Source organism: Sphingomonas sp., assembly GCF_041661825.1.
In the GTDB taxonomy this organism is placed as follows: domain Bacteria; phylum Pseudomonadota; class Alphaproteobacteria; order Sphingomonadales; family Sphingomonadaceae; genus Sphingomonas.
The window spans coordinates 110623-168171 of the sequence record NZ_JBAZTU010000006.1 but is presented as its reverse complement, the minus strand read 5'-3'; the positions used below and the strand labels follow the sequence as shown (position 1 = coordinate 168171).

Sequence of the window (57549 nt, the reverse complement as noted above, 5' to 3'; positions counted from 1 at the left end):
TCCTACCGCATCGTCAAGGACTCGCTCGCCGGCAGCGAGAATGTGTGGGGCTTGGGCGCGCGCTGGGGCGTGTTCCCGGGGCTCACCATCCGCTCCTCGCTCAGCCGCAACTTCCGCGCGCCGAACCTCAACCAGCTGCTCCAGCCGCAGACCACGGCGGTAGCGACCGCCACCAATCCCTGTTCCAACGCCTCGATCGCCAGCGGCTCGAACCCGACGGCGCGCGCCGCCAACTGCCTCGCGCTGTTCCAGGCGAACCCGACCTATGGCGCGACCGACGCGCTGCCGGCCGGCTCGTCGGCGGTGGCGCGGCTGGCCGGCTTCTTCGACCTCGGCGGCAGCTTCCGCCGCGTGCTGGTGACGACGGGCGGCAACCCCGATCTGCAGAACGAGACCTCGCGCACCTTCACCCTCGGCTTCGTGTTCCAGCCGACCTTCGTGCCGGGCCTGACCATCACCGCCGACCGTATTCGCCTGAACCTCGACAATGCGCTGTCGAACTTCTCGGCGACGTCCTTCCTGTCGACCTGCTTCGACAGCCCGAGCCCGGACCAGGGCATCTGCAGCACCTTCAGCTTCAATGCGGACGGTACGCTCGCCACTGCCCGCGCGACCACCTTCAATGCCGGCTATCTCAAATATCATGGCGAGATCTACTCCGCGACCTATCGCGCGGACCTGGCCAATCTCTTCGGTGCGAAGGGCGATATCGGCGCGCTGACGGTGAGCCTGCAGGCGACGCACAACACGCTGCGCGTCACCTCGGTCACCGGGCTGGATCTGGTGCGGACCGACGACACCACCTCGCTGCCGCGCTGGGTGTGGAAGCCCGAGGCGCATTACGCCATCGGGTCGTTCCGGCTGAACTACAGCGCCTACATCCTGCCGGCCGAGAAGATCAATTACACCGACACGGTCGAGAATGCCTCGGTCCTGCCGGTGGCCGGCAACACGCGCCACAATATCTCCGCCGAATACCGGCTCGACCGTTTCTCGCTGCGGGCGGGCATCAACAACTTCACCGATACCGCGCCGTCCTTCCCGTACAGCGCGGGGTATGGCGACATCATCGGCCGGCAGTTCTTCCTGGGCGTCAAGGTCAGCTATTGAGATGCTTCCAACTCGCTTTCGCAAAGGCAACGACATGAAGAGGATGATCCCGAACGGTCGAACCGCGCTGCTCGGCGCGGGCGCGCTCGCGCTGGCGAGCATGGCGATCGGCGCGGCGGCCCAGCAGGTGCCGTCGGCGCCCGTCGCCGCGCAGGCGCGCGCACCCTCGCCGTGGAAGACGACCGAGGCCGATTATGCCGTCCCCGAGTTCCGCTTCCACACCGGCGAGACGATGGCGAAGATGAACGTCCATTACGCGACGCTCGGCACGCCGAAACGGGATGTGCAGGGCCGTGTGACCAATGCGATCATGCTGCTGCACGGCACCGGCGGCACCGGACGCGGCATGGCCTCGGCCGCGTTCGGCAACGAGGTGTTCGGGCCGGGCCAGGTGTTCGACATCACGAAGTTCTTCATCGTCATGCCCGATGGCATGGGCCATGGCGGCAGCGCCAAGCCGAGCGACGGGCTGAAGCAGAATTTCCCCAAGTTCAACTATCTCGACATGGTCAATGCGCAGCGCGCGCTGGCCGAGCATCTCGGCATCCAGAAGTTCGAGCTGATCGGCGGCCAGTCGATGGGCTGCATGCACAGCTGGGTATGGGCGACCACCTATCCCGACGCGATGAAGCGCATCCTGCCGCTCGCCTGCACACCCACCGCGATCGCCGGCCGTAACCGGCTGTTCCGCAAGATGCTGATCGAAAGCATCAAGAGCGATCCGGCCTTTTTGGGCGGCAACTACACCACGCCGCCGGTCTATGGCCTGCGCGAGGCGAATTATATCCTGAGCTTCTCGACCTCGACCCCAGCGACGCTGCAGCGGCAATTCCCGACGCGCGAGGCGGCCGACGCCCAGGTGGACCGGCTGCTCCAGACCGCGCCGCGGCAGGACGCCAACGACATGATCTATCAGTTCGACGCGTCGCGCGATTACAATCCCGAGCCCGATCTGGCGAAGATCAAGGCGAAGGTGCTGTGGATCAACAGCGCCGACGATTTCGTCAATGCGCCCGAGGCGGGCGAGGTCCCGCGCATGGCGGCCAAGCTGAAGCCCGAGCAGTTCATGATGATCCCCTTTAGCCCCGAGACGGTCGGGCACGGCACGACGATGAAGCCCAAGCTGTGGGGCAATCGCGTCGTCGAGTTGATGCGCGAATAAGTGCGATCGGGCGGGCAGGTACAAAAGAGGGGAATGACAGTGAATCGATCGTTGAAACTCGCCGCGGTGCTGCTCTGCACCGCGCTTGGCGTCGGACCGGTGGCGGCGGAGACCTATCAGCGCCAGCCCGGCATTTCGGTCGAGCATTATGTCTATAATTTCGAGGTGGCGGACGGCACGCACAAGATCCAGGGCGAGACGGTCGTCTCGGTGCGGTTCGTTGCCGACGGCGTCGACCGTTTTTTCCTCGATTTCGCCGCCGCCCGGCCCGACGGCACCGGCATGACCGTCGCCGCAATCACCGACAATGGCGCACCGGTGCGCTTCACCCATCAGGGCGCGCGGCTGACCCTGCTGCTCGACCGTGCGCCGAAAGCGGGCGAGGCGCGCGACTATCGCATCAAATATTCGGGCGCGCCGCAGGATGGCCTGCGCTTCGGCACCACCGATGCAGGGCAGCGCGGCTTCTTCACCTGGAACTGGCCGACCAAGATGCGCGAATGGGCGCCGGCACTTGACCATGTCTCGTCCAAGGTGACGACCGAGTTCGTGGTGACCGCGCCCGAGCAATATTCGGTCGCCGCCAACGGCCTGCTCCAGAGCGAGGTCGCGCTGGGCGACGGGCGCAAGGTGACGCACTGGAAGCAGGGCGTGCCGATCACCCCTTGGCTCAACGCCGTCGCGATCGCGCGTTTCCAGACCTATTATGGCGGCACGGCGCGCGGCATTCCGCTGCAGATCTGGGCGCCGATCGGTCAGAAGGTCGATGTCGAGAACGGCTTCACCGTGGCGCGGCGGACGATCGATTTCTTCGGCGATGTCGTCGGCCCCTTTCCTTACGAGAAGCTCGGCCAGGTGGTGGCGCCGTTCGACCGGTCGAGCACCGAGCATGCCAGCCTGATCTTCTACGGCGGCGGCGGCGTGCGCGACGGCGCGCAGCCAACCCCGCGACGCGGCGCGGCCGACGCCCCGGCGCTGGGCCGCACCGGCCTGCTGGCGCACGAGATCGCCCATCAATGGTTCGGCGATTCGATCACCGAGGCTGGTTGGGGCGATGTCTGGCTGAGCGAGGCCTTCGCGACCTATTTCGCCGATCTCTATGCCGAACATTATGACGGGCGCGACGCATTCGTCGCATCGCTGAAGAACGAGCGCACCGGCGCCTTTGCCGCGGAGCGCAAGGAGCGCGATCCGGTCATCACACCGGTCGACGACTCGGCCGGGCCCGACCTGACCCGCGTGCAATATGTGAAGGGCGGTTGGGTGCTGCACATGCTGCGCCAGCAGGTGACCTCGCCTATCTTCTTCAAGGCGATCAAGACCTATTATGCCGGCTATCACGGTGGCCACGCCACCACGCCCGACCTGCGCCGCGCGATGGAGCAGGCGTCCGGCCAGGATCTCGGCTGGTTCTTCGACCAGTGGCTGACGCGGATCGATTCCCCGAAGATCGATGCGAGCTGGACCTATGACGACACTACCAAGGTCGTGCGCCTGTCGGTGATCCAGTCGCAACCGGGCGAGGCCTATCGCCTGCCGATCGAAATCGGGACGGCGGACCGGCCGCGCGGTGCCTTTCGAGTGCAGAAGCTGTTGATGGACAAGAAGCAGCAGGACTTCGCCATTCCGCTCGCCCAAGCGCCCGCTGAGCTGGTACTCGATCCCGACACGAACCTGCTGGCGGAGATGATACTGACCCAAAAATAGTGGGGCCGCTCTCGCTCTTTTCGCGACACGCCATGGTGATCCGGACGCGCCGATATGTCCCATTCCCGAAGATTCGCGCTCGACCGCGGCTTGAATGAACCTCAGCGACAAGCGCGTCGTCCCTCCTGCGAGCTTGTGTTGACAACTTGTTAACCTTTCTTGGCATAAGGTTAACAGGCGCAAGACATTCCCCTCCCTTGTCTTGCGCATCGTAACGCCCCGCCGGACCCCCTCCGGTGGGGCCATTGACAGAGGTCAGCGCCAACTCCCGTGCGCGAGGGGAGATCAGGTCGACGGCTTCAATTTGGTCCTCACCACATGCCGGGGATCAGTCGCCAGCTCTCCCGACGGGTATAGTCCGCATTTCCGGCAAGCTTGATCTGCCGTAGTTGATCTTCCCACGCGGTCCGCACCACCCGGATCGTCGATGAGGCATTTCCCAGGAAGCTTTTCCTCCATTTTCGCCGGTGTGCGCTCTCCAACGCATTTAGTTGGCGCCATTCCCGCAAAGAGGTGAGCAGGGCGCGCTACGCGCGCGAGAATAATCCAGATTGGCTATCATTGCCTTCATTCGTAATGTTTCGACAGTGGAACAAGGGGATACTGCGGCACGAAAGGAGAGGGTGCGGTGAGCGATCAGAACACCGATTTCGCCCGTTACCATTTCCGTTGCGCGGCCCAGGAACACCGCCGCGTGGAGGAAGCGCCCTCTGATATGGTGAGGGCCATCCACGCCAAATTGGCGCTTGTATGAGAAAGCAGGGCAGGCCTGAGATGGGAGGCGCAGCGCGCAGGTTGGGGGACGCGTTGGCCGCGCCCGGCGTTTTACGCTTAGCACCTTGCCTCGGCGGGCAGTCCTTTTATGCCTCGTGCCGGCCGACAGGAGTATCGATCATGAATCGGGAATCATCCGAGCAGGTGTTCGACAGCCTCATCCTCGCCGTATCCCGGTGTTAGATGCGGCCGGCAATCGGATCTGCGATATCGACGATCTCCCGATCGAACGCGTCAGGGGCGAGGTGATCTACGCGATCATGTCGTTTGGCAGTTTTCCCGGCATCGGCGAGAAATTCCATCCCCTGCCCTGGTCGATGCTCGATTATGATCCCGGTCGCAGCGGATATGTCGTATCGCTCGACAAGGCCGTGCTCGAAGCCGCACCCTATTACGATGTCCTCGAGCTGGACGCTCTGGGCGGGCCAGGTCGCGGAGCGTATGGCCGACGGATCTTCGACTATTAGGGCGTGCCTTCAATCCTCTGGAGGGTAGGGGTCGCGGCCATAAGCCCATTCGGTATGCCATGCCCCACCCTCATCCTGGACCAACACCTCCGCCTCGTGTCCCCGGGACCCCGAGCTATGCGCTGCGTCGATCGCAGCGGAGAGGGCCATTGGGCGCGTAAGATAAGGATAATCCGCACCGCTGTGCCGAACCTTCCAGCGACCATCGTCACTGACAACATAGTAAAGCGCCTGTCCCATCATGTCGTCCCGTTCTGGGGGCAACCGTGCGTCATTGAAGAGTCACAGATTTGACTTGTCGTCAGGCGAAAGTCACCCTTTGGAAAGAGGGGCGGATGACTTTTCGCCGCGTCGGCGGGGGCTCGTTGACATGGACGATCGATGCGGGGGCGGTCAATCATGTATGATAGCCGAAACGTCGTCAGTCGATCTGCCATGGATCCGCGTACATCCCTCGCCGCCATGTAAAGCTGGGGAGCGACTGGTTGCGGGGCGGCGTGCAATCTCCGAGAAGCAGGCATTGGGCGCTTTTTTGAGTTCTGTCGGTATTAATTACATCGATCGATTTCGCGCAGGATCGCTTCTGCATCCTGATTGGCGAGTGGAATATCGTGACGCAAGCCCAGGCGTTGTCCGTCGAACTCGATCGGCAGCCCCGGGAGACGCGTTCCTTCACCGCCGGGGATTGTCACGTCCATCAATCCGCCCGATGCCGTGAGGTGCGGATCGTCAAACAATTCGTCGGGGCGAACGATCGGTGCAAACGGCAGACCTAACAGATCGAGCTTCGAAACCAGCTCCTCCCGCAGCATCGACGCAAATAATGCGCGTACCTGTGGAACAATGATGTCCCGCGCCAGCACCCTTTGATTGTTGAGCGCATAGTCAGGGTTGTCGCCCAGGTCAGTGAGGTCAAAGGCATCGCAAAACGACTTCCACTGGCCGTCGCTGACGACCCCCACGAACAGTTGCTCACCGTCCCGCGCGGTTTCGAACACATCATAGATGGCCCAGGCGGACATGCGGACAGGCATGGGTTGCGCCGCTTCACCCGTTACCGCCTTCTGCGCCATGTGCTGGCCGACCAGGAACGCCGTCGTCTCGTAGAGCGCGCATTTCACTTCGCCGCCCCTGCCCGTGCGGTGACGCCGTTCAAGTGCGGCAAGGATGCCGATCACGCCGAACATCCCTCCGGTTATATCGACCACCGAGGATCCCGCTCGCAATGGCCGGCCCGGTGGACCGGTCATATAGGCGAGGCCGCCCATCATCTGCGTGACCTCATCGAGCGCGGTACGATGCTCATAGGGGCCGGCGAGGAAACCCTTGGCCGAGCAGTAGATCAGGCCAGGGTTGTCCGCTGCGAGCGCGCCATAGCCCAGCCCAAGTCTGGCGAGCGTACCCGGCCGGAAATTCTCGATGATGATGTCGGCCCGCGCCGCGAGCTTGCGAGCGACCTGAAGCCCCGATTCGCTCTTCAGGTCGAGGCAGATGCTGCGCTTGTTACGGTTGAACATCGGGAAATAGCCCGCGCCTGAGCCAAGCAGCGTCCGCGTCTGGTCACCGCCCTCGGGCTCCACCTTGATCACGTCAGCGCCCAGATCGGCGAGGATCACCCCCGCTGACGGGCCCATCACCATGTGTGAGAACTCCACCACGCGGATACCCGCCAGCGGCAGCGCTTCGTCGTCCATTTTAGCTCCTCGACATGCTTCGGCCTTTTGATATAGACTTAGTACAAATGAGCAAGGAGTGTTCTATGGATGCCCGGACGTCGGACATCGACATCCTGGTCAGCGAGGTGGGTCCTCGCGACGGATTGCAGAGCATCGGATCGATTATGCCGACCGAAGCGAAGAAGGCATGGATCGCGGCCGAGGCGGCCGCGGGCGTGCGCGAGATCGAAGTGGGCAGCTTCGTTCCTGCCAGGCTCTTGCCCCAGCTTGCTGACACGGCGGAGATCGTCGCCTACGCCAGAACGATACCAGGCCTGACCGTCGCGGTGCTGGTGCCCAATGCTCGCGGTGCGGAGGCTGCGATCGCGTCGGGCGCGGACAAGATCACGCTGCCGCTGTCGGTCTCCGAGACGCACAGTCTCGCCAATCTGCGTCGCACCCACGAACAAGTGATCGCGGAGGCGGGCGCGATCGGCCGAATGATCGCCGCGCAGCCGCCCGGGCTGCGCCCGCATTTCGAGGGCAGCCTGTCGACCGTATTCGGGTGCACGCTAGAAGGGCCGATCTCCGATGCGCAGGTCGGGCGCCTTGCCGCCGCGCTGATGAACGCGGGCTGCGACGAGGTAGGGCTCTCCGATACCACCGGCTATGCCGACCCGGCCTCCGTCAGGCGGCTGATCGCGCTGGTGCGCAATGTGGTGGGCCGGGGAGCGCTGACCGGAATCCACCTGCACAATACGCGCGGGCTGGGGCTCGCGAACGCGCTCGCGGCGCTGGATTGCGGTCTCACAACGCTCGACGCATCGCTCGGCGGGATCGGCGGATGTCCCTTCGCCCCGGGTGCAAGTGGCAATATCGTCACCGAGGACCTGGTGTTCATGCTGGAAGCGATGGGCCTGAGGACCGGCATCGACATCGATCGGCTGCTCGCCGTGCGTGAGCTCGTCGCCCAGGCATTGCCGCAGGAAGAAATGTTCGGCTTCCTGCCCGACGCAAAACTTCCGCTAGGCTTCAGGTCGGCACCTGCTTTGGAGTATATTTGATGGCTGAAATCCTGGGCACCCGCATGGTGTCGGACGGCAAGACTGCACGACAGATTTTCGAAGAGGTGATGGCGAACCCGGCACGATCCAAGTTCGGCTTCGGCGACAAGCTCGCGATCGTGAATGTCGATTTCCAGAACGCCTATACCCGGATCGACGAGTTCAAGACTGCCTACGAAACCGATCCACGCCAGATCGAGTATGTGAACACGATCTCGCGTCTGGCGCGTCAGAAAGGCATGCCGGTGATCTGGACGCATGTCGCTTATGCCGAGGATGCCAGCGACGCGGGCGTCTGGGGCACGCGCACCAACACCCCGGACAGCCTGCAGAACATCAAATATGATTCGCGCCGCCACGCATTCGACGAGCGCTGCGAGATCGACCATGCCAGGGACGCGATCTACACCAAGCGGATGCCGTCGCCCTTTTTCGAGACGCCGCTGCAGAGCCTGCTGGTGTGGCACAAGGTGGATACGGTGGTGATCACCGGCGGGTCGACGTCGGGATGCGTCCGGGCAGCGGCGGTCGACAGCCTTAGTCGGGGTTATCGAACGATCGTGCCGATCGAGACCTGTGCCGACAAGCATGAGAGCTATCACTTCGCGAACCTCACCGATCTCCAGCTGAAATATGCCGATGTCGAGCCGGTGCGGACCGTGATCGACTGGCTGGAGGCCCGGTGATGCGCGAAGGCGAAGCCGATCCTGGCCTTTATGATTTCCGCCCCTATCGCGGCCGGCCCGGGCTCGCATGGCCGGGCGGCAAGCAGGTGGCGGTGTGGGTCTCGCCCAATATCGAGTTCTACGAACTCGATCCGCCGGCCAATCCGCATCGCAAGAGCTGGGCGAAGCCGCATCCCGATGTGGTTGGTTACAGCCACCGCGATTATGGCAACCGCGTTGGCCATTGGCGAATGGCCGAAGTGATGACCAGGCACGGCTTTCCCGGCTCGGTCTCGCTGTCGGTGGCGATGTGCCAGCATCTCCCGGAAATCGTCGAAGACGCCAACCGGCGCGGCTGGGAGTTCTTCAGTCACGGCATCTACAATACCCGCTACAGCTACGGGATGGACGAGGCGCAGGAACGCCTGCTGATCGAGGATTCGATCCGCACCGTTCGCGACGCGACCGGGCAGACGATCAAGGGCTGGCTCGCCCCTGCCTTGACGCACACGTCGCGCACCCTCGACCTGATCGCCGAATATGGCTTGAGCTATACGTGCGACCTTTATCACGACGACCAACCGGGCGAGGTGCACGTGAAGTCCGGCCGGCTGATCTCGATGCCGTACAGCCTCGAGGTCAATGATCATTACGGTTTCTTCGTCTACAATATGAGCCCGCGCGACTATGCCGACACGCTGATCCGCCAGTATCAGCGGCTCGCGGCGGAGGGCGGCACGGTCATGTGCATTCCCTTGCACGCGTATCTGATCGGCCAGCCGCACCGGATCGGACCCTTCGAGGACGTGCTCAGGCACATCGCCGCCGACGGCCGGGCTTGGATCACCCGCAGCGGCGACATCGCGGACCATTATATGCAGCAGGTGACGGCATGAGCCTGGGCCCCGCCTATCTCGAATATCCGCTCCGCAAGCGCGGCATGGATCATGATCTCTACGCCTATTCGAACATCTTCGATCGGCCGCCGATCGCTTGGCCCTCGGGCAGGCACGTCGCCGTCGCGATCGTGGTGAACCTCGAATGGTTCCCGATCCTCCCCACCGACAAGCCGTTTCGCGCGCCCGGGCACATGGCGACGCCCTATCCCGACTATCGCCACTATAGCGCGCGCGAATATGGGACGCGGGTCGGCTTCTATCGCATGCTTGACGCGTTCGCGGAGGTGAGGGCCAAGGTTTCCGTCGCCGTCAACGGCGCCATCGCCGAACGCTATCCGCAGGTCATTGCCGACATTCTGGCCGGTGGGCACGAGATCGTCGCGCATTCGACCGACATGAACGGCACCATCGCCTCCGGCCTGCCGGAGGAGAAGGAGCGCGCGCTCATCATCGACTCACTCGATGCGCTCGAAACGGTGGCCGGCACACGGCCGCGGGGCTGGATGTCGATCGCGCGGTCGCAATCGGTCAACACGCCGCGCCTGCTCGCCGAGCAAGGTATGGCCTATATGTGCGACTGGGTGAATGACGAGCTGCCCTGTCGATTCGCGACGGCGGCCGGGCCGATCGTCAACGTGCCGGTCAATCAGGAACTGTCGGACCGCCAGATCATCACGGTCCAGCAGAACTCGGCGGCCTCCTGGGCGGAGCAGATGCAGGATGCCCACGCGGTGCTGGCCGGCGAGGCCCTGCGGTTCGGCGGCCGCATGCTGCCGCTCAACCTCACACCCTATGTGATGGGACTGCCGTACCGGATTGGGGCGCTCGATCAGCTGCTGGGTTGGCTCGCCGCAAAGCCCGACACGGCGTTTCACACCACCGGCGAGATCGCCGACGCACTCGTCGGATAGCGAAGGGCGAAGGGATGGGCGAGGGTGAACACCACCCCCGGACGTGACTGGATCACACCGAGACGCCGTGAAGGTCGAGCCTGATCTGATAGCGATCCGGTCGGAAATGCGCCTGGATATGTTGGATCGGGCGTTTCCCGGGATCGAAGACGGTGCGGCTGACCCGCAGCAGCGCAGAGCCCATGTCGACCTGCAGCAATGATGCCAGTGCTGCGTCGGCGAGCGTCGCGGTAATGATCTGGTCGGCTGCCCCGATCCTGATACCGGCCTCCCGGATCAGCGCGAGCATCGGTGTCTTGCTCAGCGACTCGGCGGTGAGGTTGACCCCCAGCGCGGCTGGCACATGCGTGACATAATGGCCAAGCGGCGCGTCGTCCTGCCAACGTACACGAACCGCTCGGACGAGATCCGCATCTGGCTCGACATCAAGGAGCTCGCTCATGGGCGGCGCTGCCGGCACCGTCTCCAGCTCGATCAGTCTGACCTGAGTGTTACGGCCAAAGGCGATCAGGGATTCCATCGCCTGGTCGATGTCGCCTTCGATTGGCTTAGCCGCCGGATGGGAAGTGACGATCGTGCCGATCCGCTGCTTGCGCGCAACGAGCCCCGCCTGTGCCAGTTCGTCCAGCGCGCGGCGCGCGGTGATCCGGGATACGCCGAAGGTCTGCGACAATTGTTGTTCAGTCGGCAGTCGTGATCCAACGGCGCGCTGCCCGCTCGCGATCTCGCCGCGTAGCTGGAGAAAGATCTGATGATAAAGGGGAACTGGCTGAAACCTGTCCACACCGGACACCAGCTCCTCGACCCGTCTGGGCACCGATCCGCTCCCCCTGTTGCTCATCTGCCGGGCGCTTAGCACTGATATGCAACCTATAACAAATCGCTGATTGCCCGCGGCGCAGGCCCGAAAGGGTTGGTGTGTGACGAGTTCGCGATTTTATATTGTACTATCTCTATATCAAATGTATTGTCCTATACATATACCAAATAAGGTGCGGCCAGGAGCATGCGCCGGGTTGGATTTGATGGGGCAACATGGAAGATCGCGCCTGCCTACTGACCGGAGTTGAAGCCGCCCGGCAGGCGCAGGCAGGCCTTACCCTGTTCGAAAAGATCTGGGCGATGCACCGCCTCGCCGGGATCGACGCGACAACCGCGCTCCTCCTGGTCGACCGCGTGTTGCTGCACGAGCGCACGGGTGCCGTCGCGCTGAAAAGCCTCGCCGCCGCGGGCCGGGCCATCTTGGCGCCCGACCAGGCATTCGTGACGATGGATCATGTCGTCGATACGCTTCCCGGGCGCTCCGACGCCACCCGGGTTCCGACCGGCACGGCGTTCATTACCGCGACGCGCGAAGCGGCAGCGCAGGCTGGCCTGACCGTCTTCGATCTTGGCGACCTGGATCAGGGCATCGGGCATGTCATTTCGCCGGAGCTCGGCATCGTGTTGCCCGGCGTCACCCTGGTCTGTCCGGATAGCCATACCTGCTCGCAGGGCGCGCTCGGCGCGCTCGCCTGGGGCATCGGGTCGACCGCCGCCGAGCATGCGCTGGCGACCTCCACCTTGCGGGTGAAGCGACCCCGGACGATGCGCGTCACCGTCGATGGCGCGCTGGCGGACGGGGTCACTGCCAAGGATCTGGCCCTCTATCTGCTGCACCGTCTCGGCGCGGCGGGTGGCGCCGGGCACATCGTGGAATATGCTGGGTCAGCCATCACGGCGCTCGACGTCGAAGCGCGCCTGACCCTGTGCAACATGGCGACCGAGTTTGGGGCCTTTTCGGCGATCATTGCACCGGACGACAAGGTCTTCGCGTATCTGAAGGGGCGCCGCTACGCCCCCGCCGGCGCGGAATGGGAGGCTGCGCTGGCCTCCTGGAAGCTGCTGCGCAGCGACGACGATGCGTCGTTCGACGTCGAATACCGGTTTGATGCGACGGATGTAGCGCCGATGGTCACGTGGGGCGTGAGCCCGCAGCAGGGGGTGCCGATAAGCGGCCGCGTTCCGCAGTTCGCGGCGGTGTCGGAGCGCGATCCGCGCGAACTCTATGATCGCGCGCTCGCCTATATGGATCTGATGCCGGATCGCCCGATGATCGGACTGTCGATTGACGGCGCCTTCATCGGGTCCTGCACCAACAGCCGTATTTCCGACCTGCGCCGGGCTGCGGCTGTGCTGAAGGGGCGGACCGTCGCGCCGGGAATCATCGCGATCTGCGTGCCCGGATCGACGCAGGTTCGGGCACAGGCGCAGCGCGAGGGCCTGGACAGAATCTTCCTCGAGGCAGGGTTCGAGTGGCGCGAATCAGGCTGTTCGATGTGCTTCTTCGCTGGCGGCGAGAGCTTCGGCCACCGTCAGCGCGTCATCAGTTCGACCAATCGCAATTTCGAGAGCCGCCAGGGCCCGGAAACGCGCACTCACCTTGCCTCGCCCGAAACCGTGGCGGCGTCTGCCATCATGGGGGCCATTGCCGACCCGCGGAGCATGGTCTGATGGAGCCTTTCACAACCCTCACTGCGGTCGCCGCGCCGCTGCTGCGCGACAACGTCGATACCGATGCGATCATTCCCTCGCGCGAGATGCGGTCGGTCACGAAAACCGGCCTGGCCGACGGGCTTTTCGCTGGGTGGCGCTATGCCGGGGTCGGGTCGCGCGAGATCGACCCGGACTTCATCCTGAACGATCCCCGCTTCACGGGCGCCCGCATCCTGCTTTCCGGTGCGAATTTCGGCTGCGGGTCGAGCCGGGAGCATGCGGCCTGGGCGCTTGTGGATTATGGATTCCGAGCGGTGATCGCGGAATCGTTCAACCCGATCTTCCGGGGCAATTGCGTGAACAACGGAATTGCCCCGGTCGAACTCGCCCGCGCCGCCATCGCCCGGATCGCCGCCTCGCTCGGTGATTGGCCGGCAGCCCAGCCCGTCACAGTAGACCTGCAGCGCTGCACGGTCGCCATCGCGCAGGGCGACCTTTGGCTTTTCGAGATCGATAGCGAGGCCCGGGAGATGTTGCTCGGCGGCATGGACGCGATCGAGCTGACCCTGACCCAGCGCGACGCGATCGAGCAGGCCCGGGCAGCCGATCGGCTCCGGCGGCCATGGATCTATCTGCAGAGAAGAAACGAAGACCCGAGAACGGGCAAATAATCGTCTGATGAGGGACAATCAGATACAGTGGAGGTGACACGCTATGCATATACGGAAAACAGGTTCGCTTCTCACGGCAATGTTGCTCGCGAGTGTGCCGCATTTTGCCTTTGCGCAGTCGGGCGCTCCAGCCCCTTCGTCGTCGGCCCAGGCGGGCGATGCAGCGGTGACCGAGGCCGGCGAGGATGATGGCGGCCTAGCTGACATCACCGTCACGGCGCGCCGCGTGAGCGAGAATCAGCAACGGACACCGGTCGCTATTACGGCGCTCAGCGGCGTCATGCTGCAGCAGCTTGCAACTGCAGACTCGCTCGACCTTTCCGGTCGCGCGCCGAACGTCCAGATCATCCAGACCGGCGCCGGCGCTGGAGCCGCATCGGTGTTCATCCGGGGCATCGGTAACAATGCGCTTGGTTTCAACCTCGCCAATCCGGTCGGCGTCTATGTCGACGACGTCTATATGCCGCGGCTTCAGGGGTCGCTGATCGATCTGCTCGACCTTGAGCGTGTCGAGATCCTGCGCGGTCCGCAGGGCACGCTGTACGGCCGCGATTCGACCGTCGGCGCGATCAAATATGTCAGCAAGCTGCCCGACCTGAACGACAGCCATTTCCTGGGCAGAGCTGTCCTTGGCAATTTCGACCGGCGCGACGTGATGCTCGGCGCATCGGTACCGATTGTCCCGGGTCAGCTGGCGATGAAGGTCGACCTCTCTTCGCGGAGCCAGACGGGCTATATGATCGGCGTCGACGCGACCGGAAAGGACGATGGACAGCGGGGGAACGGCATCGATCGCCAGAGCGGCCGCCTGTCGCTGTTGTGGACGCCGGGCGATGCCTGGCGCGTGAATTTCGTCGCCGACATCAGCAACGATGATTCCGGGTCGACCATCCCCACCCGCATTTCCTCTCCGAGCGGCGGCACCTGCGCCCCAGCGGTTGCGGCCTGCGTCTTTCGCTTCGGATCGCCCTACAAGACCGGCATCAATGTCGTTCCCGCCGGTTACGCCCGTGCCTGGGGCACCAGCCTGCGCGTCGAATATGACGCCGGCCCGGCGGTCATCAAATCGATCACTGCCTTTCGCAAGCTGGATTCGCTCGACGTGATCGACCAGACCCGCCTGCCCGGTGCCGGCGTGCTGCTGAAGGATCTTAAGCGGCAGGACCAGTTCTCCCAGGAACTCCAGATCGCCTCGAACACGGACAGCAGGCTCCGCTGGGTCGCCGGGCTCGTCTATTTCCACGAGAAGATCGATCACGACGCCAACCTCTACACCACGCACAATGTCGCCGACACGCAGAAGGCGGACAGCTATGCCGCGTTCGTCAATTTGAACTATGAGGTGCTCGATGGCCTTCGCGTCGAGGCCGGCGGCCGGATCAGCCGGGAGAAGCGCTGGATCGACCGCGTCGTCTTCCCGATCGGCGGGGGCACGCCCTACCTCACCGGGACGGCCTCGTTTTCGGAGACCAAGGGCACGTACAAATTCGGCATCGACTATGCGATCACGCCGGAGATCATGATCTATGCGTCGCATTCGACCGGCTACCGGCCAGGCAGCTTCGCCAGCACCTATGCCTCGCCGCGTGTCCCGCAAGTCGTTTTCGGAAACACCGGCGCCGAGACCGCTAAAAACAACGAGATCGGCCTCAAGTCCGAATGGCTCGGACGACGCCTGCGCGTGAACGTCGCGGCGTTCGATACGAAATATGACAACATGCAGACCCAATCGACCGCCGTGCCGTACAACGTCACCGCGACCGATTTCTCGTTCAAGGGTGTCGAGGTCGAGATCGAGGCCCGGCCGACGCGCGAGCTTTCGCTGTTCGCGAGCGGCGGCTATCTCGACGCGAACACGCTGTCGGGCGCCAACGTCAACCGACGGCCACGCCTGACGCCGGAGTTCCAGTTCTCGATCGGTGGGGAATATCGCTACACGCTCAACAGCGGCACCGAGCTCTTCCTGAACGTGAACAATGTCTACACGAGCGACTACACGACCGATCCGTCGAACGTGTCGTCGGCTTTCCAAAAGGCCTATTCGCTCCTTGGTGCGAACATCGGTGCCGAGTTCGACAGCGGCAAATATCGCCTTTCGGTCGGCGGCAAGAACCTGACCGACACCGCTTATTTCAACGGCACGTCGCTGAACGTCTCGCAATATTTCGGCGCGCCGCGCACCGTCTATGTCGAAATGCAGGTGAAGCTATGACCCACGACTATGTCCTGATCGATACCGACTCGATGCCCACCGAGGAGGATCCGCGCAATCCCGGCAAGAAGACCCAGCTCCTCCTGTCGCGCGAAGAGACCGGCGGCGGAGTGGTGCGGATCAGCTACTGGCCCGCGGGGTTCACGGAGAAGATCCGGCAGATGGCGACCAACGGCCATCGCCATTATCACCGGAGCGTCAACGAGCGTCATTACGTGCTCGGTGGGGACTGGACGGCATTGTACTGGCCGGACCCCGCCGGGGGGCCGGTCCCGACCCGGCTGACGCGGCACCATTATCTCGAGAACCCGCCCAAGGCACTGCACGGGATCAACCGGGATATGGGGCCTGATACTGGCACCAAGTTCCTCGTCTGGACCAGCGGTCCCGGCACTGACGTCTACGAGCCCGAGGCTGCCACCGAATCCTTCGACGTCGAGTTCGAGGGCGAGGTGCCGTCAGAAGTGAACAGCGTGCCGATCCTGTTCAATGCGCAGGATCTGCCCTGGCTTCCGCACCCGCAGCAGTCCGGATGGCTGGTCAAGGAGCTGTCGCCTGCCCAGGAGACGCTTCCGGGCGTGACGATGGTCAACATTCCCGCCGGATCCCGCGCGTCGATTCACGTCCCGTCGCCCGAGGGCGACGTGAAGCGGTGGCTCTTCCTCATCTCCGGCGACCTGTCGCTCGAGGTTCGGGGCAGGGATGGCACGGTGCCCGCGACCCTGCGCGAGAATGCCTTCCTTGCCTGGCGGGACCGCGCTGAGATCGGCAGCGAGGACCGCATCCTCAGCGATGGCGGCTGCGTCGCGATCTGTATCGGACATACGCTGAGCACCGCCCAGACCACTTGAAGGACCAATCGATATGGATTTCCGCACCCTGACGGTCGAGCCGGCGACCCGTGAAACGTTTGCGCCTTATGGCGTGCTGGTGGGGGTCGACGACACGGTCGGCTCCCGCACAGGCCAATTCTATGGCGACAAGGTGGAGCTCTGGTCGCCCGGCGGGTTCGTCAGCGACGAGCAGACCCGCCTCAGCGTCGCACGCATTCACGCGCGCGCGCCTCAGGTCATCTGGATGGAGCGTCATTTCAAGCATACCCAGACGTTCCTCCCACTGGGCGGGAGTGCTTTCGTCGCGGTGCTGGGCGCACCGACCGACACCAACCAGCCGGATCCGGACACCGTCCGCGCCTTCTATTTTGATGGAAGCTCCGGCGCGCAGCTGCACCTCGGCACCTGGCATGAATTCCCCTTTCCCGCGAACGACACCGCCGATGTCGTGGTGATCATCCGCAAAGAGACGCAGGAGAATCTGGAAGTGGTGGAGAATGACGAGGCGATCGGCGCTGACCTGGAGAAGCGCAACCTCGAGGCGCGATTGGGGTTCGGTTTCGCCTACGAACGCTGACGAGACGGCGGCGATCACGACAGCGGAACAAGGCACATCCGGGATCGCCGCGACGCGGTTCCAGCGGGAGCGAAGCATCATGATCTCGACCAGGAACAGCCCCGCCTATCGCTGGTATGTCGTCTGCCTCCTGCTCCTTATCTTCATCCTGTCCTATCTCGACCGCTACATCCCGACCCTCCTGATCGAACCCATCAAGAAGTCGATGGGGCTGAGCGATTTACAGGTCGGCCTCCTGCTCGGCCCAGCGTTCTCGCTGTTTCATGTGCTGGTGGGCATTCCGCTCGGCTGGTATGCTGATCGCGCGAACCGCAAATATCTGCTGATCGCAGGTATCATCGTGTGGTGCGCGATGACGGTGGGCAGCGGACTGGTAAACACGTTCATCCTGTTGCTGATATGCCGGCTCGGTCTCGGTATCGGCGAGGCGGTCGTCAGCCCGAGTTCGGTGTCGATCATCAGCGACTATTTCGACCGCAAGGAACGCGCCCGCGCGATCAGCCTGTTCATGGCCGGACCCTATCTCGGCGCCGGGCTGGCGTTCCTCGGCGGCGGCGTGGTCGTCCGATGGCTCGAAACGCTGGGGCCGATGCAATTCCCGATGATCGGCGCGCTGGAGCCCTGGCACATGGCGTTCCTGTTGGTAGGGGCACCCGGTTTCGTGTTCGCCGCGCTGATGCTGACGGTGCGCGAGCCTGAGCGGCATGAAAAGATCGCCCCGACGCAAGGGTTCGGCACCGCCTTCGGCTATATCCTGAAGCGCTGGCGCGGGTTCGGCGCGTTGTTCGTCGGCTCTTCGTGCAATTTTGCGATCAGCACACTCGCCTTCTGGAACATCCCGCTGTTCCAGCGAGTCTGGGGCTGGAATGTCGCGGAGATCGGTGCAGTCACCGGCCTCTTCTATTTCACCGCCGGCCCGATCGGCACCGCCCTCGCCGTGTGGCTCCAGCGGAGTCTGGCACAGAACCACGCGGACGGCTCTATGCGCGTGCTTATCGTCGGCCTCCTCATCGGCGTGCCCGCAAGCGCTCTTTACCCGATCATGCCAACGGCCCAACTGGCGGTTGCCCTGATGTTCCTCGCGTTCATCGGTAAGTCAGTCGCGACGGCGGGTGGGCCCTCATCGATGGCGCTGATCACGCCAGGCGAGATCCGTGGTCAATCGCTGGCGATCTACAACACGGTAATCGCGCTGATCGGTCCGTTGTTTGGACCACCACTCGTCGGCTGGGCGATCGACCTGAGCGGCGATCCGAAGTCGATTGGAGTCATGCTGTTTGGTTATGTGACGCTGATCGGCATTCCGTCGATCCTGTTGGTCTGGCTCGGGCTCAAACACTACCGGGCGGAGGTCCAGGCGCTGGAACGCGCCCTTGAGCTTGTTTGAGTCGGGACGGAGGTGCCGGTGAGCGGCGACTGGGCGGCGCTCTATTGGCCGAACCCCGAAGGGGGCCTCTATGAATTTTGAACTGGACGAACATGGCCGGCTAGGTTGAGGACTCTTGGGATTTCCAAGCTGTGCGAGTTCTGATTCAAGGCTGTCTTTTGGAGGCAGTCGTGGGCGGGTTGGATCGGCTTATTCTTAGCGACGATCAGTGGGAACGGATGTCGCGGCACATCATCGGGGACGAGAGGACGCAGGATTGCGCTGGCGGCGCTGGTGACGAGTGGAAGGCGAAGCGGGCGATCGAGCCGGCAGTGCGATCCTGCGCGCTTCAACTCCATTATATCTCTCCTCGAGCTCGGTCATCTTGAGCGCTGCCTCGGGCAGCCGTTCGCCCTGCACGGTGATGGCTGCGATGCCCGTGGCGATCTCGGCGAGATCAGTAGCGATCATCTCGAGATCAATGGCACCTAGGTTCTCGCGCAGGCGGTGCGGCTTGGTGGCGTCGGGGATAGGCACGATCCAGGGCCGCTGCGCCAGCAGCCAGGCGAGCGCGACCTGCGCCGGTGTCGCCCCTTTGCGGTCGGCGACCATGCGGATCACCTCGACCAGCGCCATGTTGGCCTTGCGCGCTGCCGGGCTGAAGCGCGGCACTGCGTTCCTGAAGTCGCCACCGGCGAACTTGGTCGTCTCGTCGATCTTGCCTGTCAGGAAGTCCGCACCCAGCGGGCTGAACGGCTCGAAGCAGATACCGAGCTCCTCAAGCGCCGGCAGGAGATCGGCCTCATGCCCGCGCCAGAACAGTGAATATTCGCTCTGTACCACTGTGACTGGCTGCACCGTATGGGCGCGGCGAATCGTGGCCATCCCGGCCTCGGGCAGCCCGAAATGCTCGGCCTCATGGGCCACGTTCATGAAATTGTCCCAGCATGTCAGCGTCTTTAGCGATGGGAGTTCACTGAAGGTCACCCCCCATCGTAATCTGGGTAGCAAAGGGGGCTTTGAGCCGGAACCTGATTTGGCGGTTCCATGTTTGATCCCGCAGTGTGGTGGTACGATTGACCATCACGCATGGCGGGAGGAGCTATGGGCCAAGTTCTACACGGCAGCGCCACAACGACTGAGGCAGTCCGTCGAGCGATACAGCGGAGTGAAGAGAGCGTAAGGGCGCTCGCCCGTCGTCACGGCATCAGCGCAACGACGGTGCAGAAGTGGCGCAAGAGGTCGCACACCGCCGATGCAGCGATGGGGCCGAAGGCCATTCATTCCACCGTCCTCACCACCGAGGAGGAGGCCATGGTTGTGGCGTTCCGTCGCCACACGCTCCTGCCGCTCGATGATTGCCTGTATGCGCTGCAGGCCACTATCCCGCACCTGACGCGCTCCGCTCTCCATCGCTGCCTGCAGCGTCATGGCATTAGCCGATTACCCGACATGACCGGAGAAAAGCCCGCCAAGCAGAAGTTCCGGGCCTACCCGATCGGCTACTTCCACATCGATATCGCCGACCTCCACACCGAGGAGGGCAAGCTGCATCTGTTTGTCGGCATCGATCGCACCTCGAAGTTCGCCTTCGTTCAGCTCCATGAGAAGGCGGATCGGGCGACCGCGGTCGCCTTCCTGGAAGCGTTGATCGACGCGGTCCCGTATCGCTTGCATACTATACTAACCGACAACGGCATCCAGTTTGCAGACCTGCCGCGCAACCGCGGCGAAGGGACTGCGCGGTACCGCGTTCACCGCTTCGACCAGATCTGTCGCGAGAACGGTATCGAGCATCGGCTCACCAAGCCCAACCACCCATGGACCAACGGCCAGGTCGAGCGCATGAACCGAACCATTAAGGACGCTACCGTCAAGCGCTACCATTACGATCGCCACGATCAGCTCCGGCAGCATCTCCAGCTCTTCATCGACGCCTATAATCATGGACGTCGCCTCAAGACCCTACGTGGCCTGACGCCCTACGAATATCTCGGTCGCATCTGGACAGAAGACCCAGGCCGATTCAAAATCGACCCGTGTCGCCACACCCCGGGACCAAACACCTAACTCGGCGGGAATGCCACAAGTTGCTGAATAAGCGATCGATTTTTCGCTTGATTGGATGCCGCGTGAAGATCCAACATGACCGGACGCTCTACAAGCAGCGCAACCACCTCGAGCGCATGTTCGGCCACCTCAAGATCAACCGCGCCATCGCAACCCGCTATGATCAACTGGCGAACAGCTTCCTCGGTATGGTCCATCTCGCCACCACCAGATACTGGCTCAAATTTGTCCACGCCGCCTAGCCTGGGTTTGTCTTGGTAAAAAGGGTCAGAGCTTGAATCGTACGCCCAGGCGGAACACTCGGCCGAGCACGTCAGAGAGAGCGCGGTTGGTCTGCGGATAGGCTTCGGTGTTGTCGCCCGACGGACCGTTGCCAACTAGGACCGGGTCGGTATTGAACAGGTTGCGGATCGAGAAATAGATCTCTGACTTGGCGCCCGCGACGTCGAATTTGTAGCTGGCGTTCATGTCGAAGTAGATCGCGCCGGGGATCGAGTTGGTGTTCATGGTGCGGAAGTCTGCGGTCGAAACCGGGCAGTTCGTGTCGCACACGATCGCGTTGTTGTCGTAGGTTCCACCCGATACGCCGCGCGCGATACCCTGGACCCCGAAGCCGGAGTCGAAGTCGTATCCGGCCGAGAAACGATAGGTCCAGCGTGGCAGGTTGCCCGTGTTCTGCCCGGCCGCGTCGGTCGCCGCGACCACGCCGTTCTCGGTCGTCTGCTCGATCGCGTAGCTCGCCAGCCCGCGCAGCATGGCGGTGCCCGGCCCGATCTGCCGGCGATAGCTTGCCTCGAAATCGATGCCGCTCGTCTTGATGCTCACGAAGTTCTGCGGGACGACCTCGATGCTGATGATATCGGCATTGTTGCCGATCACACCGCGGCCCAGGTTGGTGATGATGTAGTTACAGGCGCTCGCAATGTTCTGCTGATAGCATTGATCGGCAACCGTCTGGATGCCATAGGACGAAATCGCACCGCTTAGCTTGATGTTGTAATAGTCGACCGAAGCGGCAAACCCGGGCAGGAAGCTCGGGGTCACGACGAAGCCACCGCCGTACGTTTTGGCGATTTCGGGAACGAGGTTCGGGTTGCCCAGGTTCGAGGTGATCAGGCGATCGGTGACCGTGCCAGTGCCGCCAGTGATCGGCCGGTTGACCGAGTTCGACGCGCCGCCGCCCGGTGCGAACAGGTCGGCGAGGTTGGGCGCGCGGATGTCGCGGGAGATGGTGCCGCGCACCTTGACGTCATCGATGATCTGCCAGGTGAGGCCGGCCTTCCAGGTGGTGACGCTGCCTGAGCTCGAATAGTCGGTCAGGCGGAAGGCGCCGTTGAAATCCATGCCCTTGATGATCGGGACGACGGTTTCGATGAAGCCTTCCTTCACGGAATATTTGCCGCGATTGACCAGGAAGTTGCCGTAGAGCCAGGTGGGGACGAGATTGTTGTCAGCATCCCGGCCCGGCTGGAAAAGCGGATCGACCGTGCCGTTGACGGTTTCCTTGCGCCATTCGCCACCGAAGGCCAGCGACACCGGGCCTGCCGGCAGCTCGAACAGATTGTTGGTCGAGAAGCTTACGGCCACGACATCCTGGGTCAGCGTCTGATTGCGCAACGGATTCAGGCCGCCATAGGTCAGGTAGCTGACGGCCGCCGCCTGGTTCGGCTGCACGCCGAGCACATTGACCGGAACGCAGCCATTGGTCGGGCTGGTCAGCGTCGAGCGGCAGGCGATACTGCCAAGCGCAAGGCCGGACGAGCCGCGGTTGGCCGCGGTGACGACCACTGCGTCGGTCGCCAGCGCATAACGCGTAAGGCTCCAACCATTGGTCAGCAGTTCGTTGGTCTTCGTCTCGCCACGCTGGTAATAGGCATCCCAGCTCCAGTTGCGCCCAAGCGCGTTGAACTGGCCATCCGCGCCAACCACATAGCGGAACACCTCACGCGTATTGTCCGAACCCTGCGGGTCGATGAACACGTTGCCGGTGCCGACCCTGATCGATGTCAGGTTGTTCGCCGCCATCAGCGCCTTTACCTCCGGCGGAAGGTAGGCGTTGTCGTTGTTGATGAGGACACCCGTCGTTGCCGACGTCGCGGTGGTTGCCGTCTGCTGGTAATAGCTCTGGCCCCGGTAGCGGCTATAGGCGAACTGGCCGAAAACGTTGAGCGCCGGCGAGAATTCATAGCTGAGGCGCCCGAAGGCGGACTGGCGCTTCTCGGACGGCTGCAAGGTTGCCGAGCCACGATGCGACGCGCTGGTGATGTCGGTATCGCCGCCGATCATCCATTGGCTGCCGGGCTGCACGGCGCCGAAGTTGAGCCGGTTGACAGAGGCGAAGCCCGTCGCCGGATTGATCGAACCGAAATAGATGCCCTTCAGCGGGCCGAAGGTGACCAGGCCGCCGGGCGCAAAGCTGGAGATGCCGGCGCCCTTCGTGACGATATATTCCGGGTAGCAGATGGTCGTGGCGGAGCTATCCGTGCAGGCAGCGCCGGTATATTTCGGGTTGTTGACGCGGAAGAAGCCGACATCGTTCCAGTCGCGGTCGACCGTGTGGACGCCCTTCTGCGTGAAATACTCACCCGAAACGGTGATATGGCCCCTGCCGTCGGCGAACGACGTGCCGGCCGTAATGCTGGCCTTGTGGTTGGGGGCATCGCCATAGGTGGTGACGCCGTGCTCATACTCGACCTTAAGGCCGGTGAACTTCTTGTTCAGGATGAAGTTGACGACACCCGAGACGGCGTCCGAACCATAGGCTGACGATGCGCCGCCGGTCACCACCTCGACACGTTCGATCAGGGCTTGCGGAATGGTGTTGACGTCGACCGAGCCGGTGTTCGTGGACGGAACCGAGCGCTGGCCGTCGACGAGCACCAGCGTGCGGTTTGCGCCAAGGCTGCGCAGGTTGACGGTGTTGATGCCGGCGCCGCCGTTCGAAAGAGCGCCGTTGGAGCTCGCCGAGGTGCCCGAGCCGCGGACGGAGGGCAGCGTATTCACGAAATCGGAAATATTGGCGGGCGCCTCGCGGCTGATTTCCTCCGTGCTGATGACGCTGACCGGGGTCGGCGCGCTATACCCGTCACGTACGATGCGCGTTCCGGTGACGGTGATTTCCTGATCCTGGGTCTCGCCATCGGCAGACTGGTCCTGCAGGGTCGGTTCCGCCGCAACCGACGCGGCTGCATCGGCGGCAGGTGTCTTGTCGTCGATGCCGGCTGCCATCACCGGCGCAGGCTGCGGCGCCGCAAAGGCAGGTTGTGCGGCCATCGCCAGCGCGATGATCGCAGCAGTGGAGAGGCTATACCGCCGGAAAAGCTGGCGGCCGGAAATCGTGCTTGCGCTGAATAGATTCGTCATGGTCGCCCCCGATTCTTGTTACTCCCTGGGCAACCTCTCCCTTTCATCTGTTCTTTTTGAACATTGTCTCGGAACGTAACTGTAAGTGACCACATACTCAGCGTACAATTCCCCGGCGGCGCCGACGGGGTGCGTCGGTGCCGGGATCATGTCTCGCTTGATGTATTCTCCCTGTAGAGCAACTCTCTGCGGAGTAACCCTGTCGCAAGATTAGCAGAGTTTAGTTGGGGGATGTCGCTATTTTCACGCGCAGATTTATGTCATTTGTGTGGTTTTCGTCATGAATGCGCGTTCAAGTGCCGATTATGGGCGCTGTCTGAACTGGTCTAGCCCGATTCTCGCATTCGATCCGAATCGGTGGAACCGGGCTCAGGCGGGCCCCTGGAGCAGCACCGGCGGAACGGCCCGCACGGCCACTTCGCACATCAAGAAGCTGCTGTGGATCTTGGCGGCATAGGGCAATATGGACAGTTCGCTGCGGTATGCCCGGTCATAATCCTCGAACGACTTCACGTGGACGATCATCAGGAGGATCGCGATAGGGCTGTGGGTAGGGAACGGGCTCCGGAGCCGGTGCTGGGATGCGGCGCGAGGCGACTACCTTCGCGCTCGATGCGAACGATGATGGCGGGGGGCGGTGGCGGCGGTGCGGCAGCAACGGCCGATCCGGTGATCGTGACCGGCGACGGTTCGGTCCGGCTCGCCCGGCTCGGTTTGTTTACGGCTCGTGCCAGTCACGACGATATCGCGGTCGGCGACAGCCACAGGGTCGGCCGAGTTCGAGGCGGTGGACGGGGGGGGCGGTCGACGCCGGATCCGGTGCAGGGCACGAGCAGCAGGACTGTTGCTCCTTTGGCGATCGAATAGTGTAGGCGGGCAGCAGCGAGAAGAGCAATCCGCCAATCCACCCCGCCTGGCCGACAAAGCCGTTGGCGGTGCCGACCTCCTCGGGCGTGAACACATCGGCCGACAGCGTGTTGATCAGCACCGAGATCATCTGGTGGGCGAAGCCGCCGACGCAGAACAGGGCGATGGCGGTATAGGGGCTGACGGCAAGGCCGATACAGTCCGGCGCGATCATCAGCACCGCAGCGAGGCTGACGCCCGCGACGCGCGACGTGATGAGCCGCACGCCGAAGCGTTTCACCAGGAAAGGCGAGAGATAGCCGCCGAGCACGCCGCCCATGTCCGCTGCGAGGAAGGGCAGCCAGGCGAACAGCGTGATATCTATTCAGAGCGGCTTTTCGCGCCTGCGGCTTGACCGATATGCTCCCTCCCCCCTGTGGATGAGCGCACAAGGCAGGCCCCGTATAGACGGCACCGGATTCCGATCGGCAAACCATCAAATTCGCAACGAAATCGATTCGTCGCGTGAACGATATCCGGCGCCGATCACGAGATTTTTGGTGGATTCCTTGACGCGCACCGGAATTTTCTTCGAACTTTGATGAGAAGCGCAGCTTCCTTGCATGTATTATCGTGCGGTACGATCGTGTCTGTGACCAGTAGGAGATACTGGCTCGGATTAGTCACATATAAAATAGAATAGGCCGCAAAGGCCCGAGGGTGAGGGTGATTGAAGGCATGAAGCTCCGCTGATGGAGTAGATATGTCGCGCAATTGTTCTTTTGACTTTGTTTGTCCGCGTACCATCCGACATGCAGTAGCTTATGGACTGGCACTATAGTCAGTCTCCTTTGTCGGGGCGTGTTTTACGCGCTGGATAATAACCACAACTGTATCTGATCACTAAAAGGGGCAAGGTCGCATGATAGCTAACAAGTCTCGTACACTGCCGGTCTTGATGGGCCTGGTCGCCCTGACGACAGCATGTGGCAAACAGGATGGCGCCGGCGGCAACGCGGCGACGCAGGCATCCGTTTCGACACCCAAGCTCGGCATCCGGCCGCATGGCGACGAAACCGTCAAGATGGACATGACCAAGATCCACAATGCGGATCTCACCAAGATCTACGACTATATCGACAAGAACATCGATCAGCATGTCGTGAACCTGCAGAAGTGGATTCAGCAGCCCTCGATCTCCAACACGGGCGAGGGCATCCAGGAATCCGCCGAGATGGTGAAGGGGTTCTTCGACGAACTCGGCTGCCAGAAGACGCAGGTCTTCGATCCCGGCAAGACCAAATGGGGCTCGCAGGCCAACCCGGTCGTCTACGCCAATTGCAACGAGGGCGCGAAGAAGACGCTCGTCGTTTACTGGCAATATGACACCATGCCGGTCACCCAGCCCGACCTGTGGAAGGCGCCGCCGTTTGAAGGGAAGCTGGTCGAGCAGGCGCCGTTCAAGAAGGTATTGATCGGCCGCGGCGCGACCAACTCCAAGGGCCCGGAGATGACCTTCCTCAACGCGGTCATGTCGATCAAGGCGACCACCGGCAAGCTGCCGGTCAACCTAATCTTCGTGGCCGAGGGCGACGAAGAGCGCATGGACGTCGGCCTCAACAAGTTCATGGCCGACCATGCCGACCTGTTCAAGGGCGCCGACGGCATGTGGGGCGGCGGCGGCTCGGAAGGCTGCGTGTTCGTCGAACTGACCACGAGCGGTGCCAAATGGGGCAAGGGCCCGGTCTATTCCGACATCCACGGCGCCAACAAGCGCTCGGTGGACAGTCCCGCCTGGCGGCACATCCAGATGCTGTCCAAGCTCGTCTCGGAGGATGGCAACCGCGTTCTGATTCCCGGTTTCTACGACAATATCGTGCAGCCGACTGCTGAAGAAGATGCCTCGTTGCGCAAGACCGCAAAGACATATGATCTGAAGCGTGCCGCCAAGAATCTGGGCGTTGCCCGCTTCATCTCCGACGATGCCTATACGCAGTTGAAGATGGCGCGGATGGGCACGTCGATGAACCTCGACGGCATCTGGGGTGGCAATATGTTCGCCGGCGGATCGGGTGCCATCCTGCCCAACAAGATCACCTCGAAGCACAATTTCCGGTACGTGCCGAACATGGATGGCGAGGATATCGTCAAGAAGCTGCGTAAATATCTTGACCAGCTCGGGTACAACGACGTCGAAATCCATGTCGTCGGCGACGTGCCATGGGCCAAGAAGAACACCGACAACGATCTGAGCAAGTCCAACGCCTATACCGCCGAGATCTTCGGGCTCAACCATCCGGAGACGAGCCCCAACGACAGCATATTGCTGGCGGGTGGCGGCGGCGGCTACTGGCCGGCCTATCTCTTCTCCGGTCGTGGTTTCTCGCCGATCGACATTCCGATCAGCGCAGTTCGCGGGGGCACCGGCGGCAACGCCCATGCCGCCAATGAATGGTTCGTCATCGAAGGCGCGGGCAAGCAGCTTGGCATGGCGAGCGCGGAGAAGATCGTCGTTACCGCGCTCTACAATTATGCCGGCCTGAACGGCCCGATCGTACTGAAGCCGGCCGCGGCGGGTGGCGCTGATGGCGGAGGCTCCGGATCGTGAGAAGGGCCCTTTCGGTCGTCTCGGCGCTGACGCTGGCACTCGGGCTGGGCGCCTGCGGCAAGGAAGACAGCGGCGGTGGCAATGCCACCGCCGCCAAGCCCACCGCCTCGGCTCCGAAGCTCGGTATCCGGCCTTATGGCGACGAAACGCTGAAGCTCGACAAGACCAGGATTCGCAACCCCGACCTGCTCAAGATCTACGATTATATCGACAAGAACATCGACCAGCATGTCGTGAACCTGCAGAAATGGATTCAGCAGCCCTCGATTTCCAATACAGGTGAGGGCATCCAGGAATCCGCCGAGATGGTGAAGGGGTTCTTCGACCAGCTCGGCTGCCAGAAGACCCAGGTCTACGACGTCGGCAAGACCAAATGGGGTCAGCAGGGCAACCCGGTCGTCTACGCCAAGTGCGACGAGGGGGCGAAGAAGACGCTCGTCATCTACTGGATGTACGACACCATGCCGGTCACCCAGCCGGATCTGTGGAAGTCGGGTCCGTTCGACGCCAAACTGGTCGAGCAGGCCCCGTACAAGAAGGTGCTGATCGGGCGCGGGGCGGTCAATTCCAAGGGCCCCGAGATGGCCATGCTGAACGCGCTGATGTCGATCAAGGCGATCAAGGGCAAGCTGCCGGTCAACCTCATCTTCGTGGCCGAGGGCGACGAAGAGCGCATGGACATCGGCTATAACAAGTTCGTCTACTCGCACCCCGAGCTCTTCAAGGGCGTGGATGCGATGTACACCTTCGGGTTCCAGTCGCCCAACGGCACCGCCGGCCCGCTTTCGGGATCGGAAGGCTGCGTCTTCATCGAACTGACCACGAGCGGCGCCAAATGGGGCAAGGGACCCGTCTATTCGGACATTCACGGCGGCAACAAGCGCTCCGTCGACAGCCCGGCCTGGCGGCACATCCAGATGCTGTCGAAGCTGGTTTCGGAGGACGGCAACAAGGTGCTGATCCCCGGCTTCTACGACAATATGGAGCCGCTATCGGCCGCGGACGACGCGAAGCTGAAGGCCGGCGCCAAGGGCATGGACCTGAAAAAGGCGGCGCAGGGCCTGGGCGTTGCGCGCTTCATCTCGGACGATCCGTATCAGGTGCTGCGCATGTCGCGGTACGGCACCTCGATGAACCTGGACGGCATCTGGGGCGGCAACATGTTCGCCGGCGGATCGGGCGCGATCCTGCCGAACAAGATCACCTCGAAGCATAATTTCCGGTACATCCCGAACATGACGGGGCCGGACATCGTCGCCAAGCTCCGCAAATATCTCGACAAGCTCGGCTATAGCGATGTCGAGATCAATGTCGTCGGCGACGTGCCCTGGGCCAAACGCAACACCGACAACGAGATCGGCCGCGCGGTCTATGCCGCTTTCGACCAGTTCAACATCGGCCATGGCCCGATCTCCCCGATCAACAGCATCATGGGCGGTTACTGGCCGGCCTATCTGTTCGCCGGCAACGGCGCGCCGTTCGACATTCCCATCGTCGGCGGGATGCTCGGCTATGGCGGCAACGCGCATGCCGCGAACGAATTCTACGTCATCGAAGGTGCGGGCAAGACCTACGGGATGGCCGGCGCCGAGAAATCGGTGGTCGCGGTCCTTTACAACTACGCCGGCCTCAACGGCCCGGTCGTCGTCAAGCCGCCGGTACCGCCGAAATAGCCTTAAGATGACCCAATAGTCTTCCCTCGTTTTCAGGCAGAAGCATCAATGTCGATCATTTCATTGCAGGGCCTCAAGAAGACGTACAAGCTGGGCGACAATATCGTTCAGGCACTTGCCGGCGTATCGCTCGACATCGAACAGGGCGAATTCGTCTGCATTACCGGGCCATCGGGCTCGGGAAAATCGACGTTGATGCATATCCTCGGCTGCCTCGATCGGCCGACCGAGGGCAGGTACATGCTGAACGGCAAGGATGTCTCCAGCCTCCCGCGCGACGAGCTCGCGGACATCCGCAACCGGCAGATCGGGTTCGTCTTCCAGGGCTTCAACCTGCTGCCGCGCACGACCGCGGTCGAGAATGTCGAGGTGCCGCTGCTCTACACCCGGCCGGTCATGTCGGCGACGGTGCGTCGCGAAAAGGCGATGAAGGCACTGGCCGCCATGGGGCTTGAAAACCGCTTCGACCACCATCCCAACCAGCTTTCCGGCGGTCAGCAGCAGCGCGTCGCGATCGCCCGCGCGCTGGTCAACGAGCCGACCCTGATCCTGGCGGACGAACCGACCGGCAACCTCGACACGGTCACCAGCATCGAAGTGATGCGCATCCTGCAGGAACTGCGCGAGCAGCAGAACATCACCATCGTGCTGATCACGCACGAGCCCGACATCGCCGCCTATGGCACGCGCATCATCGCGGTCCGCGATGGCAAGATCCTGCGCGACGAACCCAACACGCCGCGCAACACGCTCGAGGCCGAACTCGCCCCGGCCATGGCCGCAGCTGGCTGAATCAGGCAAACAGCATGTTCAGCCGCCATTTCCTGCTGCTCGCCTTTCATGCGCTGGTGCGTAACCGGATGCAGACTGGTCTCGCCATGCTCGGCGTGATGGTCGGCGTCGGCGCGCTCGTTACCAGCATCGCGCTCGGGCGCGGCGCACAGCAATCCGTCGAGGACCAGTTGCGGGCAGCCGGCGCCAATCTGATCGTTGTGACGGCGGGGAATTATGCCGCGGGCAAGGAGGAACGGTCCGACCCCGACGGCAATATCGGCCACACCGCCATCGATCCCGAGCGGCTGTTCCCGCTGCAGCGCGGGCCGGGCGTCGCGCGGACCATGCGGGTCGACTGGACGATCGGGCAGCCGAACAACGATCGCTTCGCCGCGCGTCCCGCAGTCTGGGATGGCGGGCCCATGAGGCTGTATCGGCTGCCGAACGGCGCGCTCGCCATGGCGGGTGCCGATATCGGTGCGGCGGATATGCCGGATCAGGCTTTCCTGCAGCCAGCGCATTTCGAGGACGACCCGCTCGCGATCCACGACCATCCGACTGCCAAGGATCGGCTCGGAGACGTGACGGCGGGCCTCGGCGCCGCCGCCACCCTGTTGCCGAGCGATGCCGAGGCGATCGCCAAGCTGGCGGGCGTGCAGCACGTCGTCTCCGGCGTGCACGAGAACGCACATATCTTTGCGGATGGGCCTGAGAAGAACCAGTGGTTCACCCGGCTTCACGGCACCGAATGGGCGCTGCCGGAAATCCGCAGCGGCTGGACGATCACGCACGGGCGCTTCCTGGACAAGGCCGACGCGACGAAAGCGGCCCAGGTGATGGTGCTGGGGCGCGTTGCGGCCGACAAGCTGTTCGGCGTCGGCGTCAATCCGGTCGGCCACACGACGACGTTGTGGAACCAGAAATTCGAGGTGATCGGCGTCGTCGGCAGCCGCAGCTGGGCGAGCCAGCCCGAGCCGGGCGACGACCAGTTCGACGCGGTCTATGTGCCGGTGACGACGATCAACAAGCTGCTCAACCTCAGCAAGCTCAACACCATTTCCATCACCGCGAAATCGAGCGGCGAGGTCAGCAGCCTGGCCAAGCAGATCAAGCTGCTGCTGCGTACGCGGCACAAGATCACTGAGGCTGTGCCGGACGATTTCACCGTCACCACCGTCGCGCAACAGAAGATCGGCAAGGGCATCCCGCCGCAGCTCGCCCGGGTCATCAGCGGCAATCTCGAGCAGGTCGACCGGCTCACGATCGAGCAGCTCTCGACGTCGCTGCGCAAGACGAACGTCATCATGCTGGCCTTGCTGGCGAGCGTGGCGGCGGTGTCGCTGCTGGTCGGCGGCATCGGCGTGATGAACCTGCTCCTGCTCTCCGTCACGCAGCGTACCCGGGAGGTGGGCCTGCGCATCGCGCTCGGCGCACGGCGCAGCGATATCGCCGCGCAGTTCGTGCTGGAGGCGTTGCTGTTGTGCGTGGTCGGTGGCGTGCTCGGCATCCTGGGCGGCACGCTTGCCTCGGGCGGGCTTGAGCAGGTGTTCCAATGGACCGCCATCGTATCGCCGCTGTCGGCGCTGCTTGCCCTGGTCGTCGCTGCGCTGCTCGGCGTCACCTTCAGCATCTATCCGGCGCGGCGCGCCTCCCTTCTTGATCCGATCGAGGCCCTTCGACATGAATAACGCTCGCCTGGTGCTGATAACCGCCGCGCTCGCGCTGGCCGGTCCTGCCATCGCCCATAACGGGGTGATCCACGAAGCGCCGCATGGCGGCATCATGAAGCCGATCAACAACGCCCATATCGAGATCGTGCTCGCGCCGGCCGGGGGCGTGCGCATCTATCTCTACGATCTCAAGAGCGGCCCGCTGCCCGCCTCCGCGGCGAGCGAACTGAGCGTCGAGATCGACCGGCCCGGCATGAAGACCGAATATGTGACGATGCGGCCCGATCCCACGGGCACCTTGTGGACGGGCAACAGCAAGCCCGTCACCAACCCGGCGAGCGTCGTGCGGGTCGGCAGCGTGGTCGGCGGTGCATCGGGCCTGGTCGAGGTGCCGCGCTCCAAGTTCCCGGTCTATGGCAAGCCCTCTGCAAAGAAGGCAGGCCATGCTCGTTAATATTCGCATGGCGCTGAAGGCGCTGACCCAGAACCGGCTCCAGGCGGCGCTCACCCTGCTCGGCATGAGCGTCGGGGTGGCGATGGTCGTCATCGTCTCCGGGCTGGGGCGCGGTGCCCAGCTGCGCATCGAATCCCAGATCGAAAGCGCCGGCCCGACGCGGATCACGATCCGCCCGGGCAATTTCGTGCCCGCCGGCGTCGATTCCAACGGCGAACAGGATAGCGGGGGCGGTGAGCCCGGCGAAGGTTCGGTAGCGACCGGCGCGAGCGGCGACGGCTCCGAAATGCCCGACGTCACGAAGGACGAGGCCGTCGTCGATGCCCGTCGTCGCATCCGCGCGGTCAAACGGACGCGCTACAAATCGCCGCCGACCCCGATCGGCGCCATCGAGATCGCGCTCGTCAAGGCAATGCCAAACGTCAAGTCGGTGGCCGGCGAAATGCAGGGCAATGCCAGCCTGGATCCTGGGGCGACCGTGCCGGCCGCCATCGTCCGCGTATCGGGCTTCGACCCCGACTGGCCCGACATGACCGGATGGAAGACGATCGAGGGGCGGCTGCCGACCGGCGGCGAGCATCGCGACGCAGCGCCGGTCGCGCTGGTGACGCCCGGGGTCGCCAAAAGACTGTGGCCCGATGTGCCTTCGCCCGTCGGCAAGATCCTGCCGATCGGGGGCAAGCAGACCCGGATCGTCGGTGTCATCAATACCGGTGCCGAGAGCGCGGGCGGGGTGGTGGTTCCGATGGTCTATGTCCCCAACAGCCTCGGCAAGATCCTGCTGGGTCGCGACAATTACGATACGGTCACCGTGCGCACGACCTCGATCGCGGTGACGAGCGCGGTTGCGAAGGAACTGAAGGCAAAGCTGCGGACAGTCCATGGCCTGCCCGACGATATGGCGGACGACTTCCGTGTGGAGACGCAGAGCAACGCGGCGCTTCCTGGCATGGGGTCCGACCCGCGCCTCGCCCGCGCGGTCCACTCCAACTCCAAGGGGTTCGAGGAAGCGTCATGGGTGGAAATGGCCAAGAGCCTGAGGCAGGCCGGACGCACCTTCACCTATCTGCTCGCCGGCGCTGCGGCGGTTTCCCTGCTGGTAGGCGGTATCGGGGTGATGAACATCATGCTCGTGTCGGTTGCGGCCCGCACGAGGGAGATCGGCCTCAGGATGGCGCTGGGCGCCCGGACCACCGACGTGATGGCGCAGTTTCTGGTCGAGGCGGTCACGCTGGCGGCGCTCGGCGGGCTGATCGGCCTGGGCCTTGGCGGGGCCGGGTTGTTCGTCACCGAATATGGCTTTCACTGGGCGACGGCGGTGTCGCCGATCATGCTGGTCGTCGCGGTCGCCATGGCCGGGATCACCGGCGTCGCTTTCGGCTTCGGCCCGGCCCGGGCGGCCGCTCATCTCGACCCCGTGATTGCCCTGAGATCCGAATAACGCAGCCCCGAATGTCTCAATCCACATGATCCGTCGCCCGTTCCCCGAACGCGGCATATGCCAAGACTGGAGTTCCCGATGTTCGCGCTGATGCCCGTCAACATTCGCCTCGCCCTTCGCTCGCTCAGCCGCAACCGGCTGCGCACCTTGTTGACGATGCTCGGCATGATCATCGGCGTGGCTGCGGTCCTGACGATGGTTGCGCTTGGTACCGGCGCGCGCGCCTCGGTCGAAGGCGAAGTCGGCTCGGCGGGCACGAAGCTCGTGTTCGTCCATGCGGGCAACTATACGCGCGGCGGTGAAAGCGTCGGCATCACCGCTGGCGGCGGCGCCGCCGAGACGCTGACGCTCGCCGACATGAACGCCATCAAGGACAAGGTGTCCGGCATCAAGCAGCTCAGCCCGGCGGTGACCACGCGCACCAGCATCACGGTCGGCGCGACCAAGGCCTTCGCCAAGGTCGAAGGGGTCGCACCGTCCTTTGCCGATACCTATTCCTGGGATGTCCGGCCCGGCAAGGTCTTCGCTGACGGCCAGAGCGAAGCCGTAGTGGGCCGTGCCCTTGCCGACCAGTTGTTCGGCGCCGGCACGAACCCGACCGGCAAGACCATCCTGATCCGCGACGCGAGCTACACGGTCGTCGGCGTCGTCTCCGGCGATTCCGAGGATCACAAGGATTCTGTCTTCATCCCCTTCCAGAAGCTCCAGGCTGCGCTCGGCAAGTCGAACATCGACGAGATCGTCATCGCCGGCGAGAAGGCCGGCGAGGCCTCGCGGATCGCGGAGGACGTGAAGAAGCTGCTGCGCGCGCGCCATGGCATCGCCGGCGGGCCGGCGAAATCCTATGTCAGTGCGCAGGCGGGCAGCGGGATCACGCCGGACGACTTCACCGTTACAACCCAGGCCGCGCAGGCGCTGACCAAGGGGCTTTACACTCCCGCGGCCGCCTTCGCGCTGGCCAATCTGCCGAAGCTCGATGAGGTGAATCTCGAAGAGATGGCGGACACGCTCGATCATGCCAGCGACACCATGACCGCGCTGCTCGCCAGCATCGCCGGTGTCTCGCTGATCGTCGGGGGTATCGGCATCATGAACATCATGCTCGTCTCCGTGACGGAGCGAACCCGCGAAATCGGCCTGCGCGTCGCGACCGGTGCGCATTCAAGCGACGTCGCGATGCAGTTCCTGATCGAAGCGGTGACGCTCAGCGTCATCGGCGGCGTCATCGGCCTGTTCCTGGGGCTCGCGTCCTCTTGGATCATCGGTCAGTCGCTGGGATGGCCGGTCGCCGTTTCGGTCGGGTCGATGGCGATGGCGATGGGCATCTCCGCTGCGGTCGGCCTGATCTTCGGCAGCTATCCGGCACGGCGCGCCTCGCTGCTCGATCCGATCGAAGCGCTGCGCACGGAATAGCGATCTGCGATGGCCATAAAGGCTTTGCCTCTGCCGCGCGGGCGCATTGGGACATGGCTGTTGATCGCCGCCGTGGCCGGCGCGTTGGCGCTGCTTGCGGCATGGTGGGGCTATCGACATTTCGGGGGCACACCCGCTGCCGCGGTGTCCGAACAGCAAGCGCAGCATTTTGTCACGCTGGGGCTCACCCTCGGTCGCCTCTTCCCCCCGGAAGTGGACAGCTATTTTGGTCCTGCCGACCTTGCACCGCCCGCGACCGGCCGCCCGCCCACGCTAAACGGCTTGCAAACCGAAATCGCGCAACTCGACCGGGATCTGCACGACGCGTCGGCGAGTGCCGATCCCCGGCACATCCGCCTGGCGGAGCGGACCAGGCGGCTTCTCGCGCTGGTCGATGTCATGGGCTTGCAGGCCCCTTTGCCGTTCGACGACGAAGCGTATCGGCTCTACGGCCTGGAGCCCGTCTCGCCTGACGAGCAGAAATACGGGCAGGCGCGAGACGCGCTGGACCGCCTTCTTCCCGGCGGCGGTTCATTGACGAGCCGGGTCGAGGCATTCCGCCGGCAATTCATCATTCCCGAGGATCTTCGCCCTGCGATATTTGCGCGCGCGCTCGCGGAATGCCGCAAGCGAACATTGCAGCATTGGCGTCTGCCGCGCGCCGAGCGGCTGGATGTCGAATGGACCAATGATGTCGGTGCGGCGTGGCACCGCTATCACGGGAATTTCCACAGTAGTTTGCAGATCAACCCGCAAGCGGTCGCCTTTTTGGGCTCGGCGACCGACGTGGCCTGTCACGAAGCCTATCCCGGCCATCATGCACAATTCGTGATGGCCGAGGCGGAAATGGGGGCGGGCCATTTGCCCGTCGAGGACAGAATCGTCCTCCTGCGTTCGCCCGGCTCCGTGATACGGGAGGGGGCAGCGGACTTTGGCATTTCGCTCGTGTTCCCGCCGCAGGACCGCCTTGCCTTCGAGCGTGACGTTCTTTTCCCGATGGCCGGCTTCCCGGCCGCCGAGGCCGAACGCTTCGAACGCATCCGACAGCTTCTCGACACACTGGCACCCGCCGCATTGCCGATCCTGCGCGCTTATCGCGATCATGGGATCAGCGCCGAAGCCGCTGCGGCCGCGCTCGATCGAGAGGCGCTGATTGCCAGCCCCCAGGCTCTGCTGGGTTTCGTCGACACGGTCGGCGCCTATGTCGCTGGCTATACCGGTGTGCGCGAGCAGGTGCGCCGCATCGTCGATGCCGGCAAAGCCCCAGGAGACGCAGTCCGTTGGGCCAGGCTCAGGTGCGTGCTGCGGTTGGCCGACGAGGCGCCGCTCAGCCGGGTGGCTGCGGCAATCGACCAGGGATCCGGGGCTGCGCGCTCCTGTGGAATCAGCTTCGAGGAGGCAAAGAAATGAACCCACGCCATTACGGCCGAGTACCGCTCATCCTCCTGTCGCTCCTCATCCTTTCGCTTTGCGTTGGATTGGTTGTCTATTTCCGGTCCGCCCTCGCCGCCACCCCCCAGGCGCCGAAGGCGGTCGCCTCCTTCGGCACCGAGACGGCATTCCTGCGCGAGAACATGACGGCCATGGATCGAATGATGGCCGGTATGAACGTGCCGGCGACCGGCGACATCGATCGGGACTTCACGCGAATGATGATTCCCCATCATCAGGGGGCGATCGACATGGCGCAGGCCCTGCTCCGCCACGGTAAGAACGAGGAACTCAGGGCGCTGGCCCGAGGCATCATCGCCAAGCAGGAAGAGGAGATCGCGATGATGCGCCGGATCGGCGGCGAGCAGGCCCCGCCGGCCGCTATACCGGCCGCTTCGGGATCTCACCACCACGCCCCGCATTGACGCTGCGGCACCAGTCATCGACGACCTGACCATCGACCAGCGCTTCCCCACGGTCGCTCGTACTGGTGGCCGGTCCGTCCCCCATGCCGCTGCCGACGCTCGTTCCGAACGGCGACCGAGCTGCTCGGTATGCGTGGTCTGAAGACCGCGGAACGGTGATAACTGGTGGCTAGAGCGGTCAGCGTGAAATAGGAATCGGTTGTGGATTCCCTTGTGTCGGGAAATATGATTCATCTTCGCGGGGAGGTGGATCATGGGGAGATCCTATTCGAGCGATCTGCGGGAGCGGATATCCGGGCATGTTTCGGCTGGTCATTCACGTCGTGATGCGGCGCGCCGTTTCGGAGTGAGTCCGAGTTGCGCGATCAAGGTTTTCCAGCGTGTAACGAAGACCGGGTCGGCGGCTCCGGCGCGACAGGGGCGTCCGCCGGGGGCGGGCAAGCTTGCACCGCACATGGCCAGGCTGGTCCGCTGGGTCGAGGCGACGCCCGACATCACCATGTCGGAACTCGCAGCAAAGCTCGAAGCGGAAACAAGGACGGTGGCGCATCCGGCTTCGCTCTCGCGGGCACTGCTTGCGGCGGGCTTCAGATATAAAAAAAGCTCTGATGGCATCGGAGTGCGGACGCGATGATGTCTGCGAGGCACGGCGGCGATGGCGGCTGCACCGCCAGCCGCGCATGCGCGAGCAGGCGCACCGGCTGGTCTTCATCGACGAGACGGCGACTACGACCAAAATGACGCGCCTGCGAGGCCGAGCGCTTCAAGGCCAGCGCCTGAAAGCCCGCGCACCGTTCGGCCACTGGAAAACACAGACCTTCATCGCAGGCTTACGCTGCGACGGCCTGACCGCCCCCTGGATCATCGACCGGCCGATGACCAAGGAGATCTTCGAGATCTATGTCGAGACCCAACTCGCACCGACGCTGGACATGGGCGATGTCGTCATCCTCGACAATTTGCCAAGCCATAAGAGCGACAAGGCCAAGGCGATCCTCAAGGATCGCGGCGCCTGGTTCCTCTTCCTCCCGCCATACAGCCCGGATCTCAACCCGATCGAAATGGCCTTTTCAAAACTCAAAGCCCATCTCAGGCGCATCGGCGCCAGGACCATCGACGACCTCTGGCGAGCCGTCGGCTCCATCTGCGACCTCTACTCCGCAGAAGAATGCCGCAACTACTTCGCAGCCGCGGGGTATGGGTACGATTAAACGCTCAACGCTCTAGCTGCCGTTCCGCAAAGCGCGACGAGATAGAAGTCGAATTGTCAGGTGACTGGCAAGCAGCGCTATAGGCGTGACGACCGCAAGGGCGGTCAAGTTCCCGATGAGGACATTGCCGGGCGGAGCGTCGTCGACTTCCATCGTCATTACCCAATAGACAAATAAAGCGCAGATCAGAGCCGGCATGGTGAGCGTTCCCATCGTCAGCGACAAGGCGTTGCTTTCAGTGAGGAGGCGACAAAGAGCGGCTATTGCGCTCGCAATCAGGGAAACCCCCACGATGATACCGACGAGCACGAGCGATACGACTAGCATCAGATCATGATGCAGGCGCTGTCGAATGTCCGCAAGTGAGCGAATTGCAACACTGCCTATGCGGCTTCGGCGATCGTCTGAAAGTCTGGGCACCAGTTCCACGGCATGAGCTCGTCCCAGCGCGCGGCAGGCCAGTTGCCGGCGATTTTGGCGATGACGTCAGCGATGTAAGCCTGGGGCTCGATTCCGTTGAGCTTGCAGGTCTCGATGACGGTGTAGATCGCGGCGGCGCGTTCGCCGCCGGCCTTCGATCCGGCGAACAGCCAGATGGGATGACCATTGTCGGTTGGCGGGCGCGTCGATCGGCGTAGCCTGCCGCCCCGCGGCCGACCCGGCCGCATAACGACGGGAGGTCAGCGTGATAGACGACTACGACGCTCATGTCGGGCTCGACGTGCACAAGGACACGATCTCGGTAGCGGTGGCCGGCGCAGGGCGCGACGGCGAGGTCAGGCTGGTCGGTGTGATCCAAAACCAGCCGGAGGCGATAGCGCGGATCGCGCGCAAGCTCGCCACCCGGCACGGGCGTCTGGAGTTCACCTACGAGGCGGGTCCTTGCGGGTACGGCGTGTACCGGCAACTGGCTGAGCTCGGCTTCGACTGCCGCATCGTCGCGCCGAGCCATACGCCGGTTAGACCGGGTAACCGCCAGAAGAACGATACCCGCGATGCGGTGATGCTGGCGCGCCTGCTCCGCGCCGGCGAACTGACCTACGTCTGGGTTCCCGACCCGCTGCACGAGGCCATGCGCGACCTAGTTAGGGCCAGGCATGTCGCGTCCCACGATACGCGCAAGGCACGAGCCCACGTCCAGATGTTCTTGCTCCGACATGGGTTGCGCTACGAAGGCAAGCCCTGGTCCTACCGTCACCGGGTCTGGCTGACGGATCGCCGCTTCGAACACCCCGGCCAGCAGGTCGCGTTTCAAAGCTACCTCAACCGGCTCGACCAAGCGGAGTCGAGGAAGAAGGAGTTGGAGGAGCAGATCGCGTCCATCGTCCCGGCCTGGTCGCTCGGCCCAATGGTGACAGCGCTCCAGGCTTTGAAGGGTGTGGGTCTCGTCATCGCGGCCACGCTGGTGGCCGAGGTCGGGCAGTTTTCCCGCTTCCCGAGCCCGCGCAAGCTGATGGCGTACCTCGGCCTCGTTCCGGGCGAGCACTCAAGCGGCGGGTCGATCCGGCCGCGTGGCATCACCAAAGCCGGCAACAGCGATATGCGTTCGCTCCTCTTCGAGGCGGCGTGGGCGTACCGGACCACGCCCAAAGTTGGTCAGTTCATGAAGACACATACCGTCGGCGTGCCGCAGGACGCCAAGGATATCGCGTGGAAGGCACAGCTGCGGCTCAACGGCCGTTACAGAAAGCTGGTCGGGCGCGGCAAGAAAAGCAATGTGGCCGTGACCGCCGTCGCGCGCGAGTTGGTCGGCTTCATGTGGGATCTCGCGCGCCGGTATGAGCCGGCCTCGGGAGCGGCGCCCGTCTAGCAACGGGCGATTTGCCGCCTTCGGCAGAGGGTGGACGTGCGGGCGCGGTGAAGGAATCCTCGGGCAAGAATTTGGACGGGCCACGTCCCATGTCCGCAGCCAGAACGAGGCAGCCTTCCGACGCACCGTCACCATGGGGTAGCCAATCCCCGGACAAGAGTTTGAGCGACCGTCGAATAGGCCCAAGCTTCCGTCCTCTGCCGATTGCGATGCCGGCTTGGCCGAGCCCGTTCGCGTCGGGTCCGGTCTCTTTTTGCGCGTCCCACGCGTTGACAATGGTCATAAGAGTTCTTGCGGCCGATCGCGATGCTGCGGATCGCGCGTTCGGCGATGTTGTTGTCGATCTCCAGCCGGCCGTCGTCGAGGAACCGGGTGAGCGCGGTCCAGCGCTTGCGGCCATAGGTGATCGCCTTGGCCATCTCGGACTTTGGCGAGAGGCGTCGCAAGGCGTCGTCGAGGGCGGTGCGCAATGCCTCGATCAAGGGCGCGGTTCGCTCCAGCCGGCCTCGTCGTCGAACGTCTGGCGAGTGGCCACGGATCTCGTCCTCGATCCGATAGAGGTTGGCGATACGGGTTAGGAGGTCGGTGGTGAGCGCCGTCGGCTTGGTTGCGTGGATATCGAAGATCTTGCGCCGGAAATGCGCCCAGCAGGCGACCTCGGTGACGCGGTTGGTGCTGTAGAGCTTGTCGTAGCCGGCATAGCCGTCGGCCTGCAGGAACCCGGTGAAGTTAGCGAGCTGCTGTTGGGGATGACTGCCGGTGCGATCCTGGGTGAACTGATACCAGACCAGCGGCGGCGTGGTGGCGCCGGCGCCGCGATCATCGACGACATAGGCCCAGATCCTCCCGGTTGCGGTCTTGCCGCGCCCCGGATCGAGCATCGGCACGGGCGTGTCGTCGGTATGGATCTTGGTAGCGGTGAGCCCGGCCTCGCGGATGCGGCTGACGATCGGATCGAGCAGCGCTGACGCTTGACCGGCCCAGCCGGCGAGCGTCGAGCGATCGATATCGATGCCCTGCGCAGCCATCATCTCTGCCTGGCGGTAGAGAGGCAGGTGATGGTCGAACTTGGCGACCACGACATGGGCAAGCGTTCCGAACGTGGCCTTGCCCCGCGCGATCGCCTTTACGGGTGCCGCTGCCTGCACGACCTTCTCGCAGGCGCGGCAGCTATACTTGGGCCGGATGGTGCGGACTACGCGCCACTGGACCGGCACCGCGTCGAGCATCTCGTCGCTATCCTGACCCAGCGGGCGCAGGGCGCCACCGCAATCCGGACAGGTGCAGTTGCCATGCTCGGGCTCGATCCGCTGTTCTTCACGCGGCAGATGGTCCGGGAGCGCTCGAACCGGTGCGGGCCGGTCGAGCTTGGCAGGATCGACGCGCCGCGCGCTCACCGTGGCGGCTTCGGCTTCGAGCTCTTCGAGCGCCAGCTCGAGCTGAGCGATCTCATGGCTGAGCTTCTCGGACGCCTTGCCGAACTGCATGCGCTTGAGACGGGCGAGTTGGACGCGCAGCGTATCGATCAGGATATCGCGGGCGGTGATATCGGCGTGCGCGGTTGCCAATGCGGCTTCCAGCTCGGCGATCCGAGCGTCTTTATCAGGAGCGGAAAGGCCTGCGTCCGACACCTCGAATATATAGCACAATGGACACCAGCGAGCCAGAAAAAGCGCCGGAATCCCGGCATTTTTAGCCTGCCAGCGACGGTGTGAATGTGCGCTCCGGTCGCCGCCAATCGATGCCTTCCAACAGCATCGAAAGCTGCGCTGCGGTCATCGCCACCGTGCCGGTTGCGGTCGATGGCCAGATGAACCGGCCTCGATCCATGCGCTTGGAGAACAGGCACAATCCCTGACCATCATACCAGAGCAGCTTCACCAGATCGCCGCGCTTGCCGCGGAACGCGAACAGCGCGCCGGAATGCGGACTCTGCTGCAGCGCCTGCTGCACCAGCACCGCCAGGCCGTCGAACCCTTTGCGCATATCGGTCGCGCCGCACGCCAGAAATATCCGCGTCAGCGGGGGAAGCGGGATCATCGTGCCAGGACACCGATCACCCGGGACAAGGCCTCGGCATCGACTGATGCGTCAACGGTCAGGCGCACGCCCGACGGAAGCTCGATCCCGATCTGTCCGCTGCCCGGCGTGGCCGACGACGGTGCCGGCACCATCGCTGTGGGCTCGCTGATCTGGACCTCGGCGAAGCTCGGCACCGCCGGCCTGGTTATCCCGGTCAGAGCACCCGACATCGCCTGCCGGCGCCAGGTGTAGATCGCGCCGCTGCCGACCTCATGGCGCTCAGTGGCTGCGCGGACCGACCCATCGGGCCCAAAGGCATCGCGCAGGATCGCCAGCTTCTGCTCGACGGTCCAGTGCCGACGGCCTGACACCCGGCCGACAATCTCCATCCGAGTAGTCATACGACCGCTCGTATGACTACTCGCTCCTTCGTCCGCTGACCCGATCTCGTCCGACATCACCGCCCCGCTCAAAGAGCGGCTATCAGCCCGTCGATGGCCCCGCCCGCAAGGCGGCCTTCAGACCCCGCTTACATACATCCGACACGACCGCGCCGGGCGAAAATGCCGCCGCCAGGATCTCGCGCTGCTCCTGGTCACTCCATCGGCGCCGTCGCTCCGGCCCCGTCATCAGGGTCACTTGGGTCATGCTGTGCAGCTATCAGCGCTCATAAGCTCTCCTTACGAGTGCAGCTTCAAGCTCGGCCGGCGATCAGGCAAGGCGGTCCCCACCGGAGGGGTACGCTGAGGGCGGACCGACCTCGGCGCACGACGCTCCTATCCGAGGCCACGTTAGCACCAGCCATACAGCCGAGCGCGGCCTTTCCCTGTTGATTTGCTCGCGAAAGGGGTTGAATGGAATCAGTCCATTGTGGGGGACTGCAAGCGTGAGCTTTCTGAGAGAAGACGAAATCGAGTCGCTTCACGCTAACGCGCAACCACAGGCGCGTTAATTGAGTCTACGGCCTGGTGACGCCCTGCACAGCTGCCAGCGATGACACAAGCTGGCCCGCTTGCAAGACAACGACGCGGTCGGCAGTTTCGATCGTCTCCTTCCGATGGGCGACTATGATCCTCGTTATCCCGAGCAACGCGATCGCCTCGTTCACTTGCCGTTCCCGAGCGGTGTCGAGATGAGAGGTTCCCTCATCGATCACAAGGAGCTTGGGCGCGCGGTATAGGGCACGCGCGAGAAGCACGCGTTGCCGCTGCCCCCCCGACAAGGCGGCACCCATATCGCCGACCATCGTTTCATAGCCCATGGGCATGGCCGCGATATCTTCGCTGATCGATGCCGCACCCGCCGCGGCCTCAATTCGATCCATGTCGGGCGACTCGTCGAACATGCTGATATTTTCCGCAATGGACCCTGTGAACAGGAGGTCGTCTTGAAGCACACCCGCCACCTGTCGGTGAAAATTCTGATGTCCGAATATTCTGAGGGGAAGCCCGTCTACCAGCACCTCCCCGGACAGAGGTTCGGTCAACCCCAACAGGATCCGCACAAGCGTGCTCTTACCGGAGCCGGAGGGGCCGGTGATCGCAATGCTCTCACCCGCATTGACTGTGAGATTCACGTCGTGGAGGATCAATGGATCGTCCATGCCATATCGGTATGATATGTTGCGCAGTTCCAGGCGGCCGCTGAGTGGATTATGTACGTGGTTGTTTGTGGTAAAGCTGATGTCTTCTTCGGCTGATGCTATATCGGACAGCCTGTCGAGATGAAGCCTGATCAGCCTGAAAGTCGCCGTCTTGTCAACAAGGTTCGAGGCAGAACGCAGAAACTGCGCCTTATATGCCATGAAGGCTACGACCATTCCTACCGTGAACTTTCCGGACATCACTAATGACACGGCGATCCAGATCGACAGTACGTTCTCGATCGAGAATATGGTCGCGTTGGCCGTCGCTTGCCAATTAAGGACGCGCTGAAGGCGCACCGCTCCATTCATGGCGTCGGTCATCTTCGACTGCCAGATCGCATGGCGAAGCGTTTCACCGCCAAAAAGGCGTAAAGTTCTCATTCCGCGAATGGACTCTATAAGAACAGTCTGTTCTTTCGCGGATGAAATAATGGACTGTTCCTGCGCATTTTGCTGGGCCGGATACAACAGTATCCGCAAAAGCGCGTAGAGACATAGCGCTGCCAGTGCGATGCTGGAAAGCAAAACGGAGTATAGTGCCATGAAGATTAGAGTCATGATTGCCATGACGCCATCGATTGTCGTCACGACGATATCTTCCGTCAAGAGATTGCGAATCGGAACTACCGACTGAAAGCGAGAGAGTATATCACCAACCTGCCGCCGTTCGAACCAGTCAAGCGGCAGCCGAAACAATCGTCTTGACAGATTTGCGGAAAGTCCGACGCCGAGCGATGCTCCGATTGAGAGCAAGACAAACGACCTGAGCAGAAGCGCGAAACCGTTGATCAAGGAGAAAAGGCAGAATCCAAGAGCAAGGACTACTAGAAGATTGTGATCCAGCGTGGGAAGGGCGCCATCCAGGGCGATTTGAATATAATAGGGGGAACTGAGTACGAATGCCTGCATCACCACGGTCAGAATTGCGACCTGTGCGATCGCTCGCTTCGCGTCTTTGAGCCGACTCCACAACTGAGTGAGGTGGAGTCGCTGTCGGAGGTCCTTCGCCCGGAAGGAGCCGGAAGGTTCGAGCTCGAGCGCCACGCCCGTAAAATGGTCTGAGACCTCAGCCGTGCTCAACCAGCGCGAGCCACTGTCGGGATTGTGGATGAGAAAGCCGCGACGCGGACTGACTTTTTCGAGGACGACGAAGTGATTGAGATTCCAGTGCAGGACAGCCGGGAGGCTCAAAAAGCGCAATCCAGCGGGCTCGACCTTGAGCGCTCGCGGCATCAGGCCGATGCGATCCGCTATGTTGATGAGCGACTTCAGCGACACGCCTCGGCTCGAGATGGCGAAGTGCCGGCGTAGCGTTTCGAGGCCGATGTCCAAGCCATGATAGCTCGCGACCATGGCTATGCACGCGAGCCCGCATTCGGCGATTTCAGATTGCCGGCTGAGTTTCACCTTTCTCGAGGTGAAGAAGCCAAGGTCCAGTTCGGAGCTCATTTGCGACCCATGGTAAACAGCGGTCCAAACAGCCATTTCGCAAGCGGCTGGCGGGCCGTTACGATGCTGGCGGTGAAGGTCATGCCGGGGATCATCGCCGGTGCCGGCGTGCCGGACGCACTCAGTCGGCCCGTTACCGTGGCGGTGGCGATATACATTGGCTCATTCGAACCTGACGCACCCTTCTCGACCGTCGGGGCGCTCGAGACCGTGGCGACCACGCCGTCCATCGACCCGAAGCTCTCCACCGGAAATGTATCGAATGACAAGCGGACAGCCAGGCCCGGCTTGATAAACCCGATGGCCCGGGCGGGGACAAGCATCCGTGCGTGCAGCGTTCCACCCTTAGGCACAATTGTCATCATGCTCGCCTCAGTTGATGCTCGGTCACCCCGGTGAGCGACCAAGTTGGAGATCCGGCCCTCGATCGGCGATGCGATCAGATAGCCCTGCTGTGCGTCGAGAGTCGCCGACTGCTGTTCGATCTGCGCATGAAGAGAGGCCAGGTTCGATCTCGTGGACGTGGCGGCCAACTTCGCTCGCTGGCCGGCTTGCCGAAGCTGGAGGATGCTGCTCAGCTTGGCATCGCGCAGCTGCTCCAACGCGGAGAGTTGCTGTTGTCTAACAATCAGAGCCTCTTCACGCTGGGTGATGTCCCGCTTGCTTATGAACCCCCGTTGGGCGACGACCGATGCCTGATCAAGGTCGCGGGTCGCGATTCCGACCAGAAGGCCCTGCCCGTCAATCTGCGCCTGGAGTTTACGTACTTCGCTCCTAAGACCTTCGATTTGCTCCCCAAACCCCCTCTGCTCCGCAGACGCGCCTCGCGCGAGCGCGACCGACTGATTTTCGATCTCTGCTTTTTGGTAGGACAGAGCGGTCAGGACCCGCGATTGGGCCTGACTTCCGGTCAAGGTCCTTTCCTCCGCCAGGACGGCCACGAGCGGCTGGCCGGGTGTGACCTGGGCGCCCTCTTCGACGTCTACGCGGACAACGGTGCCTGCGCGGGTGGGGACGATCTCGACCAACCCGGCTGCGGGAACAAGTGCCCCCCTTACGGACTCGGTGCGCGCATAAGATACGGTGAACAGCATCACACCAGCAATGGCCACCAAAACTCCCAGCAAAACGCCAACGACGTGCCAACCAAGCGGGAGTGCCAGACTGATGGACCCGTGAAGAGATTCCCCTCGCCGCACTTTGATTTCTTCACGAAAAAGAGTCGGGCCGTTGTCCGGTGAGGTCGAGCCTCCAACCCCATCGCTGCCCCCGCCGTTCAGTCGCATAGGACAGCGCGGTCGGAGCAGCTGAGGGCGCTTCGCTTTGCAGCGCGCGCAGCATCGTACCGGTTGATTTCGCAGAATTGGGCGCGAACAATCCTCGACATCCTGAGCGTCCGCCAGGCGAGGCTAGCTCCCAACCGGGAGTGAGATGCTGCCTGTGTGTACCATTCTCCGGCACGGGCATGCATTAGCGACATGGCTCGTCAGCAAAGTTCTTCAGATACTCCGCCTCGGTTTTCAGGCCGATTTGTTGCCGGCGTACGTCGAGATTCGCCGGATCCAGCACGTCAAAAGGTGCCCACGTTCCGCTTCGGCAATCGACCTGCGTTCCGTAAATCTGAGGCTTCCCGTCAAACGCCAGGGCAATGCGATCGGCGAGGAGCGCATAAGCGTTGGGCCTGACTTGTTTCAAGTCGAGAGCATGTTTGATCATCTCCAGGGATCGCCGCATAAATGCGGGGTCGTTCGTTGCATGCTGCACGATTAGGAAGGCGCTCTTGGCGGCGTTCTCGCCGTATTTGGATTCCACGATCCAACCATCCCTGGCCAGGATATCCTTCAATACGATCTGGCTCTTGAGATCATGTTTCTCAATCTCTTTCATCGCGGCCTGGATCGCGGCCTTACGGTCATCCGGAGTAAGGGTTGAGAGGGCCATTTTCGAGATGGCGGCGCGACCGGCCTGATCGAGCTCCAGCAGTCTTTCGAGTTTGTCTTTATCGTCCTGGGAGGGAGGCAGTTTGCTGTGGCGGGCTTCGACCTGAGCATATGCGTCGCGAACCGGCGCGATCAATTCCTGAACATTGGCGGCGGGAGGCGATTGGCCAGCCAATGAAATTACGAGCAGTAGCGCGGACAGCATCGGCGAATTCCTGAGAAAGAGAATCGAGATCATTGGGTGGTCGTGGATGCCGGTGCACCGTTCTGAATGAGATCGGTAATCACGGCTGGATCGAATTCCAGCGGCCCAAGGGAACGCCCATCGGGTCCGACCCGCAGGCAGCACGGCTGATAAATAATTCCATAAGCCTTTCTCAGCGTGTGGTCAGGATCAGGGATTATCCCGCCGGGCCGCAAAGACCGCGCCTCTGGCGGCTCGAATTCGCCTGATATTACTAGCACGCTGGACACATGAATGGACTGAAGAGTCGCTAGAATCTGCTCGCAGGGTCTGCAGCCAGAGTGCAGAAAGGCGATAACGAGATGCGGCCGTGACGCGGCCAGTGCCAGCATGTGCGTTTCCTGACCATCGGCGGTTCGGAGCAGCGAATTCGGAACCATTGCACCGACTGCGGGGCCGCCCGGGCCCTCCGGCAACCGTTTCTGCTTCTGGTAGGGGGCAATGCGAGCGATATGTGCCAGCCTCAAGGAGATCGCGCAAGCGCTCACCACAGCCGTAGTGAGCGTCACCGGGAGAAGGTTATCATCGTAGCCAGGGGTGCAGGCATAGTTACACAGGCCGTCCCACGTCATCATCCAGAGGAACATGCTTGCCAGGAATGCTGCCGAGAGCCTGGGCAGGAGGTGCCAGGAAATTCGGCTGGGCGGGATGGCGTCCCCGAAACAACGACAATATGCGGGAACTGCACTCGTCGCGTTCCACGTCACGACGGCGATATAGGCTGTGAACAACATGGTGCTGGCGAGCGCAGCTGCCGGAAGCGTGACCGGCACCAACAGACTTGCGGCGAGGCAGCATTCGAGGGCCGCGAGCGGTCGCATGATCTCTTGGTAAAGCCCGCCGAACCCCCTGCGCCCTGAGGACGGCTGGTCGGCTTTCGCAAAGAGTTTCAGCAAGCCCGTAACGATCATCAGTCCGGACACGAGCCCTGCTGCTACGCCGATCGCGGTCGGAGCGTGGGTGCCAAATGTCATATTAAAGTGACCTGAAGCCAAGGGAGCGGCTCAGGATGCTTTGCGCCACGCCGGATAGTCCGCGACATGATCGAGCCCGTCCTGACAAAGCTGTTCGGAAAACTCCGGTGACGAGCGCAAAGCTTCATAGGATGAGCTTGGTCGCTTGTTCTTTGGCCTGAACTGCTCAGTTGGATCAAGAAGAAATTCGCTGAAGGCTGCAAGCAGGTTAGACTCGGGGCAAAGTCTATCAATGTATAAAAACTGACCAGCTTCGTTAACCTCAAGAAAAATCAATTCTCCCTCTCTGTTCATGGCGAAGTCAAACGCACCAAAAACGATATCGAGTGCCCTCATCAGTCGCTTGCAACCGTCAATAACTCGTTTGTCGGCTTCAAAAACATGGGCGCGCTCCGAATCCATCGGCTTGTGGCGATGATCTATGATGCCGTCGTTGATGTCGCTGGATGCCAGGCTGAATGCGACGGCGTGGTCCCCCATGATAATGATCCGGACATCCGATGCCTTTTCCACACGCGACTGATAGATTGCGGGGCACAGCCGTATTGCGCTGGCAGAGGGAATGTCCGTGAGGTGGATGAGACGAGCCTCGGCAACAGAGATGCCGTCGTCATCCCTCCAGGCGGCCGGTGAAAATAGTTTGAAGACAACGCCTTGGGGATTTTCGCGGACAAAGTCGGTCACTTCCCCAAGGTCATTTGACATAAGCGTGCGTGGTATCGCAAGTCCGGCCCGGACCGCCTCCCGAAGCTGCAAGGCTTTTGATGAAGATCGCCACCAGCCATTGCGGGGGTTGACCCAACGCGCACGCTCGTAGGCTGTAAGCCACTGCGACTCAAAAAGACTATGTGCCTGACCCTGGGCGAGCCACATATCCTCGGGATGCACGTTCTGCTCCGGTATTCTCGGCCGCGTCACGCGTCTATGCCAGACCACATCAATGTCGCAATCGGCGATCGTATCGAAGCCTGTCCTGATCCTGCAGGCGTAGCTGCCGGTTTCCGCGAATGACAACGTGCTTGTCGATCGACCCGGATAGTCGGCAGTAAACAGCCGAATTGCGCGGTGTCCCCATGCCTCCAAGGTTATGCTCACCGCCAGCGCATGATCATCTCCAACCATCGTTGGAATGAGAACCGTGACCATCCTGGTATTTCGCCCGCATGAGGAAAATTGCCGCTCTCAGCGACCTTGGCGTCGACAGTCGCAGCCGATGCCATGTGCTTTGCGAAACGATGCTGACCCGTCCGTCGACGGGCCAACATCGCCAAGATCAAGCCCAGCTGTCGCAGGTGTCGTTCTGATTATAGACATAACTGGAGGTGTCGCAGGCTCCGCCGGCGACGCGATCCACCTCCTCATTGCTGAGACGCCGCGCCAGGTGGAATGCCATCGACCGTTCGGTCTCGCTCTTCAAAGCCGGCGAGTTCGTCCGGAGGCGATTCAATATATTCAGCATGCTCTACCTTCCCTTGGTGGAACGACTGACCCCACACGATCGGTCGGATAATCAACGCGTGTTGATGTATCTCTCTGATATCGCCAAGCATAGTCTGCATTGTCAAACGACTTATTGCAACCATTATGAATATATCAATTCGTCCATAACGGAGACTTTCAGACTCAAGAGACACTTACAGTCTAATTGACTATCGGTACGCCGCCGAACTAGCACTACTTTGGCAGATTAGTGATTTTTGGGATTCCCTCGGGGAAGTTTCGGTGATTCATAGGAAGCCAGCTTTTGTGGAGGCTGGCGATGGAAGAGGATTGGCGGAGCGACCTTGATGCCTGGCTGGCGCCGTTTATCGGGGCGTTGCGGCACAAGACCCGAGGCCGGATGTGTCCGGCCTATATCGCCGGGCTGATCGGTCCGGGTGATCGTAAGAGCATGCAACCGATCGCGGCGCGCGATGCCGACGTCAGCTATGACCGGTTGCACCACTTCATCGCGAGCGGCGTGTGGGATGCCGCTCCCCTCGAGGCCGCGCTGCTCGCCGAAGCCGACAGACAAGTGGGCGGTGACGCCGCCTGGCTGATCATCGACGACACGGCCTTGCCGAAGAAGGGGCGCCACTCGGTTGGTGTCGCACCACAATATGCCTCGGCGCTCGGCAAGACGTCCAACTGTCAGACACTGGTGTCGCTGACGTTGGCGTCGGGCGAGGTACCGGTCATGGTCGCCCTGCGGCTGTTCCTGCCCGAGAGCTGGACAAGCGAAGCCGCCAGGCTCGACCGTGCCGGATGATCATCGTGCCTACAGGACCAAGCCGGAGATCGCACTGGCAGAGATCGACCGGGTGCGCGCGGCTGGTGCGCGCTTTGGTTGCGTGCTCGCCGATGCCGGATATGGCTTGAGCGCACCGTTCCGGCAGGGCTTGAGCGAGCGCGGCCTCTCTTGGGCAGTCGGCATCCCGTTCAAGCAGAAGGTATATCCAGCCGAGGTGGCGATGATCTTCCCGGTCGCCGGACGCGGGCGCCCCCGCCAGCGGCATATCCCCGACATGAAGTCGATCACCGCGCAGGCAATGTTGGAGACGGCCCCCTGGCGCACCGTCAGTTGGCGTCGCGGCACGAAAGGGCGTCTCTCCGCGCGCTTCGCCGCAGTCCGCGTCCGGGTTGCCGATGGCCCACCCCAACGGATCCGCGACATGGGCGCCCAGCATCTGCCCGGTGAGGAGCTATGGGTCATCGGCGAGCACCGCTCGACCGGCGAACGCAAATACTATCTGTCCAACCTGCCGGCCGACACACCGCTCAAGCAGCTTGCCGGCGCCATCAAGGCCCGTTGGGTCTGCGAACAGGCGCATCAGCAGCTCAAGGAAGAACTTGGCCTCGATCACTTCGAGGGCCGCTCCTGGACTGGCCTGCACCGACACGCGCTCATGGCAATGATCGCCTACGCCTTCCTCCAGTCTCGCCGGCTCGGTAAAGCCCGAGGGGGAAAAAAGAATCCTCGGGCCGCCACCCCAACCAAGCCTCCCCGCCGTCCGTCACGCAATCCTCATCGCACTCGCGCAGCCGCCTCCAACCCGCTGCCCGCATTGCCGCAGAACCTTCAATCCTAAGAATCTGCCAAAGTAGTGCTAGTGGCGCCAATGGCAACAGAAAGGGTCACTCGAGCAAACGACAGTTTTCGGGATGCCGACAAAGCGCTGAATGACCGATTGTGGGGCGCATAGCGGGCGAAATGCGGTTCATGAACGAACGTCTGTTTACGCCGCCCGGCACCTGAAAGCGGCCGGGCCGTAATCCATCAATCTGGTCTCTCGCCGTCGCGTAAACGCGTAAACGGATGTCGGCCTCTGGGATCAGCATCAGGCTGCTCGAACGGCAGAGATTGGGGCGCCCTACCGGCGCTCCCTGGAGCCGGTGCCGTATTGCCGGACACGATCGTTGGGGGTGCTCGGTTGCATCTCAATTGTTGGCGGGCCTGATGCCTGGATCAGGCGAGCGGCAGCGTGCGGCCCGTCCATTCCCATTGTCCGCTTTGCCATCCATTCCGGAATGTGCCAGCTCGCCGGCAACGACCGCGCAATAGCACCCGGCAGGACCGACCATAGGAACATGCCGATGATCGAGCCGACCACGCCGGCCCAGATCAATCGCTTGACCTGCTGGTCCGCCGCCTGGCCGCGCTCGACAATGCCATCGACTCGCCCAATCGACCTCGACATCGCGTCGCGGGTTTCACGGATCAAACTGCGATCCTCCGCCCGTGCGTCCGCGCCCGCCTTGACGATCTCAGCGGTGAACGCAGCCGGCGACAGGTTAACCCCCGGGCTGGCTTCGATCCGGTCAATGCCGCCGACAGCTTCCTTCAGCGCCTTGACCATCTGGCCAAGGGTGACGCTGTAATCCGGAATCTGCTCGCGCACGGAGATCAGACGCTCAAGCGCATGGCGATTGAGGCTGACCTCGCCGCGCAGCGCTTCCAGCGCGTCGACGATGGTTTCGGAAGTGGCGATCTGCTCTGGATTGTCGGTCATGACTCGGAGTTACAAGCCAAGTCCGCGGCCACGCGAGAGGCCGGGATATTCCAGGAGCCCTTGGGACAAAGATTTTTCGCGCAAGTCCCCGACGCCCAAATCCTTGTAGCGATTTCGCAGCAACGACTCGAGCTGCGGATCGCGGTGCAGGCTCTTTGCCATGCGCGTGAGGTCGTCTCGCGCGCGATCGATCTGGTCATAATCACCAACCCGCTGCAGCCGCTCGTACGCTTTCGTCTTCTTCTGCCAATCGCTGACGAACCGATCGGCGCGGTGCGCCGTGTCGATCCGGACCTCGCTCTCCAGGGCCATCGCGCGGATCGCCGCCGCGGTCTTGCCGCTCGCGGCCTGGTCGATCAGCGCGGGCTCGGCATTCAGCGCGCTGCGCAGGTCGCGAGCGCCGTCCGGCCTGATCGCCTCCAGCACCTTGCCCGCTTCGGCAAAGGCGACCTTCTGGTGCGGCAGCGCTTCCAGATCGAGCCGTCGCATCCGCACGATATCGGCCGCGGCGCGGGCATAGCGTTCGACCGCCTTTTCGAGCGTCGTGCGCTCGGGGGTGACGACGGGCGCGGGACTGAGTTTCAGGCCAGCGAATGGATTGCGTGGTGGCACCGGCTGCGGCGCGCGGACCGGGTCTGGGCCGCGCGCATAGTCCGACGCCATGTCCTTGCCGCGCTCGCGCGACAGCGCCCGCACCAGCTTGCCCTGGTCGGCGAAATCGTCGCGCCCATAATGAAGATCAATGCTGTCCCGGTGCCGCGACAGCGCGACATAGGCCGCGTGCCGATCGAGCCCGGGCGTCGCCAGCACATGGACCCGGTCGACCGTCACGCCCTGAGACTTGTGCACCGTGGCCGCGTAGCCGTGATCGATATTGGCATAGTCCTTCACGTCGAACGCGACCGATCGCCCATCATCCAGCATCACCGCCATGCGAGTATGCGTGACCGCCTGCACCTGTCCGACCGTGCCGTTCTTCACGCCAAGGCTGCGTTCGTTCTTGAGGAACATAAGCCGGTCGCCGGTGGCGAACTGCCGCTCGCCCCGCTCGACGTGGACCGTCACATCCTCGCCAAGCGCACCGCCCGAACGCAGCCGCTCGCGAGCCGCGATGTTCAGCGCCCGGACCTCGTCATTGGTGTGCGTGAGGATGATCCGGGTCGCGCCGGGCGAGGTGACCCGATCGCGGTCCCAGCGATCGACCAGGTCGGCGCGCGCGGCATCGCGAGTCTCGGCCGCATGGACGCGTCCGCGCTCGTCGTAAGACGCGATAGCCTCGGCCGTGCGCCCGGTCGCCAGTCGCCGCGTCGCGTCGCGCTGCCAGTCGTCACGCTGCCGGCGGATCTGGGTGATCTCGACACTCCCATGGCGCTCGGCGGTGGCACGGAACGCGGCACCGGCCTCGATCGCCTGGAGCTGTTCCGGGTCGCCGACCAGCACGACCTTGGCGCCGCGCTTCTCCGCTTCACCGATGACGCGTTCCATCTGGCGCGTCCCGATCATCCCTGCCTCGTCGATGACCAGTACGTCACGCGCGCTCAGCAGCTCGCGGCCTTCAGCCCATTGATGCTCAAGGCTGGCGATGGTGCGAGAGGTGATGCCGGAGCCGCTTTCGAGGTTCTCCGCAGCAATGCCCGACAGCGCGATGCCACGGACAGAATATCCCGCGCCTTCCCAGGCCTCGCGCGCGACACCCAGCATCGCCGACTTGCCGGTGCCGGCATAGCCGATCACGACGCCAAGTCCTTTCGCATCGGTGACATGCTCATAGGCACTGCGCTGCTCGGCCGAGAGGATCATGCCGCGCGCCGCCGCCCGCGCCAGCGCTGTGTCGCGATATCGTTCGGCGACGGCGTGACGATCGCGGTTGGCCATTGCTCCAGTTGCGCGTTCCAGCCGCTGTTCGGTCTCGATCATCGCTCGATTGGTAAAGCGCTGCTCGCCGCGCCCATCGTTGCCGAGTGCGACCAGCTCGGGCGCGGCCTTCACCGCAGCCATCACCCGGTCGAACTGTTCCTTCCCGTCGCTATGCCGGTGGACGAACATCGCAAGGTCGCGGTTGGTGAACGTGGCCTGCTGGTGCGTGATCACGTCGAGCGCGAGCGCCGGGTTCGCCAGCAGCTTCTCGCCGTTCGCGCGGGCAATGGCCTGGTGCTCTTCAAGCCGTTCGGACTCCAGGCCCTGCGCCGCCATGCGGGATGCGGCCGGCCCGATCTTGTGCTGCGGCTCCAGCTTGATCCCCTGAGCCTCAAGCGACCGGTGATCGATCCGCGCGTCGATATCGAGTTCGGCCAGCCGCTGGTTGACGTGCTCGCTCCAGCGCTCGCGCCACTTCTCCAAGAGATCGGTGCGGTTCCAGTCGCGGTTCTTCTTGCCGAACCCGTCCTCGCCGACCTCGCGCATGGTCAGCATCACATGCGCGTGCGGCTTCGCCATGCCGTCAGCGCCGACATCCCAATGCACGTTGAGATCGGCGATCATCCCGCGATCGACAAATTCGCCCCGGACGAAGTCGCGCGCGAGCTCGATCCCCTGTTCCTGGCTCATCTCCCGCGGGATCGCGAACTCGATCTCGCGAGCAAGCTGCGCGTCGATGCGCTTCTCGGCCGCCTCGACCTCGTTCCACAGCTTTTCGCGATCGGAGAGGTGCTCGGGTGCCCCGTCCGGCAGCATCACCTCTGAGTGGACGACGCCGGCCTTGTTCGAGAAGTCGTGGTTCCGATCGAGCCGCTCGTCATGCAACCGTGATGCTGAGCGATACGCAGCGGAAGCAACAGCGCTCGATCCGGCAGCGCGGGAGATGACCTTGGCCGAGAAATGGTAGATCGCCATGACGGCAATCCACTTACACTTCAGAAGCGACGTCGGCACGACGTATAAGCGCGCCCTCTAAAATATTCATTTAACTCGGGACTGATTCATCCCAGTTTGTCCCAGACTATTTACGCTGATCGATCGCCTCACTAACTGGATTACCTTCGACACTCAATCGGAGACATCAGCATGCGCAAACCCCGCGACTTTGATTCGGAATTGAAGGCGCTCACCGACAAGGCGAAACTCCTCAAGGAGCGCAAGGTCCATCAGTTGGGCGAGCTGGTGATCGCGACCGGTGCCGACGCGCTGTCGGTCGAGCAACTCGCCGGACTTCTGCTGGCTGGTGTGAGCAACAAGGACCCAGCGGCAAAGGAGAGCTGGAGCAAGCGCGGCGCTGTGTTCTTTCAACGCGCGACGACCAATGTTGGCGATGATCGCGGCAACCAGGGCGGTACTGCGGCGAGTGACAGCGGCACGACACCGGCTCGAACTCAAGCGAGCACGAACTGACACGCGAGCCTGGGTCGTGAAGCGTCGCGAACGAACGCGTCAGTTGATCGAGCTGGGCGGACTGATTGCCAAGGCCGGACTGATCGAGCTGACCGACGACGACCGCGCCGTGATCTTCGGCATCCTGATAGAGGCGAGCGCTGCACTGCGAACCGATGATCGCGAGTAAGCACTGACACTGTGGCGCCGGCGTGGGAAACGCGCATTCGAAGAGTCTGCCGCCCCCTGAAACGTGTCTTTAATATTGCCTATTCCCGCCGGGCACGACATGGCGAGTGCTTCCGGGGGGAATGAATTCAAACGGCACCATTAATTGCCGCTATTTCAACGATCGGAATCTCCATGTCTGACGAAGATGCTCCAAACGCCGTCGAACTCGCGACCGATCTCACCATTGCCTGGCTCGGCAATCCCAACAACCGGGTTTCCGCTGACGACGTGCCGGCTTTTCTGGAGAAGATGCACGCGACCGTGACGGAGCTGGCGCAAGGCACTTCCGCAGCTCACGCCACGGAAGATACGACGCCCCAACCAGAATACACACCGGCCGTCGGCGCCCGCAAATCACTGTCGTCCAAAGACCACATCATTTCGATGATCGATGGCAAGCGGTACAAGACCCTCCGGCGCCATCTGTCCGGCCATGGGCTGACGCCAGAGCAATATCGCGAGCGCTACAACCTCAAGGCCGATTACCCGATGGTCGCGGAGAACTACTCGGCCGCGCGCCGCGAGATGGCGAAGAAGATCGGCCTCGGGCAGAAAGGTCGGCAGGCGAAGGCGGCTGCGGCCCAGGCTCCCGCCGCCAAGGCGAAGCGTGCCCCACTGCGCCCAAAATTCAAATGACCTGCGAGCGCCGTCCGGTCAGCGACCGGGCGGCGCGAGCCGCTTCTCGCAGGCGGTCTTCACCAGCGCCTGAAGGGCGGCAACACGATCTCCGAGCCAGCGCAGCTGCTCGTCGCTGATCTCATAATGCGGCGAGTAACGCGCATTGACGTACGCCTCCCGCAACAACTCGAAACAGCGCCGGCTGACCTTGTCGTCGCGCGGCCATGCGGAAATCAGCTCTGGTGCAATCTGCTCCGCTTGCGAGCGGAGGAAGTTAAGCCGGTGCGACTTCGGGCTGTAGAGCGTGAGCACCAGAAGCGCGCAGTGGTAAAAGCGCTCTGTCGCCTGATGCAGCTCAAACGCCGCTTCATTTTTCCAGCCCTTCTCGGTGTGGCTGATGCCGGTGGCGAGGTAGCGACCTGCACTCTCAAACCAAGTGTCGAAGTAGACCTGCGCCTCTTGGCGGGCTTCTTCGTGCGGGAGATCACGCGGCGCGGCAAACGCAAAACCCTCCGCCTCGTAGAGCGCGATCCCCTGCTTCACGATATCGACAAAGAACGGCCGCCCCTTCTCGAGCTGCGCGTTCACATCATTGAGCGAATGCACGATGAAACTCACCGGCGCGCTCAGCGCCTTGTTGATCGTGACATCGCGCATCAGCCGGTCCTCGGCCGCCGACCAATAGTCGAAATCCGCCAGCCGCTCGTCGCTGACGACGATCAGGATATCATAGTCGGAATGATAGCCGCCGACCGGATCGTCGACCCAGTCGCCGCGCGCATAGGAGCCGTACAGCACCAGCTTGAGGATGCGGCCCTGCTTCTTCCACTTCTGGGTCGCGAGCACGTGCGCCTGGGCGAACTCCTCGAACAGCACGCGCACGACATGCGCGAGCTCGCGCTGTTTGGAGGCCGGCAGATGGTCGAGCTGGTCACGCATTCGAGACCTACCTACCAACAAGCGCCGGGCGATGCCCAGCCCCTGCGGGCCGGACATCGCCGGTTCGGATGCTATCGCCATCGGCCGAGCCAGTTGCGGCGGCCGCAAAGCGCGCGATCGATCCGCATCAATGCCTCGGCCGTGCACCGTTCGACCTCGTCAACCGACAGCCCCAGCCGGAACCCGATGCGCTCATAGTCGAGGCCGTCGACCGTCCCCAGCAGATGCACCGCCCGAAGCTTCATCGGCAACGAGTCGATTGCCGCTGCAAGCCGCACGAGGCGCTCGGCTTCGTCCCCCGCGCGCGTCATGCCGCTTCCTCCTGCGCGAACTCGCGGCAGGCGCTGGCGTGCCGTTCGAGCAGCCAGTCGGCCGCCTTGCTCGCAGCACTCGCCGCGCGGAAGATCGCGCGGCTATCCTCCCGCAGAACCTCGAGCCAGGCCCCGATATAATCG

53 protein-coding genes and 3 pseudogenes (2 of these 56 cut by a window edge) are annotated in these 57549 nt (G+C 63.0%); 32 read left to right on the top strand and 24 right to left on the bottom strand.

The features are described from left to right. The 5 genes from WC729_RS25910 to WC729_RS25890 all read left to right on the top strand — a co-directional run. Positions 1–1110, top strand: the final stretch of a protein-coding gene (locus WC729_RS25910) for a TonB-dependent receptor domain-containing protein (RefSeq protein WP_372857354.1). The gene continues 1962 nt to the left of window position 1, outside the view; 1110 of the gene's 3072 nt are visible here — the last part of the coding sequence; the start codon falls outside the window, past its left edge; the stop codon is at positions 1108–1110. Between the two features lie 34 nt (positions 1111–1144). Further along, a complete protein-coding gene (locus tag WC729_RS25905; RefSeq protein ID WP_372857352.1) occupies positions 1145–2272 on the top strand; it encodes an alpha/beta fold hydrolase in 1128 nt (375 codons plus the stop codon). Positions 2273–2311: 39 nt separating this feature from the next. Further along, positions 2312–3979, top strand: a complete 1668-nt coding sequence (locus WC729_RS25900) for a M1 family metallopeptidase (RefSeq protein WP_372857351.1) — start codon at positions 2312–2314, stop codon at positions 3977–3979. 628 nt (positions 3980–4607) lie between these two features. After that, the gene (locus WC729_RS25895; RefSeq protein WP_372857350.1) at positions 4608–4733 is read left to right on the top strand and encodes a hypothetical protein; all 126 of its coding nucleotides are present in this window, start codon (positions 4608–4610) and stop codon (positions 4731–4733) included. 196 nt (positions 4734–4929) lie between these two features. After that, positions 4930–5220: a PRC-barrel domain containing protein gene (locus tag WC729_RS25890; RefSeq protein WP_372857349.1), complete on the top strand. Its 291-nt coding sequence runs from the start codon at positions 4930–4932 to the stop codon at positions 5218–5220. A gap of 9 nt (positions 5221–5229) precedes the next feature. Here the strand turns inward: WC729_RS25890 and WC729_RS25885 are convergent, their stop codons facing one another. Both WC729_RS25885 and WC729_RS25880 read right to left on the bottom strand, forming a co-directional pair. Beyond that, complete coding sequence (locus WC729_RS25885; RefSeq protein ID WP_372857348.1) at positions 5230–5460, bottom strand: DUF2188 domain-containing protein; 231 nt, start codon at positions 5458–5460, stop codon at positions 5230–5232. Between the two features lie 308 nt (positions 5461–5768). Then, positions 5769–6914, bottom strand: a complete 1146-nt coding sequence (locus tag WC729_RS25880) for a CaiB/BaiF CoA transferase family protein (RefSeq protein WP_372857347.1) — start codon at positions 6912–6914, stop codon at positions 5769–5771. A 65-nt stretch (positions 6915–6979) separates the two neighbouring features. On the opposite strand from WC729_RS25880, the gene WC729_RS25875 reads away from it, so the two are divergent. The 4 genes from WC729_RS25875 to WC729_RS25860 are packed head-to-tail and all read left to right on the top strand — an operon-like array spanning position 6980 to position 10414. Continuing rightward, positions 6980–7939, top strand: a complete 960-nt coding sequence (locus tag WC729_RS25875) for a hydroxymethylglutaryl-CoA lyase (RefSeq protein ID WP_372857346.1) — start codon at positions 6980–6982, stop codon at positions 7937–7939. Next, positions 7939–8625, top strand: a complete 687-nt coding sequence (locus WC729_RS25870; RefSeq protein WP_372857345.1) for an isochorismatase family protein — start codon at positions 7939–7941, stop codon at positions 8623–8625. The genes WC729_RS25875 and WC729_RS25870 overlap by 1 nt, the downstream gene beginning before the upstream one ends. Then, a complete protein-coding gene (locus tag WC729_RS25865) occupies positions 8625–9500 on the top strand; it encodes a polysaccharide deacetylase family protein (RefSeq protein ID WP_372857344.1) in 876 nt (291 codons plus the stop codon). The genes WC729_RS25870 and WC729_RS25865 overlap by 1 nt, the downstream gene beginning before the upstream one ends. Continuing rightward, the gene (locus tag WC729_RS25860) at positions 9497–10414 is read left to right on the top strand and encodes a polysaccharide deacetylase family protein (RefSeq protein ID WP_372857343.1); all 918 of its coding nucleotides are present in this window, start codon (positions 9497–9499) and stop codon (positions 10412–10414) included. Before WC729_RS25865 ends, WC729_RS25860 begins: the two co-directional genes overlap by 4 nt. Before the next feature lie 52 nt (positions 10415–10466). Here the strand turns inward: WC729_RS25860 and WC729_RS25855 are convergent, their stop codons facing one another. Further along, the gene (locus WC729_RS25855) at positions 10467–11231 is read right to left on the bottom strand and encodes a GntR family transcriptional regulator (RefSeq protein WP_372857342.1); all 765 of its coding nucleotides are present in this window, start codon (positions 11229–11231) and stop codon (positions 10467–10469) included. A gap of 218 nt (positions 11232–11449) precedes the next feature. Between WC729_RS25855 and WC729_RS25850 the strand changes: the two genes are divergently transcribed. From WC729_RS25850 to WC729_RS25825, 6 genes are all read left to right on the top strand, one after another. Beyond that, positions 11450–12907, top strand: a complete 1458-nt coding sequence (locus tag WC729_RS25850; RefSeq protein WP_372857341.1) for a 3-isopropylmalate dehydratase large subunit — start codon at positions 11450–11452, stop codon at positions 12905–12907. Further along, a complete protein-coding gene (gene leuD / locus WC729_RS25845; protein WP_372857340.1) occupies positions 12907–13560 on the top strand; it encodes a 3-isopropylmalate dehydratase small subunit in 654 nt (217 codons plus the stop codon). Before WC729_RS25850 ends, leuD begins: the two co-directional genes overlap by 1 nt. Before the next feature lie 79 nt (positions 13561–13639). After that, positions 13640–15772, top strand: coding sequence for a TonB-dependent receptor (locus WC729_RS25840; RefSeq protein ID WP_372857339.1), 2133 nt, complete (start codon positions 13640–13642; stop codon positions 15770–15772). Beyond that, positions 15769–16623 carry a hypothetical protein gene (locus WC729_RS25835; RefSeq protein WP_372857338.1) on the top strand — a complete coding sequence of 285 codons (855 nt, stop codon included), beginning with the start codon at positions 15769–15771 and terminating at the stop codon, positions 16621–16623. The genes WC729_RS25840 and WC729_RS25835 overlap by 4 nt, the downstream gene beginning before the upstream one ends. Before the next feature lie 13 nt (positions 16624–16636). Then, positions 16637–17182 (top strand): ureidoglycolate lyase, encoded by a 546-nt coding sequence (locus WC729_RS25830; protein ID WP_372857337.1) that lies wholly within the window; start codon positions 16637–16639, stop codon positions 17180–17182. 79 nt (positions 17183–17261) lie between these two features. Then, the gene (locus WC729_RS25825) at positions 17262–18569 is read left to right on the top strand and encodes an MFS transporter (protein ID WP_372857336.1); all 1308 of its coding nucleotides are present in this window, start codon (positions 17262–17264) and stop codon (positions 18567–18569) included. Positions 18570–18800: 231 nt separating this feature from the next. On the opposite strand, the gene WC729_RS25820 is transcribed toward WC729_RS25825, so the two are convergent. Continuing rightward, a complete protein-coding gene (locus tag WC729_RS25820; RefSeq protein ID WP_372857335.1) occupies positions 18801–19481 on the bottom strand; it encodes an aldo/keto reductase in 681 nt (226 codons plus the stop codon). A gap of 171 nt (positions 19482–19652) precedes the next feature. Here WC729_RS25820 and WC729_RS25815 point away from each other — a divergent pair, with 171 nt between their 5' ends. Continuing rightward, on the top strand, positions 19653–20618 hold the full coding sequence (locus WC729_RS25815) for an IS481 family transposase (RefSeq protein ID WP_372857334.1): 966 nt from the start codon (positions 19653–19655) through the stop codon (positions 20616–20618). Positions 20619–20695: 77 nt separating this feature from the next. Beyond that, positions 20696–20860 (top strand): annotated as a pseudogene (locus WC729_RS25810) (transposase); the annotation flags it as partial. A 25-nt stretch (positions 20861–20885) separates the two neighbouring features. On the opposite strand, the gene WC729_RS25805 reads toward WC729_RS25810, so the two are convergent. From WC729_RS25805 to WC729_RS25795, 3 genes are all read right to left on the bottom strand, one after another. Beyond that, the gene (locus WC729_RS25805; protein WP_372857332.1) at positions 20886–23981 is read right to left on the bottom strand and encodes a TonB-dependent receptor plug domain-containing protein; all 3096 of its coding nucleotides are present in this window, start codon (positions 23979–23981) and stop codon (positions 20886–20888) included. 369 nt (positions 23982–24350) lie between these two features. Beyond that, positions 24351–24506 carry a hypothetical protein gene (locus WC729_RS25800; protein WP_372857330.1) on the bottom strand — a complete coding sequence of 52 codons (156 nt, stop codon included), beginning with the start codon at positions 24504–24506 and terminating at the stop codon, positions 24351–24353. A 193-nt stretch (positions 24507–24699) separates the two neighbouring features. Continuing rightward, on the bottom strand, positions 24700–25167 hold the full coding sequence (locus WC729_RS25795) for a hypothetical protein (protein WP_372857329.1): 468 nt from the start codon (positions 25165–25167) through the stop codon (positions 24700–24702). Positions 25168–25785: 618 nt separating this feature from the next. On the opposite strand from WC729_RS25795, the gene WC729_RS25790 reads away from it, so the two are divergent. The 10 genes from WC729_RS25790 (at position 25786) to WC729_RS25745 (ending at position 37927) form a co-directional block, all read left to right on the top strand. Beyond that, positions 25786–27435, top strand: a complete 1650-nt coding sequence (locus tag WC729_RS25790; RefSeq protein ID WP_372857328.1) for a M20/M25/M40 family metallo-hydrolase — start codon at positions 25786–25788, stop codon at positions 27433–27435. Beyond that, positions 27432–29108 carry a M20/M25/M40 family metallo-hydrolase gene (locus WC729_RS25785; protein WP_372857327.1) on the top strand — a complete coding sequence of 559 codons (1677 nt, stop codon included), beginning with the start codon at positions 27432–27434 and terminating at the stop codon, positions 29106–29108. Before WC729_RS25790 ends, WC729_RS25785 begins: the two co-directional genes overlap by 4 nt. Positions 29109–29156: 48 nt before the next feature. Next, positions 29157–29900 carry an ABC transporter ATP-binding protein gene (locus WC729_RS25780; protein WP_372857326.1) on the top strand — a complete coding sequence of 248 codons (744 nt, stop codon included), beginning with the start codon at positions 29157–29159 and terminating at the stop codon, positions 29898–29900. Between the two features lie 14 nt (positions 29901–29914). Continuing rightward, entirely contained in the window at positions 29915–31570 is a 1656-nt protein-coding gene (locus tag WC729_RS25775; RefSeq protein WP_372857325.1) for an ABC transporter permease, read from the top strand. Continuing rightward, positions 31563–32006, top strand: coding sequence for a hypothetical protein (locus WC729_RS25770; protein WP_372857324.1), 444 nt, complete (start codon positions 31563–31565; stop codon positions 32004–32006). Before WC729_RS25775 ends, WC729_RS25770 begins: the two co-directional genes overlap by 8 nt. Further along, positions 31996–33447, top strand: a complete 1452-nt coding sequence (locus WC729_RS25765; RefSeq protein ID WP_372857323.1) for an ABC transporter permease — start codon at positions 31996–31998, stop codon at positions 33445–33447. Before WC729_RS25770 ends, WC729_RS25765 begins: the two co-directional genes overlap by 11 nt. 78 nt (positions 33448–33525) lie before the next feature. Next, positions 33526–34860: an ABC transporter permease gene (locus tag WC729_RS25760; RefSeq protein WP_372857322.1), complete on the top strand. Its 1335-nt coding sequence runs from the start codon at positions 33526–33528 to the stop codon at positions 34858–34860. 60 nt (positions 34861–34920) lie between these two features. Beyond that, entirely contained in the window at positions 34921–36270 is a 1350-nt protein-coding gene (locus WC729_RS25755) for a hypothetical protein (RefSeq protein WP_372857321.1), read from the top strand. Next, a complete protein-coding gene (locus WC729_RS25750) occupies positions 36267–36716 on the top strand; it encodes a DUF305 domain-containing protein (protein ID WP_372857320.1) in 450 nt (149 codons plus the stop codon). The genes WC729_RS25755 and WC729_RS25750 overlap by 4 nt, the downstream gene beginning before the upstream one ends. A gap of 253 nt (positions 36717–36969) precedes the next feature. Next, positions 36970–37927 (top strand): IS630 family transposase gene (locus tag WC729_RS25745; protein WP_372857319.1). Its coding sequence is split into 2 segments (ribosomal slippage): positions 36970–37320 and positions 37322–37927, totalling 957 coding nucleotides; the frame shifts between segments, so codons are not numbered across the junction. A 12-nt stretch (positions 37928–37939) separates the two neighbouring features. Here WC729_RS25745 and WC729_RS25740 read toward each other — a convergent pair. Continuing rightward, a complete protein-coding gene (locus WC729_RS25740; protein WP_372857318.1) occupies positions 37940–38254 on the bottom strand; it encodes a hypothetical protein in 315 nt (104 codons plus the stop codon). Positions 38255–38310: 56 nt separating this feature from the next. Further along, a pseudogene (locus WC729_RS25735) lies at positions 38311–38532 on the bottom strand (transposase domain-containing protein); the annotation flags it as partial. 83 nt (positions 38533–38615) lie between these two features. On the opposite strand from WC729_RS25735, the gene WC729_RS25730 reads away from it, so the two are divergent. After that, positions 38616–39737, top strand: a complete 1122-nt coding sequence (locus WC729_RS25730; protein WP_372857827.1) for an IS110 family transposase — start codon at positions 38616–38618, stop codon at positions 39735–39737. A gap of 128 nt (positions 39738–39865) precedes the next feature. Here WC729_RS25730 and WC729_RS25725 read toward each other — a convergent pair whose 3' ends face one another. From WC729_RS25725 to WC729_RS25680, 10 genes are all read right to left on the bottom strand, one after another. Further along, a complete protein-coding gene (locus WC729_RS25725; protein ID WP_372857826.1) occupies positions 39866–41377 on the bottom strand; it encodes an IS66 family transposase in 1512 nt (503 codons plus the stop codon). 52 nt (positions 41378–41429) lie between these two features. After that, positions 41430–41777 (bottom strand): IS66 family insertion sequence element accessory protein TnpB, encoded by a 348-nt coding sequence (tnpB, locus tag WC729_RS25720; RefSeq protein WP_372857317.1) that lies wholly within the window; start codon positions 41775–41777, stop codon positions 41430–41432. After that, positions 41774–42160 (bottom strand): transposase, encoded by a 387-nt coding sequence (locus WC729_RS25715; protein WP_372857316.1) that lies wholly within the window; start codon positions 42158–42160, stop codon positions 41774–41776. The genes tnpB and WC729_RS25715 overlap by 4 nt, the downstream gene beginning before the upstream one ends. An 82-nt stretch (positions 42161–42242) precedes the next feature. Then, complete coding sequence (locus WC729_RS25710; RefSeq protein ID WP_372857825.1) at positions 42243–42389, bottom strand: transposase; 147 nt, start codon at positions 42387–42389, stop codon at positions 42243–42245. Between the two features lie 328 nt (positions 42390–42717). Then, the gene (locus tag WC729_RS25705; protein WP_372857315.1) at positions 42718–44853 is read right to left on the bottom strand and encodes a peptidase domain-containing ABC transporter; all 2136 of its coding nucleotides are present in this window, start codon (positions 44851–44853) and stop codon (positions 42718–42720) included. After that, positions 44850–45947, bottom strand: coding sequence for an HlyD family secretion protein (locus WC729_RS25700; RefSeq protein WP_372857314.1), 1098 nt, complete (start codon positions 45945–45947; stop codon positions 44850–44852). Before WC729_RS25700 ends, WC729_RS25705 begins: the two co-directional genes overlap by 4 nt. Positions 45948–46323: 376 nt before the next feature. Then, the gene (locus tag WC729_RS25695; RefSeq protein WP_372857313.1) at positions 46324–47031 is read right to left on the bottom strand and encodes a DUF6624 domain-containing protein; all 708 of its coding nucleotides are present in this window, start codon (positions 47029–47031) and stop codon (positions 46324–46326) included. Next, positions 47028–48011: a MauE/DoxX family redox-associated membrane protein gene (locus WC729_RS25690; protein WP_372857312.1), complete on the bottom strand. Its 984-nt coding sequence runs from the start codon at positions 48009–48011 to the stop codon at positions 47028–47030. The genes WC729_RS25695 and WC729_RS25690 overlap by 4 nt, the downstream gene beginning before the upstream one ends. A 30-nt stretch (positions 48012–48041) precedes the next feature. Beyond that, the gene (locus WC729_RS25685) at positions 48042–49157 is read right to left on the bottom strand and encodes a hypothetical protein (protein ID WP_372857311.1); all 1116 of its coding nucleotides are present in this window, start codon (positions 49155–49157) and stop codon (positions 48042–48044) included. A 127-nt stretch (positions 49158–49284) separates the two neighbouring features. After that, the gene (locus tag WC729_RS25680; RefSeq protein WP_372857310.1) at positions 49285–49470 is read right to left on the bottom strand and encodes a hypothetical protein; all 186 of its coding nucleotides are present in this window, start codon (positions 49468–49470) and stop codon (positions 49285–49287) included. Positions 49471–49770: 300 nt separating this feature from the next. Here WC729_RS25680 and WC729_RS25675 point away from each other — a divergent pair. Next, positions 49771–51079 (top strand): annotated as a pseudogene (locus WC729_RS25675) (IS701 family transposase). 282 nt (positions 51080–51361) lie between these two features. Here the strand turns inward: WC729_RS25675 and WC729_RS25670 are convergent. Both WC729_RS25670 and traA read right to left on the bottom strand, forming a co-directional pair. Then, positions 51362–52000 carry a hypothetical protein gene (locus WC729_RS25670; RefSeq protein ID WP_372857309.1) on the bottom strand — a complete coding sequence of 213 codons (639 nt, stop codon included), beginning with the start codon at positions 51998–52000 and terminating at the stop codon, positions 51362–51364. 9 nt (positions 52001–52009) lie between these two features. Then, complete coding sequence (gene traA, locus WC729_RS25665; protein ID WP_372857308.1) at positions 52010–54832, bottom strand: Ti-type conjugative transfer relaxase TraA; 2823 nt, start codon at positions 54830–54832, stop codon at positions 52010–52012. 171 nt (positions 54833–55003) lie between these two features. On the opposite strand from traA, the gene WC729_RS25660 reads away from it, so the two are divergent. The 3 genes from WC729_RS25660 (at position 55004) to WC729_RS25650 (ending at position 56173) form a co-directional block, all read left to right on the top strand. Next, on the top strand, positions 55004–55327 hold the full coding sequence (locus WC729_RS25660) for a conjugal transfer protein TraD (RefSeq protein ID WP_372857307.1): 324 nt from the start codon (positions 55004–55006) through the stop codon (positions 55325–55327). Positions 55328–55343: 16 nt separating this feature from the next. After that, positions 55344–55496, top strand: a complete 153-nt coding sequence (locus WC729_RS25655) for a conjugal transfer protein TraD (RefSeq protein ID WP_372857306.1) — start codon at positions 55344–55346, stop codon at positions 55494–55496. Between the two features lie 173 nt (positions 55497–55669). Continuing rightward, a complete protein-coding gene (locus WC729_RS25650; protein ID WP_372857305.1) occupies positions 55670–56173 on the top strand; it encodes a MucR family transcriptional regulator in 504 nt (167 codons plus the stop codon). An 18-nt stretch (positions 56174–56191) separates the two neighbouring features. Here the strand turns inward: WC729_RS25650 and WC729_RS25645 are convergent, their stop codons facing one another. The 3 genes from WC729_RS25645 to WC729_RS25635 form a co-directional block, all read right to left on the bottom strand. After that, positions 56192–57094 (bottom strand): HEPN domain-containing protein, encoded by a 903-nt coding sequence (locus tag WC729_RS25645; protein ID WP_372857304.1) that lies wholly within the window; start codon positions 57092–57094, stop codon positions 56192–56194. 71 nt (positions 57095–57165) lie between these two features. After that, on the bottom strand, positions 57166–57405 hold the full coding sequence (locus WC729_RS25640; RefSeq protein WP_372857303.1) for a hypothetical protein: 240 nt from the start codon (positions 57403–57405) through the stop codon (positions 57166–57168). Further along, on the bottom strand, positions 57402–57549 hold the 3' end of the coding sequence (locus WC729_RS25635) for an ArdC family protein (protein ID WP_372857302.1). 779 nt of this gene lie beyond the right edge of the window; 148 of the gene's 927 nt are visible here — the last part of the coding sequence; the start codon falls outside the window, past its right edge — the gene reads right to left on this strand; the stop codon is at positions 57402–57404. Before WC729_RS25635 ends, WC729_RS25640 begins: the two co-directional genes overlap by 4 nt.

What these genes read in the sequence shown, in the direction of transcription:
- WC729_RS25905 (WP_372857352.1), top strand. Translation starts at nt 1,145, where the DNA reads ATGAAGAGGATGATCCCGAACGGTCGAACCGCGCTGCTCGGCGCGGGC.
- WC729_RS25885 (WP_372857348.1), bottom strand. Translation starts at nt 5,460, where the DNA reads ATGGGACAGGCGCTTTACTATGTTGTCAGTGACGATGGTCGCTGGAAG.
- WC729_RS25880 (WP_372857347.1), bottom strand. Translation starts at nt 6,914, where the DNA reads ATGGACGACGAAGCGCTGCCGCTGGCGGGTATCCGCGTGGTGGAGTTC.
- WC729_RS25875 (WP_372857346.1), top strand. Translation starts at nt 6,980, where the DNA reads ATGGATGCCCGGACGTCGGACATCGACATCCTGGTCAGCGAGGTGGGT.
- WC729_RS25870 (WP_372857345.1), top strand. Translation starts at nt 7,939, where the DNA reads ATGGCTGAAATCCTGGGCACCCGCATGGTGTCGGACGGCAAGACTGCA.
- WC729_RS25865 (WP_372857344.1), top strand. Translation starts at nt 8,625, where the DNA reads ATGCGCGAAGGCGAAGCCGATCCTGGCCTTTATGATTTCCGCCCCTAT.
- WC729_RS25860 (WP_372857343.1), top strand. Translation starts at nt 9,497, where the DNA reads ATGAGCCTGGGCCCCGCCTATCTCGAATATCCGCTCCGCAAGCGCGGC.
- WC729_RS25850 (WP_372857341.1), top strand. Translation starts at nt 11,450, where the DNA reads ATGGAAGATCGCGCCTGCCTACTGACCGGAGTTGAAGCCGCCCGGCAG.
- leuD (WP_372857340.1), top strand. Translation starts at nt 12,907, where the DNA reads ATGGAGCCTTTCACAACCCTCACTGCGGTCGCCGCGCCGCTGCTGCGC.
- WC729_RS25840 (WP_372857339.1), top strand. Translation starts at nt 13,640, where the DNA reads ATGTTGCTCGCGAGTGTGCCGCATTTTGCCTTTGCGCAGTCGGGCGCT.
- WC729_RS25835 (WP_372857338.1), top strand. Translation starts at nt 15,769, where the DNA reads ATGACCCACGACTATGTCCTGATCGATACCGACTCGATGCCCACCGAG.
- WC729_RS25830 (WP_372857337.1), top strand. Translation starts at nt 16,637, where the DNA reads ATGGATTTCCGCACCCTGACGGTCGAGCCGGCGACCCGTGAAACGTTT.
- WC729_RS25825 (WP_372857336.1), top strand. Translation starts at nt 17,262, where the DNA reads ATGATCTCGACCAGGAACAGCCCCGCCTATCGCTGGTATGTCGTCTGC.
- WC729_RS25820 (WP_372857335.1), bottom strand. Translation starts at nt 19,481, where the DNA reads ATGAACGTGGCCCATGAGGCCGAGCATTTCGGGCTGCCCGAGGCCGGG.
- WC729_RS25815 (WP_372857334.1), top strand. Translation starts at nt 19,653, where the DNA reads ATGGGCCAAGTTCTACACGGCAGCGCCACAACGACTGAGGCAGTCCGT.
- WC729_RS25805 (WP_372857332.1), bottom strand. Translation starts at nt 23,981, where the DNA reads ATGACGAATCTATTCAGCGCAAGCACGATTTCCGGCCGCCAGCTTTTC.
- WC729_RS25800 (WP_372857330.1), bottom strand. Translation starts at nt 24,506, where the DNA reads ATGATCGTCCACGTGAAGTCGTTCGAGGATTATGACCGGGCATACCGC.
- WC729_RS25795 (WP_372857329.1), bottom strand. Translation starts at nt 25,167, where the DNA reads ATGGGCGGCGTGCTCGGCGGCTATCTCTCGCCTTTCCTGGTGAAACGC.
- WC729_RS25790 (WP_372857328.1), top strand. Translation starts at nt 25,786, where the DNA reads ATGGGCCTGGTCGCCCTGACGACAGCATGTGGCAAACAGGATGGCGCC.
- WC729_RS25780 (WP_372857326.1), top strand. Translation starts at nt 29,157, where the DNA reads ATGTCGATCATTTCATTGCAGGGCCTCAAGAAGACGTACAAGCTGGGC.
- WC729_RS25775 (WP_372857325.1), top strand. Translation starts at nt 29,915, where the DNA reads ATGTTCAGCCGCCATTTCCTGCTGCTCGCCTTTCATGCGCTGGTGCGT.
- WC729_RS25770 (WP_372857324.1), top strand. Translation starts at nt 31,563, where the DNA reads ATGAATAACGCTCGCCTGGTGCTGATAACCGCCGCGCTCGCGCTGGCC.
- WC729_RS25765 (WP_372857323.1), top strand. Translation starts at nt 31,996, where the DNA reads ATGCTCGTTAATATTCGCATGGCGCTGAAGGCGCTGACCCAGAACCGG.
- WC729_RS25760 (WP_372857322.1), top strand. Translation starts at nt 33,526, where the DNA reads ATGTTCGCGCTGATGCCCGTCAACATTCGCCTCGCCCTTCGCTCGCTC.
- WC729_RS25750 (WP_372857320.1), top strand. Translation starts at nt 36,267, where the DNA reads ATGAACCCACGCCATTACGGCCGAGTACCGCTCATCCTCCTGTCGCTC.
- WC729_RS25740 (WP_372857318.1), bottom strand. Translation starts at nt 38,254, where the DNA reads ATGCTAGTCGTATCGCTCGTGCTCGTCGGTATCATCGTGGGGGTTTCC.
- tnpB (WP_372857317.1), bottom strand. Translation starts at nt 41,777, where the DNA reads ATGATCCCGCTTCCCCCGCTGACGCGGATATTTCTGGCGTGCGGCGCG.
- WC729_RS25715 (WP_372857316.1), bottom strand. Translation starts at nt 42,160, where the DNA reads ATGACTACTCGGATGGAGATTGTCGGCCGGGTGTCAGGCCGTCGGCAC.
- WC729_RS25710 (WP_372857825.1), bottom strand. Translation starts at nt 42,389, where the DNA reads ATGACGGGGCCGGAGCGACGGCGCCGATGGAGTGACCAGGAGCAGCGC.
- WC729_RS25705 (WP_372857315.1), bottom strand. Translation starts at nt 44,853, where the DNA reads ATGAGCTCCGAACTGGACCTTGGCTTCTTCACCTCGAGAAAGGTGAAA.
- WC729_RS25700 (WP_372857314.1), bottom strand. Translation starts at nt 45,947, where the DNA reads ATGCTGTTCACCGTATCTTATGCGCGCACCGAGTCCGTAAGGGGGGCA.
- WC729_RS25695 (WP_372857313.1), bottom strand. Translation starts at nt 47,031, where the DNA reads ATGATCTCGATTCTCTTTCTCAGGAATTCGCCGATGCTGTCCGCGCTA.
- WC729_RS25690 (WP_372857312.1), bottom strand. Translation starts at nt 48,011, where the DNA reads ATGACATTTGGCACCCACGCTCCGACCGCGATCGGCGTAGCAGCAGGG.
- WC729_RS25685 (WP_372857311.1), bottom strand. Translation starts at nt 49,157, where the DNA reads ATGGTCACGGTTCTCATTCCAACGATGGTTGGAGATGATCATGCGCTG.
- WC729_RS25680 (WP_372857310.1), bottom strand. Translation starts at nt 49,470, where the DNA reads ATGCTGAATATATTGAATCGCCTCCGGACGAACTCGCCGGCTTTGAAG.
- WC729_RS25670 (WP_372857309.1), bottom strand. Translation starts at nt 52,000, where the DNA reads ATGACCGACAATCCAGAGCAGATCGCCACTTCCGAAACCATCGTCGAC.
- traA (WP_372857308.1), bottom strand. Translation starts at nt 54,832, where the DNA reads ATGGCGATCTACCATTTCTCGGCCAAGGTCATCTCCCGCGCTGCCGGA.
- WC729_RS25660 (WP_372857307.1), top strand. Translation starts at nt 55,004, where the DNA reads ATGCGCAAACCCCGCGACTTTGATTCGGAATTGAAGGCGCTCACCGAC.
- WC729_RS25650 (WP_372857305.1), top strand. Translation starts at nt 55,670, where the DNA reads ATGTCTGACGAAGATGCTCCAAACGCCGTCGAACTCGCGACCGATCTC.
- WC729_RS25645 (WP_372857304.1), bottom strand. Translation starts at nt 57,094, where the DNA reads ATGCGTGACCAGCTCGACCATCTGCCGGCCTCCAAACAGCGCGAGCTC.
- WC729_RS25640 (WP_372857303.1), bottom strand. Translation starts at nt 57,405, where the DNA reads ATGACGCGCGCGGGGGACGAAGCCGAGCGCCTCGTGCGGCTTGCAGCG.